Genomic DNA, 48,178 nt, shown 5'->3' on the forward strand with positions numbered 1-48,178 from the left:
TTGTCGGCCACGAGGCCGCGGGGGAAAACCTCGCTGGCCTCTATGCACTGGTGGCCACCTGCGAGGCCAACGGCGTCAATCCCGAGGACTACCTCGCGGATGTCCTGCTGCGCGTCCAGACGCACCCGCACTCGCGCATCGGTGAGCTGCTACCTCACGAGTGGAAGCGGCGACGCGCCGCTGACCCGCCCGAGTCACCCCTCCAGCCCAGTCCCTGAACAGCTCGCTCCTCGCGGCGCTCGCCGAGCACGGTCCGCGTTTGTCATCAAGCCTCCCGGCACGTCACTGGCCGGACGGTTACCTACCAACAGGTGTCGCTTCCTGCCCTTCACCTTCTTGCCACCGTCGTACCCCCTGGGCCCTCCTTTTCCCGTCGTCTGCACCGTCTGGCTGGCCAACACGCCTGCGCTGGGAGGCACATCGCGTCCCAGGCGGTGACGTGTTTCCGTGCGAAGCACTGCGTGAATGCACTCCAGCAACCCCTGCGTCACGCCACAGCCGGAAGCAGCTGTACATCGTGTCCCACGAGGGGAAGTCGTGAGGCAGCATCCGTCAGGAGATGGCTCCTCGCGTGACGTTCAGCAGGGCATCGAGAATGCGCCGCCGTAGGTGAAGAGGCGGACGGTCGCCTCGTCGGTAGAATTCCTCAAGCAACGGCTCCACCAGCGCCCTCCGCATGTCCGAGAGGCCCGACGGGTAGCTCTTCCTCATGCATCTACGCTGTTCACCGTCCCAGGGGCGACAACACCCTCTTGTGGGGCGGTCATGTGCCCCCAGTGTGCCCCTCCAGCGTGGATTGAAGGGGCACACCAGGGAACGTCCCGGAACAGCACGGGATGGCGCCCCGAGCGAAACCAGGGCGACAGGTGGGTAACCGCGCGTCCTGCGTGAGGTTTCCTGTCGCACTGGCGAAGGTGACGCTCATCTTCGCGATCCAGTAGCTACCGCTGTGCCCCTCTGGCGCGGTCAGGCCAGAGCGGCGCGAGTCTGCGAAGCGGGCGCGTCGAGCTGTTGGACGGCGCGCTCCTTCGTTTCCGGGGAGAGGTGGGCGTACCGCATCGCCATTGCGATGGTGGCGTGGTCCATCAGCTCCTGGATGACCTTTAGCGGGACACCGCGCATGGCGATGTGGCTGCCGTAGGTGTGGCGGAGGTCATGCCAGCCGATGCGGCCCTGTTCGCGGGTGATTTCCGCCCGAATCAGGCAGCGCTCCAGCGGTCGCCGCATCAGGCCGTCGGTCGCGGCTGGCCGTCCTCCTGGCAGAACACGTAGGCCCCGCGCAGGTGCCAGTGTTCCTTTGAGGGCATCGACCACGGACGCGGGCAGGTCCACTCCGCGCTCGCGGCCACCCTTGGGCAATCCTTCCTGTCCATTCGTGTGGGTGCGCCGGACCTGGAGTTTGCCGCGCGGCAGGTCCAGGTCGCTCCACCAAGGCGGCGAGGCCATGGAGGAGCTGAATCTGCTGGAGGACGAGGGGGGCATCATCCCGGCCTTTCCACCGCTGAGTCAGGACGCCATCCGCACGGAGCCGCGCCCGCTGCGCAGCGCGGACGAGACGACGACAGAGCTGGGACCGGGCGCCTTGCTCCTGACGCGGCGGTAACAGTCGCTGGCTCGACGCGGCCGGCCCTCCTTTCCCTTCCCCCCGCTGGACAGCGGCGCGTGGCCGGTAGGTGCCGGGTTTGATGTCAGACGTGTGTCCTTTGCTCTCCTCGGAGGTGTCACTCCCAGGGGGCGTGGATGCGAATGACGCGAAGTGGGGCTGTCTGGCTGTGGCTGCTGTTGCCGGTGGCCGGATGGGCCGCGGACGTCCCGGAGGTGCCGCCCGTGGAGGAGGAACGGCGACCACTGGACGAGGCCTGGCGCAACCTGCTGCGCGTGGAGGCGACGACGTTGTCCTTCCTGCCGCGCGCGGGCGTCGGCACGGACGAGGGCTTCCTCCAGGTGGAGCCCACCCTTGTCTTCGAGCGAGGCGAGGAGTTCGGCCTCAACCTGGGCGCTCCGGTGCGGCTGCGTCTGTGGGGGGATGGCACCGACCTCGTGAGGAGGGAGGACTGGGACATCGTCTCGGACTTCGGGCAGGTGGTGCGTGCCCTCAAGCTGGGCTCGGACAACGCGCCCGTGGGTGTCTGGTTTGGCGCGCTGGAGGGCTACAGCCTGCTGTCCGCGCACCTCGTGCGACGCTACGGCGGGCGCCTCAACCCTGACTACCACCCGGCGGGCGGATTTCTCACTGGCACCCTTGGGCCCCTCTACACGGAGGCCTTCGTCTCGGACGTGCTGGGCGCGCGCCTCATGGGGGCGGAGTTCTCCCTGGACGTGGAGCACGTCCTCTTTGGCCCACCCCGCGAGAAGGCGCGCTACACGCTGGCGCTGTCGGCGGTACACGACTGGGGCCGCGCCGGAGGCAGGACGCCATCGGTGACGCTGGCGCACCTGGACGCCATGGCCGTGGTGGTGGTGCGGCCCACCTACGAGGTGAACGTCCAGGCGGGCTGGGGCGGCCGACCCGGTGAAGGCGGTGCCTGGGGCGCGGTGGTGGGGGCGGGCGTGGACGCGAGGACGCCCACGCTGCGATTGCTGCTGCGCCTGGAAGGGCGCCGGCAGCACGGCGGCTTCCGTCAGGGCTTCTTCGGTCCGGACTACGAGTTGGCGCGCTTCAAGGCGGCAGGGCCGGAAGGCGTGGCGCTGGCGGAGGCGTCCTTCCCGGACGGGTACTCAGCCTATGGCGAGGCGGAGCTGGGCTGGGACGCGGTCCGTTACTGGGGTGTCCACAAGCACCTGAAGCTGTCGCTGGGGGTGGAGGCCTTCAACTGGGGGCGCTTCGACGTGGACGGGCGCGTGGCGGTGCAGCTCTTTGACCGCTCCGTGGAAGTCGCCTTGAAGGGGCTCGCGGTGGGGGCGGGACAGCCTGGAGCGCACTACCTGGGCGGGGCGGAACTGCGCTGGCGGTTGCTGGGCGGGAAGCTCTACGCGATGGGCATGGCGGGCACGCTGCTGTTCCCCGAGGGCGTGGGCACGCTGCGGCCGGGCGCCTTCGCCTCGCTGGGCCTGGGGGTGGACAATGCGCGCTGACGCCCTGCTGCTGGCCCTCGCCATGCTGTCGACGGGTTGCGTTTCGGTGTCGCCCACGCCTCGCCGAGGCATGAGCCTGAGCTACACGCAGCCCTCTGCCCCCGAGCCAGAGTGGGCACAGTCGCCACGCGGGGAGGTACCTGCCTCTCGGGCCGCGTCGCGGCCGTCCCTCGCGACATCCGGGGATCAAGCGCGGATGGCACGCCACCGGAATCTCCGGGAGGACACGGCGGGCGAGGACTCGCGAGCAAGGGCAAGGGACGTGGGCGGCAGCCTCCCTCACCGTGACGCGAGGGAAGACGCCTGGGAGGAGTTCCTGACGGACGCGGGGTTGGAGGCCCATGACTCGCGCCCCCTGGCGGGTGGCTCGCTGACGCCCACGCAGGCCGCGCGGCTGCTGGAGCAACTGATGCGGAAACCCGTGACGCTGGGCACCTTCCCGCCCCGCATGGCGGCTGGCTTCCTGCTGCGCGAGGTGCTGGAGGGCGGCGAAGTCTCGCGCGAGGAGTTGCTGCGCAGGGTGGAGCGCTTCTCCCGGGAGCGGGTAGCCGTCCTCCGGCCGGATGGATACCTCGCGTGGGCCCTCAACGGGGACACGCAGCAGAAGGTTGCGCCCGTCGAGTGGAAGGACGGCGCCTTCCGCGCGGGCAACTTCGAGTTGGGCCGCTTCTACAGCGGCAAGGGCGGCGTCTTCCGTGCCGTGGACGCGCAGCTCCAGGCCTCGGATTGGCGTCCCCTGGCCGAGGTGTACGACGACGCGGACGTCATCAGCCGCACCTTGGACGGAGCCGAGGACGCCTTCGCGGAGCTGTACCACGCGTTGGGACAATTGCTTACGCGTCCCGTGGACAGCATCGCGGGACTGAGCCACCTGCCAGCGGGCGTGGCGGCCCTCATCGCTTCCTCCCCCGCGTACTGGGAGCGCTTCCAGTCCATGACCCGTGGCGAGCAGATCCGCGAGGTGTCGCGGCTCACGACGGGCCTGCTCATCACCGGGGGCGCGGCCTCGGCCACGACGCGGACGCTGAAGGGGATGGCGCTGGGGGCGGAAGTCTCGGTGCCGGTGCTCGCGCTGTCGGCGGAGGGCGCGCTGGCGTTGGAGCGCGTCGCGGCGCCAGCAGGGCGCGCGGCGGCGGCACTCAGCGGCGGCCCTGGGGCGACCATCATCCTCCAGCGGGCGAACACGGCCTCGAAGGGAGGAGCACCTTCCCGGGGACCGGGGCAGTGGGGGCAAGCGAAGGAGTCGATGTCCACGCGTGCCCGGCGCTACCAGGAGCAGATCACCGGGCACACGGCGGATGAATCGTATTGGGTCGGAGGCGTGGGCCCGAACAGCGGAGGCGTGAAGTTCGATGGCTTCAAGGACGGTGTACTACTGGAGGCCAAGGGCCCCGGGTACGCCAGGTTCTTCGATGAACTGGAGCCCAAGGAGTGGTTCCGCCATTCTGGGGCCAAGGACCTTATTGCTCAGGCTGATCGACAGAGTAGGAAGCTTAGGGAGAGTGGAGTTCCCATCCGATGGCACGTTGCGGAAAAGCGTGCTGCCGACGCAATGCGGAAGCTCCTTCAGGAAGCGGGAATCAAAGGAGTTGAAGTCGTCCACACTCCGGCACTCTGAAGAGGTTGATTCGTGACCAGCACATCCACGCCAGAGATATACCCGGAGACTTACAATGCTTGCGCCTACTGGGGCTCACGCAAGGAGTCTCCCGAAGAGTGTGCCCGGCGGACAGCGGCATTCCTCAACCTCCTGGCCTCCTGTGATCCCTTCCTTGCCCATTGGTACAAGCCCGCAAGGTCACGGAAGGACGCACTCAAGCATCCTCTGATGCCACCCGATGTGCCGACGCTGGCCGAGATGTTTCAGCGCGGGGTGAACCGCGAGAAGGGGGGGCCTGCTTTCGAGGATCTTGGCTTTAGCTTCTGGTTCGGGAACGGAGGAATCGGCGCGGACAGCGTAGACCTGCGCATCAAGTGCGGCGACTACAGTGGTGCCAACCCCAATCACTGCGTGATGCCACTACCCAGAAGGGGGCCGAACGCGGACCGGATCGTTACGACTCCTGTCCTGGAAGGCATCGTGAGAGCGATGATTTCCGCCTGGGAGCCCGACTGGGCATTGGCGGGCTCGACTGCCTACAGGATGCAGTACCCGGAGCCAGACTCGGCGCCCTTTTCCCTTGGGTGGTTTACGTACCTCTCACTTCGCTTGGGCGCGGTGCCGCCACTGCCCACCCCCGTGCGCATCGAGCCGGTCGAGGACAAGGGCACGTTGATCATCCTGACCCCCGAGCGATTCACCGTGGCCAACCCCGAGCACATCGCGCTGGCGCGGCGGGTGCGCGAATTGTTGGTCCGAGCGGGGCTCATGCAATCCGCATCCTTTTGAGCGTCCACTTCGCGATCCAGCAGGCGCCAGCATCACGGGAAGAAAGCGGGCGCGTCCGACGCGGCGAGCCCGCTGACTTCCTTCACGTCAGCGGACGCTCAAGTTCACGATGGCGTTGGTGCCCATGACGGCGCCAAAGGTGTCGGCGATGGTCACCAGCGCGGACTTGTGCAGCACATCATGGGGAATGGTGCCGCCGCCGGGCACATCGATGTCCCGGGTGGCCGAGGCGTCGTCCGCCACGATGACGTTGTAGCCGAGGGGGACCGCATCGCGCGCCGCGCCGGCCACGCAGGCGTGGGTCATCAGGCCGGAGATGATCAGCGTCTTGATTCGGGAGATCTGCAGCTCGTGATGGAGCTCCGTGCCCTGGAACACGCTGATCTGGTTCTTCTTCACGACCTTGTGATGGGCGGCCGGCTGGAGGTCCTTGTGGCAGAAGACCGTCGCGCTGTCGTGGGCGAAGACGGGAGCGCCGGACGGGCTCACGTGCCACACGTGGAAGACCGGCAGCTTGTGCCGATCCGCGAAGGCGATGAGTCGCCTGGCGTTGTTCAGTGCGCGCGTCCCATCCGGAATGGGCAGCTTTCCGCTGAAGTATTCTTCCTGGAAGTCGATCACCAGCAATGCGGTGCTGAAGGGGTCAAGCGAGTCCGGGGCGGATGCGCCGAGGATGGTGCGGATCGTGGGGTGCGACACTCTGTTCTCCGGGTCGAAGGCGGGGCGAGGATGGACGGCCGCGCGAGTGTACTCACCCCTTGCCACCGGACGCTCGGGTTGTCCTGAATTCCGTGTTGTTACTCCGGGGCCTGGGCCAGCAGCGCGGCGTCCTGGAGCAGGGCTTCCAATCCGCCTGCTCCCTCGGTGACCCGGTAGTAGCCGCGAAGCTGTCCCCGGGCGTCCACGAGCACGAAGTGCTCCCCATGGAAGACGCTGAAGAAGTCGTCTTCGCCCGCGTCGGCGTCGCGGCCCATCATCACCCGGAAGCCATCGAGGACGGTCGTCTCTACCTGGTCCAGCGGCCCTGTCAGCAGCGTCCAGTTGGACGTGTCGATGCGATGGTCGCGCGCATAGGCGGTCAGCCTCTCCGGCGTGTCGTAGCGAGGGTCGACGCTGAACGAGGCGAAGCGCACGTCCAAGCCCTGCTCCCGGGCCTGTCGCTGCACCCGCAGCATCTTCTCCGTGAGCAGCGGGCAGACGGTGGGGCAGCGGGTGAAGAAGAAGTCCGCCACGTAGAGGTGGCCCCGCATGTCGGTGTCGGAGAAGGGACGTCCCGTCTGGGCGGTAAGCTCGAAGCGCGGGAGCGGCCCGTACAAGGGCAGGTTCTCCGCGGCGATGCGCGCGCGTTCGCGTTGAACGCGAGGCCACGCGGTGAACAGCAACGCGATGACCGCTGCTCCGGCGAGCACGAATAGGGATGGGGTCTTCATAGAGGGGGACAGGAGCGCAGACAGCGCGCGTCCGTGATGACGCGTTCGGAAGTGGATGGCGTCTGGTTCGAGTCGTAGACGCCCCGGACCTGGAGGCGTTGGTCCACCAGCAACAGAAGGCGTCCGCTGTCCCGCAGCGGCTGCCAATCCGGGTGGAGCACCGTGGAGTCGCGCGACGTCGCGATGACGACCTGGACTGGGACGCCGTCGGCCTTCAGCCGTTCTTGGACCTGCCGCAGGAAGGGGAGGGGATGCGCGTCCATGTGGATCAGGGTGAGCTGTCCCCGAAGCTGCCCGGTCTCCAGCGGTTGGCCCTGCTCATCGCGAAGGGTGAGCGAGGGCAGTGGCCCATACACAGGAGGGGGGACCTCCAGCTCCCACGAGGCATTCGTCGTCGGCGCCTCCGACCAGGCGAAGTCCAGCACCAGCACGAGCGCCGCGCATGCGAGCGCGGACACGGTCAGCCCCGCGGCTCCCAGCACCACGAACACCCACGAGCGGGGCTGCGCGGAAGAGGACGGAAGGGCGGACATGATGGCGCACCCTCTCGCATCCAGACCGCATGCGCGATGCGACACCTTGTCGCAGAACCCGGGCGGGCCTCTTCCGCTACACGGCAAGGATGATCAAGGCACTGCTGATGGGAATGCTGTTGCTGGGAGCGACGCCCTCCGCCGCACCAGACGCTGGCCAGGTGAGCGCGGTCGCTACCGTGGGAACAGTGGCCAGCGCATCCGGCCGGCTCCGCGTCGAGGTCCTCTCCTCGATGACACCGCTCCGAAGAGGCGTTCAAGTGTTCCAGGTGCGAATCACCGACACGGTGTCGGGAACGCCGGTGTCCGGTGTCGTGCTGTCCGTCCAGCCCTGGATGCCCGCCATGGGCCACGGCATCTCCGAAGTTCCTCGAGTCACCGCGAGAGAGCCAGGGAGCTTCGAGGTCTCCGACGCGGACCTCTTCATGCCCGGCGTCTGGGAACTGCGCTTCACGCTGAAGGGGTCGGTGGAGGACTCCGCGACCGTGACGCTCAAGCTGGGACGGTAGGCGCGGCGGGCTCTGCGAGCAGGGAGGTGTTCGGCCTGTGGAGTGCCATCCCTGCCCGACGAGGAGGTCTGAGCAGGAGCGCGAGGCTCAGGATTTGAGCGCCGAGGGAGCCGTCTCACGCGGCATCAGGCCGGTGAACTCGTAGATGAACGCGCCGTTCTCCGTGACGTCCATGGTGCAGGCGCCCGCGCGGGAGAGCTCCTCGAGCACCTCCTTGGCCTCGGTGAAGGAGAGGTGCGTGCCCGTCGCCACCTCGGCGATGGTGACGCGGCCGCCGTGTCCCTGCGCGCAGGCGAGCACGGCCCGCTCGACGTCGCGGGAGTCCAGCGAGGGCCGCACCACGACAGGCGCATCCCTCAATTCGGGCGGCAGCTTCGCGCGCCGCGCGGAGCGGACGAGCGCCAGGCCTCCGAGGACGAAGACGGCGCCGAGGATGATCCCCGCGACCGTGTGGTCCGCGGTGCCATTGATCAGCTTGTCGATCTCGAGGCCAATGCCAAAGACGCCGAACGCGGCGAGCGCCCACCCGATGATGCTCTTCATGCAACCCCCTTCGCGACGGGACCACCCATCCGTCCCCCAGCGCGGGTTCATAGCAGAAGACGTCGTGTCTCAAGCGGACGCAGGGGTCCACCCGGAGTGCGTTGGCGCGCCGGTCCACCCGTGGAGTTGAATGGCTCAAGAGGCCCCCATGCCGACCGACCCGTCCAATACCGTCCCCTCGCGCCTGCCCGTCGTCTTCATCCCTCACGGCGGTGGCCCGTGGCCCTTCGTGGAGATGGGCCTTCCGAAAGCCGAGGTCCAGGCGCTCGCGACCTACCTGCGTCAGGTGGGCCAGCAGCTCGCGACGCCACCCAAGGCGCTGCTCGTCATCTCCGCCCACTGGGAGGAGCCCGTGGCCACGGTGATGACGTCCGCCGCGCCGCCCATCCTGTATGACTATTACGGCTTCCCGCCGGAGTCGTACCGCATCCCCTGGCCGGCGCCGGGCAACCCACGGCTCGCCGCGCGCGTGCGCGAACTGCTCTCCACGGCGGGCTTCGCCACGTCGGAGGACCCGGCGCGCGGCTACGACCACGGCACCTTCATCCCGCTGAAGCTGACGTACCCGGAGGCGGACATCCCCTGCGTCCAGCTGTCGCTGAAGCAGGGGCTGGACCCGGCGGAGCACCTGGCCATGGGCCGGGCGCTCGCGCCGCTCCGCGACGAGGGTGTGTTCATCATCGGCAGCGGGATGACGTTCCACAACCTGCGCGCCTTCGGAGACCCGCGCGCGCACGAGGTCTCCGCGAAGTTCGACGCGTGGGTGCAGGACGCCGCCACCTCTCCCGCGGCCGAGCGCGACGCGAAGCTCACGCAGTGGATGCAGGCCCCCTACGCGCGGCTCGCCCATCCTCGCGAGGAGCACCTGCTCCCCTTGATGGTCGCCGCCGGTGCCGCCGGTGAGGACCGGGGCACCACCGCCTGGTCCGGCTCCATGATGGGGACGCGCATCTCCGGCTTCCAGTTCGGCTGACGCGGCGGACCTCAGCCCTTGGGGGCCGGGGCCTGCTTCTTCTCGGCCAGGACCTTCAGGACCTCCTGCGCGGTGGCGGCGGAGGACGCCGGGTTCTGCCCCGTGACGAGCCGCCCGTCGCGCACCGTGAAGCTCTTCCACAACGGACCGGACTCGTAGCGCGCGCCCAGCTCGCGCATCCGGGTCTCCAGCGGGAAGGGGACGATGGCGTCGAACTTCGCCGCCTGCTCCTCCGCGTTGCTGAAGGCCGCCACGCGCTTGCCCGCCACCAGCGGCTTGCCGTCCGGTCCCTTCACGCCCACCAGCGCCGCCGGGCCGTGGCAGACCGCCGCCACCACCGAGCCCCGCGCGTAGCCCGCGGACAGCAGCTGGTGCGTCGGCGCGTGCTTCGCCAGGTCCCACATCACGCCGTGCCCGCCCACCACGAAGTACGCGTCGTAGGTGTCCTTCACCTGGGCGAGCACCTTCGTGTTCGCCAGCTTCTTCGTCGCCTCGGCGTCCGCGAGGAAGGCGCGTGTGTCGTCCGTCTGCTCCTTCTCGCTGCGCGGATCCACGGGCGCCTTGCCGCCCAGCGGCGACGCGATGTCCACCTGGGCCCCGGCCTTGGTGAACTGCTCGTACGGCGCGGCGAGCTCCTCCAACCAGAAGCCCGTCTTCTCCCCGGTGTTCCCGAACTGCGAGTGGCTGGTGACGATGAGCAGCACCTTCACGGCGGTGAGCGCTTCCATGGGACGTCCTCCTTCGAGCCCCCTTCCACGGGGGCGATGGGCGATGAAATACGTCCCGGCCCTCCCCAAGAAAATCGAGAGCTGCTTCACATAAACTGAAGCCATGCTTGGCAATCACGAAGCGCTCTGGACGCTGTGGGAGGTCAGCCGGGCGGGCACGCACGCGGCCGCCGCCACGCGCCTGGGCATCACCGCCTCCGCCGTGGGTCAGCAGCTCAAGGCCCTGGAGCGGCACGTGGGCGTGGCGCTGTTCGAACGGGTGGGGCGCCGGGCCCGTCTCACTCCGGCGGGCGCCGCCCTCGTCGCGCGGCTGGGCGAGCACCTGCCCGCGCTGGACGCGGCGCTGGAAGCAGCCTCCGAAGCCCAGCGCGCGGTGCGCGGCGAGGTGTCCCTGGGCGGCCCCTGGCCCTTCTTCCGGTACTGGCTCCGGCCCCGCCTGCCGGGCCTGCTGGCGCGACACCCGGAGCTGCGGCTGGACGTGCGCTTCGACGTGCCCAGCCGCGTGTCTCGGCTGTTGCTGGAGGGCGCGCTGGACCTGGGCATCCTCGGGCTGTTGCCGGACGCTCCGGGACTGGAGGTCCGGCCGGTGGCCCAGGAGGAGTTCGTCGCCGTGGGCGCGCCCGCGTACCTGAAGCGCTGGGGAACCCCGCGTGGGGCGCGCGACTTCGGTGCGCACCGGTTCATCGCCTTCGACGCGGACCTGGCCATGCTGGCGCCGTGGTGGCGCGCCGCCTTCGGGCCAAAGGAGCCCCTGCCGGCGCAGGTGGTGTGCCGCGTCGCGAACCTGGACGAGATGCTGGCCCTGGTGGATGCGGGCGTGGGGCTGGCGGTGCTGCCCGACTACCTGGTGGCGCCCGCCGTGCGCGAGAAGCGGGTCGTGACGCTCACGCCAGAGCAGGGCCGGCGCTCCGCTCGGCGGCCTCGGGGAACGCTCTATGTCGCGTGGCGCAGGGCCGCGGCACCCACGGCCCGCTTCCTCGCGGTGCGCGACTGGCTCCTGGCCGGATAGGCGCTGCTTCCGGAAGGCAGCGGGGCAGCGCGTGCCCGCCCGCCCTCCGGCCGGGGAGGAGGGCGCGTCGGGTAGCCAGGCCCAGGCCCGAACGGTCGTGGTTCCCGGCGGGGCAGGGTGTCCCCATCTTTACCGGGGGAGAGCGGGCTCGTGCGCCATGGACGGACTCCGTCGGGATGCGGGCTCTTTCGCACGACGCGGGAGGACGTGGCCAATGCGAAGAATGCGCGGGACGGCGGGCCTGCTGGTGCTGGGCCTGGTGGGACTCGGGGGACTGTCGGCGTGCCACGGCGGCGAGCCGGGGGCGGACGGCCCTTCCGCGAAGCACCGCGAGGGACGTTCGGAGGTGCTGCGCGGGCTGATGGCCTCCAAGGAGACCGTGGACCCCAAGGCGCTGAAGACCGCGGGCTCGGAGGCGAAGGGCGCGCCGCCCCCCGCTCCGGCGCCAGAGGGGACGGGCGGCTCCGGTCAGCAGCCCCGACCCATGGGCTGGGCCGCGGGCCGCGTGTCCTGGGTGGGCGATGACGAGCTGCTCTTCGTGGACGGCCATGGCCATGAGCAGGAGGTCTTCGTGGACGAGGCCACGCGGCTCAAGCGCGCCGACGAGAACGTGCAGCTGCACGACATGTCCGAGGGCGATGAGATCCGCGTCACCTACGAGGACCATGGCCAGGAGTGGATCGCCCGGGACGTGGAGGCGGTGCCCGCGGAGCCGGAGCCCGGGCCCGACCCCGCGGCCCCGCCGCTGCGCTGACTAGAACGCGCCTCCGTCCGCGCGCCGGCCCGGCGAGGACTGCAGCCCGGGCGTCAGCGTGGTGTGCAGCACGAAGCTCGCGTCTGGCGACAGGTCCGGGGAGCGGTTGATGGACACCGCGTCCACGGTGCTGAAGTACTCGACGCGGTCCACGACGCCGCCGTCCGGGCGCTTGAGCTGCACGCTGTCCGACGTGTTGTTGAGGCTCAGGGACCCGCTGGAGGCCGCGACGGTGTCGGGCGTGCCGGCCGGGAAGCCCGCGGGCCCACCGAAGACGACCAGGGGCCGGCCCGGTTGCAGCACCGTGCCCGCGGCGAAGACGTGCTGCGGGTTCAGGGCGTCCCACAGGGTCCAGCCGGACAGGTCCAGCGGGGCCGTCCCCGTGTTGTAGAGCTCCACGAACTCGTGCGCGGTGCCGCCGGGGAGCGCGGGCTCGTTGGCGAGCAGCTCGTTGATGATCACGCGGGGCTCCGCGCGCGTGAACCAGATGCGGCCGGGGCTCATGTCGAAGCGCGACGCGTTGGCCGTGTCCACCACGCGCACGCGCACCAGGTCGCTCTCCACGTCCGGCACGGTCCACGTGAAGGTGCCCGCGCTCGCGCTCACGGAGGGGGCCACGACGCTCCAGATGTCGCCGCTGTCGTAGGTGGCCTCGATGCGCACGGTGCTCACGCCCGCCGAGCGCCACGTGACCGCCAGCGGGGTGCCCACGATGAACGTGCCACCGAGGGGCTCGGTGACCCGCACGCGCGGACCGGGAACGCCGCTCAGGTCGTAGCGGGTGAGGACGGGGTAGTGGTCGCTGACGGTGCGGGCGTAGTCCGGAATGGTCGCGTCGGGCCGGAGCACCTGGACGCCGCCGGGCACCGCGTCCACGGCGACCTCGTCGGTGACGAGCGTGTGGTCGATGACCTCGTTGTACTCCGTGGTGGTGCGGATGGTGGCGTCGGTCAGCACCTTCGTGAGGAAGGTGTAGTGCGTGGGGTCGTCCAGGAAGTTCAGGAAGGGCGTGGGCAGCGCCACGCCGTTCTGCGTGGAGATGGAGTGGTCCAGGTCATCGTTCCAGTCGCCGATGACGAGCACGCGCGCTTCGGGCAGCCACTGGTCCAGGTAGCTCTTGAGGGCGGCCGAGGAGCGCTGGCGCTGGCCGTAGGACGTCATGTCCTCGAAGGCCTTCATGTGCGTGACGATGACGACCAGCGGCGCGTCCTCGCCGTGGATGCGGGTGGTGAAGTCCACGCGCAGCGGCGGGCGTCCGCCGAAGTCGGCGGCCTGCGCGGTGAGGATGATCTGCGCGCTGCGGTAGGTGAGCGAGCTGTCGTAGAGGATGCCGGGCTTCTGCTCGCCCGCGGAGTACAGCGACGTGCCGCTGAGGACGTAGGTGGTGTTGTTGGCGAGGAAGCCTCTGTAGCCGCCGGGCAACCCCGCCATGAGCGTGTTGAAGTCCGCGGTGTCCACCATCTCCACCAGGCCCCAGACGTGGGCCCCCGCGTCGCGGATGACGTTCGTCGCCCCCGCGACCTGGAGGTCGTCGGGCACGCCGCCGTCGGAGGTGGAGTTGGCCGGGCCCTGGTTGGGCGCGCCGAACCACTCCAGGTTCCAGTGGCCCACGGTGAACAGGGAGAGGGGCGGCTCCACCCTCATCAGCAGCCGCGCGGACGCGGTCTGGCCGTCCGCGTCGCGCACGATGGCGGTGAAGGGCACCGTGCCTGCGGCGGTGGGCGTGCCGGACAGGGCGCCGTCGGTGGAGAGGGTGAGCCCCGCGGCCAGCGTGCCGGTGAAGCTCCAGGTGAGCGGCGCCCGCCCGCCGGAGGCAGTGAACGTCATGGCGTAGGGCTGCCCCACGCGTCCGTCCCCGAGCCCCAGGGACGTCACCGTCAGCGCCGGAATGCCTGCATCCGGAACTCCCGCATCGGGGGACATGCTGCCGCCATCGGAAGGCGAGCCGCCATCGTCCGGCACACCGCCATCGGAAGGCGAGCCGCCATCGTCCGGCACACCGCCATCGGAAGGCGAGCCGCCATCGTCCGGCACACCGCCATCACCGGGCACGCCACCGTCGTCAGGTGTACCGCCATCACCGGGCACGCCACCGTCGGAAGTCACGCCGCTGTCGGAGGGCACACCACTGTCGGCTTTCACCCCGGCGTCGGAAGGCACGACCGGCGTCGGAGGCGTGGAGCTGGGACACGCGGTGAGCAGCAGGGCGACGAGCGGCGCGACGATTCGAGGAAGAGCCATGGATGCCATCCGGTCCGGACGCTGCAAGGGGGGGCTGCGGCCCACCGCCATGACGGGCGGTGCATCCCCTGCTTCCAAGAGTGACACATCCCCCTGTCTTCCAAGAAGAAGGGCCGCGCCCCCCGGTGGGGGAACGCGGCCCTGGGTTACGTCAAGGTGTCAGGTCCGGCGATTACGGCGTCGGCGCACCCGGCGTCGGGGTGGTCACGAACGCGAAGTCCGCGTTGTTGTCGTTCGTGTCGTTGCCGTTCGGAGTCCGCTGCAGGGAGCCCGCCGCGGAGTTCGAGTCCGACGCGGAGGTGCGCGTGCCCTCCGCGAAGTTCAGCGACACGGTACCCGCGGCCGTGGCGATGGAGAACGTGCTGTTCTGGTTGCCCGGCTCGTAGAACACGGTGTCGAGGAGCGTGCCCGTCGTGTCGTCAACCAGGCCCACGCCGTCACCGCTGCCGTTCTGGATGATGTCGGTGTTCGCGTTGGTGGCCGACTTGATGATCAGCCGCAGCGTGCCCGCCGGCAGGGTCGCCGTGGTGAAGTACGGCTCGGCCGCCGCGACGATGTAGCCGCCCGCGGGCAGCGACGTGACCGCGTTGCCCTGCGCGTCCTTGGTGTCGGCCAGGTTGAACTTCAGGTACTCCACGCGCGGGTTGGCGGTGGAGTCGCCGTTGACGAACACCAGCTTGACGTTGGTCAGGTCCGCCGCCGCGGTGCCGCGGTTGTAGATCTCCAGGAACTCCGCGTTGTCGGTGCCCACGTTGTCGTAGTCGATCTCGTTGATGACCAGCGACGCGCCCGTCGGAGCAGACGTCAGGCCGGTGAACTTCGCGGTCTTGGCCGCGTCGTCCACGGCCTTGCCGGCGGTGTCCTTCACCTCGCCGTTCACGGTCACCGTGTACTCAGTGCCAGCCGTCAGATCCGCAGTGGTCAGCGCGACCTGGTTGCCCGTCGCCGTCGCCGCGGAGACGGCCACGGTCGGCGTGATGCCGAAGTCCGCCGCCTCCACGCTGGCCGCGTCGAGCCTCCGGTCGAACGTCAGCCGCACTTCCGTGGCGCTCAGCGCACGCGCCTCGGTGAGCTTCGGCGCGGGGCACGAGGTGATGGTGAGCTGCTCCGGCGCGAACACGGACACCTGCGGCTGGGCGTTGAAGCGCCAGACGATGCCGGTGGGCACGGCCACGTCGCAGCCCAGGACCAGGTCCAGGTCCGTGGACAGGGTGTTGGGCACGCGCAGGCGCAGGGGGCTGGGGGACGGCTCACCCGTGGTGATCAGCGGGAAGGCGGTGAAGGACGAGCCGCTGCCAGCGCCCGCCTCCAGCTTGCCGGACACGGTGACCAGGCGGCTCTCGTAGATGCCGGTCGTGCCGCCGTCCTCGAAGCTGCTCTCGCCGGAGATGTCCACCTTGAGGCCCGACACGTCGTTGTTCTTGCTCACCACGGTCAGGTCCGTGACGGTCTTCGCCACGTTGAGCCCGCTGATGATCTCCTTCTCCGTGACGTTCAGCGTCACGAGGTCACCCACGGCGACCGCCGTGGTGGACGCGGAGCCGCGCACGAACATCGCCGGCCCGTTGGCCTCGGCCTGCAGGAAGAAGCCGGAGGCCTCCGTGGCCGAGCTACCCGTCACCTCGGGCTTGATGAAGGTCACGAACGCGCCGCTCACGGGCTGCGGCGTGGCCAGAGCGCCCGTCGGGGCCGCGATGAACGCGGAGATCTGCGCGCTCGTCTGCGCCGGCGTCGTGGTGCCACCGTCGGTGCCCGCGTCCGTCGTGGTGCCCGCGTCCTCTTCCGGAGGCGTGTTCACCGTGCGCAGCTCGCACTTGTTCTCCACGCAGGCGTAGATCTGGCCCGCGGGCGCCGCGCCCTTGTCACGACAGTCGAACTGATCGACACACTCGTCGCCGCAACCCGTGCCGACCGTGACGAACACGGTGGTCACGAGCGCCGGCAGCCAGCTCCGCTTCAGGCTCTGCTTCAGCATGTGAATGCCTCCCAGATGGGGGTCCAGATTGCAGGTTCGGTCCCCCTTACACCCGAAAACAGAGGGGCGTCCATTTGCCCAACCACCTGCCACGTCCCTGTCACCTGAAAGGACGCCCAGGGGCCTGGGAATCGAAGGAAGTCAGGGACTCTTCCGTGCCGGGGCGGACGCTGGACCCGCGTACAGGTCGATGACCTCGCTGATGCCGCGCTGGCACACCGCGCAGAAGGGCACCCGGTCCCGGGTGAACATCATGCAGTCCATCTGGGGCCGGAAGTAACCCTTCGCCTCGTAGTGCGCCCCCTCGAAGGCGCCCACCTTCCCGGACAGCTTCTGCGTGCCCAGGAATTTCTCCTCCCAGTCCCGCTGCGCCACGAAGAGCGCGTCCATCTCCGACTCGGGTTTACGCTCCGAGCGAATCTTCTGCCGGCGTTGCTGCACCTGCAGGGCGTGCGCGTCATAGGCGGGCTGATTCCAGGGCGTGGGCAGCGGGGTCCCCGGCGCCACCAGGTCCTTCCACTTGAGCTGGGCGGGGTCGTGGAGCGCGGTGACGTTCTTCTCCCAGGGCTCCACCCGCTCCTCGGGCGCGGCGCCGTAGATGGGGGCGGACGTGTAGTACTCGTCCGCCAGCCCCGCGAAGTGGTGGCCGAACTCGTGGACGAAGACGTAGGGCGCCCAGAGGCTGTCGGCGGCCACGGTGCTGAAGAGGCCGTAGATGCCTCCGCCGCCGTAGGTGTTGCCGTTGGAGAGGATCTCCACGAACTCGTAGGGCGCGAAGGCGGCGGTGTCACGCAGCGCGGCGTTGTCGAAGGTGAGGATGTAACGCTCGGCGCCAAAGGCGTCGTAGGTGGAGCCCAGGGGCGGGCGGCGGTGGACGCCGGTGGAGGGCCGGGAGATGCCGGACTCGGCCGCCTTGGGCATCAGGCCCCAGACGTTGAAGTCCGCCTTGCGCTCCTTGAAGGGGGAATAGCTGAAGAGGATCTCCACCAGCTTGCGCGCGTCCTTCTCGAACTTGGCGCGCTCCGCCTCCGTGTAGCCGTCCCCCAGGATGAGGAAGTCCACCTTGTCCTGCGGCGGCCCGTTCTCCAGCAGCTTCAGCAGTGGGCCCGGCGCGGGCGGCGAGGACGGATCCACGAAGGGGTCCTTCGGATCCACCACCAGTGACCAGATTTCGCGGAAGGCGTTCTGCGCGTCGCGCTTCTTCAGGATGACCTGGACGGGGCTGTCCGGCGCGGGGAAGCGCAGCGATTCACTGAAGGTGCGGTGGGCCTGCTTCGCCTCGTCCGTCAGCTCCCACTCTCCGAAGATGGAGGCGAAGCCGCGCGAGAACAGGATCCGGTTCGTCCGCCGGTCCCGCACCTCGAAGAGGTACTTTCCCAGGTTCGTCTCGTCGATGGCCCTCGCCGGGTGGCCCGGCCAGGGCAGGGGCTCCACCACCAGCCGCTCCAGGCTGAAGCGCTCCTCGGTGGCGTTGCCGGTGTGGAAGTAGTCGACGCGGAACGTCCGGGGTGCGGCGAGGGCGGTGCTCGCCGTGAGCAGCAACAGCAGGAGGGAAGCGCGCATGGGGCGCGACTCTACGCGCCCGGCGCTTCCCGGCCAGGGACCTCTGGCCGGGACCGTCCGCTCAGAACGCTCCGGACACGCTCGCCGCCGCGCCCGTCTCGTCCGCCGTCACTCCCAGCGTCACGGGCGCTGGCTTCGAGGGGGAGGACACCAGGAAGAGCACCGCCCCGGTGACGACCGCCGCGCCTCCACCCACGAGCAGCCCCGTCATGACGTTGCTCTTGCCCACCAGCGAGTCGCGCAGCGCGACGGCCCGCGCATCCGTGCTCACCAGCTGGCCGCCGTTGGCCGCGCGGCGGTCCTCCAGGCCGTTCAGGTCCTTCTGGGCCAACAGCCGCACCACGCCCGCGCCGCCCAGGGCCGCCACGCCCGCGCCCATCGCCACGTACGACGCCGTGCGCAGGCCCGTGCTGGGGGCGCCGCCGGAGCCATCCTCCGACAGCAGGTTGGGCGCGGTGAGGTCCGCGCCCGTGCCGGAGGCGCCGGCCGTGCCCCGCGCGCCGCCCGCGTCCCAGGGCGCCTTGCCGTTGGCGTTGTTCATCACCACGAGGTTGGAGGGCGAGCGCCCGGTGGTGACGAAGTCCACCAGCGCGGAGAGGGCCTCACCGGGCGCGTCCAGGCCCTGCGTCTTGAAGCCGCCCTCGCGCAGCTTCTGCCCGCCGTCGACGTTGAGCACCGTGGCGGCGAACCACTTGGGCCCGCTGCTCGGGCGCTCCAGCCGCACGACGATGACCTCCTCCACGCCCAGCGTGCCGCCCAGGCGCACCGCGTGGCTCCAGGTGCGCTCCTCGTTGCCGTCCGCGGCGGAGAGGCACGGGAAGGGCGCGGCCGTCACGGACCCCTCGTAGGCCAGGTCCACCAGCAGCGGCGTGTCCGCCCCCTGCGCCTGCACCTGCCGGGGGAAGCTCACCGCGTCCCCCTTCACCATCGTCAGCTCGTACGCGCCCGCGGGCAGCTCCAGCGTGAGCGGCGTCTGCCCCACGCTCAAGCCCTCCAGGTACGCGTCCGCCGCGGGCAGCGTGGACTTCAGGGACAACTTCACCTTCGGCGTCTTGGCCAGGTCGCGGCGCAGCTTCTCGAAGGCCTGCCGGATGGAGGGGGCGTACTGGTCCGGATCCAACTGGTACTTCGGCTGGAGGCGCAGCACCTGGAGGAAGGCCGCGTCGCTGTCCTTCGTCTTCCCCAGCGCCCGGTGGTTGAGCCCGTGCAGGAGCTGCGCGTGGGCGAAGAGCTTCCAGCGAGGCTCGCCCGGCGGCAGGCGGCGGATGTCGCGCAGGGCGTCGTCCAGGAGCTGGGTCGCGCGGGCGTTGCGGCCCTCGTAGAACTGGTCCTGCGCGGCGTCCAGCTGGCGCTGAAGGTCCTCGAAGGAGCGCGAGGAGTCGGGGAAGAGGCGCTCGGCGAACTCGGGCGCGCTCAGCACGTGCTGTTCAGGGCGGGCGCGGAGGGCGTCGTAGAACGCCTTGGACTGGCCGCTCAGCTCCGCGTCCCGGCAATCGCCGCTGGAGACTACCAGCCGGTGGGGCGCGGCCCCCGAGGCGGTGGCGCACATCAGGCACAACATCAGCGCGAACGCGGACGGCTTCGGACGGAAGGGCATGGTCACGTGGGTGTGGAAGGGATGGCCGGACCGGCGATGCAGGCCGCGTTCCGTCCTCTACCGGACTGCCCACCCTCCAGGCCAGCGCCCCCCGGCACCTGCCTCCCGGTCCCGCATGTGGACCCCCGTCCGGATTCCGGGCCCCCTGCCTTGCTGGCTGCCCCCCGGGTGAGTCACCGGTGTCCCGGGTGCGACGCCGGGCGTCATCACCACCTTTCCGTCCACGAACCCTTTCGAACGCTCGGGCCGCCGGGCCCGCCACAAGGACCCCACTCCATGGATCGCATCTGGAAGAAGAAGGTCATCGTCATCACGGGCGCCTCCAGCGGCATTGGCCGGGCCACCGCGCTGCTGTTGGCGAAGAAGGGCGCCCACGTGGTGCTCGCCGCGCGCCGGGAGGACCCCCTGGAGGAACTGGCGGCCGAGTGCGAGTCCCACGGCGTCCAGGCGCTGGTGGTGCCCACGGACGTGGCGGACGCGGAGGCCGTGCGGAAGCTGGCGGAGGCCGCGGTGGAGGCCTTCGGCCACTTCGACGGCTGGGTGAACAACGCGGGCGTCTACATGCTGGGCAGCCTGGAGGAGACGCCGGACGAGGCGTTCCGCCAGCTCATGGAGACCAACTTCTTCGGCACGGTGAGCGGCGCGCGCGCGGCGCTGGCCCGGTTCCGCCGCCAGGGCTACGGGACGCTCGTCAACGTGTCCTCCACCTTTGGCACCGTGCCCGCGCCGTACCTGAGCGCCTACGTGGCCTCCAAGTTCGCGGTGCGCGGCTTCTCCGCGTCGCTGCGCCAGGAGCTGCTGGGCACGGGCATCGACGTATGCACGGTGATGCCCGCCGCCATCGACACGCCCCTGTGGCGCCACACCGCCAACTACACCGGCTGGCGCATCCGCCCGGTGGAGCCCGTCTACACACCGGAGCGCGTGGCCCGCACCATCCTCCGCGTGCTGCGCCACCCCCAGGACGAGGTGATTGTCGGCCCCGCGGGGAAGAGCTTCGCGGCGATGCACGGCCTGTTCCCCCGCACGTATGAGCGCACCATGCGGGCCGGCACGGACGCGCTGCACTTCCAGGACGAGCGGCAGGGCCCCACCCCCGGCAACGTCTTCCAGCCCATGGAGGAGGGGGACACGGCCTCGGGCGGTTACCACGGCACCGGAAAACAATGGCTGCGTCGTCTGTTGGTGGCGGGAGGACTGGCCGCCGCGGCGGTGACGCTGCGCCGGCGTGCGGCCGAGCGGCACCTGGAAGCACGGCTGGCCCACGCCCTGGGGGTGTGATGCCCATGTTTCCGGGGGAGTCCCCATGCCGGGGCTCTTTTCGTGACGGGGCCATGACATGAACTGGGGAAGAGTCGCGCCCGCCATGAACATCGCCGTCCTCGTCAATCTGCGTGCGCGTAAAGGGACCGAGGGGATGGGCGGGCTCGTCAGAGACCTGCTCCCCCGGGCCCGGGTGGCCCTGACCCGTTCCCTGGAGGAAGCCCAGGAGTGGGTGGACCAGCTGAGGCATGACCCGCCCAGCCTGCTGCTCGCGGGCGGAGGCGACGGCACCATCACGGGCCTGCTCAACGAGCTGCGCTCCCAGGGCGTGGCCCTGCCGGCCATTGGCGTGCTGCCGCTGGGCACGGGCAACGCCTGGGCCCGGGTCACCGGAGCGCCACGTCCCCAGGTGGCCCTGAAGCAGATCGCCGCGTATGGCGAGCGCTTGCCTCCCCTGCGTCCCTTCTCGCTGGTGCGGGTGGAGGGCCGGGTGGCTCCCTTCGCGGGCACGGGTTGGGACGCGGAGATGATTCAGGACTTCAAGAACCAGCTCGCCGCCGCCGGTCCGCTGAAGAAGTCACAGGCCGGCCTGCGCGGCTACCTGGGCGCCATGTTCACGCGCACGGTGCCGCGCCACCTGTTCGGCGAGGGCAACCCGAACGTCTCCGTCTACAACCTGGGCGCGCCCGCGCTGACCATCGACGCGACGGGAGCGGTGCGGCCGCTGCCCAACGCAGGCGAGGGGCAGCTCTTGTACCAGGGCCCCGCGGGCGTGGCGGGCGCGGCGACGACGCCGGAGTGGGGCTTCGGCTTCAAGGCGTTCCCGTTCGCGCAGGCGGTGCCGCACCGGCTGTCCGTGCGCGTGTACGGCGCGGGCGTGATGGAGGCCACGCGCAACATGTTCCGCCTGTGGCGCGGCGAGCACCCCATGCCGCGCATGCACGACTTCTTCGTGGAGCGCCTGCGGATGGACTTCGACCGCGAGGTGCCCTTCCAGATGGGCGGCGACGTGCTGGGCATGCGCCGCTCGCTGGAGTTCGACCTGGCGGAGGAGAACGTCAACCTGGTCGACTGGCGGCGCCTGGGGCGGCTCGTCGCCGTCTAGGAAGGCGGTTCGCGGTCCGTTGCCTCATCCGGCGCGGAAGCACGGCTCGTGCGGAGGCGTCCGAAGCAATCGACGCGAAGCAATCCACCCTCCTTGTCCTCCGTTACGCGATTCTGTCCGAGATCGCCGGTGGATGGAGCCCTGGGCTGGAGTCCCGCCTCGGGAGGAGAAGCGTCACAACCTGTCCGACAGTCGGACAGGCTTCCCAAGGGCGCGTTCATCTCGTCTCCTCCGGCACACTCCCCATCACGCTCGCAGGGGACGAGCTCCGGGGCAGCTGCGAACAGCGGCGCCGCGCTGCCCGCCTCCACGGGACAGTCCTGCCGCGGGGCATGAGGTGCAACCTCGATCGCCTCGTCGGCTGGTGCGAGGCGGCCGAGGCAATGCTCCTCAACGGAGGGGCGTGCCTCAAGCGCATCATCCTGCGCGGTGGCTGACGCGGGGGTGACGGGGCTGCACTCCTGGGGGCTGTTGTCCTCGGGGGACGCCTGCTTCTGTGAGGTGGGTGCGAAGGCGTCCAGCACACGCTCATCGCACGCCTTCAGGAGTGCCGGCAGCTGGTGCAGGAGTGCCTGGGTGTCGCGGTCGTTCAGGGCATGCGTCGCGCACACGGCCCACTCGCGCAGCGACTCGCCACCCATGAGGGGCAGCAGCCGGGCCGCAGTGCCTCTGAAGGCCCGCTGTAGTGACTGGATGAGGAGCTGATACCCGGGACGTGCCGCCGCCTGGGCTGCGAGCCGCAGCAACTCGAATTCCAGCTGCGCGCAGCGCTCCCCGGGGTGCCAGCGCGCCGCGTCCCAAAGCTGGAAGCAGGTGTCCCCCAGCCGCTGCAGGTCCATGACGGAGGCATTCGCGCAGCAGTCGGCCAGCAGCTCCACCAGCACCTGCCGCTTGAGGAAGAAGACGCCCTCCAAAAGCAGTCGGCACTCCTCGGAGCGCTCGTCATGGAGTGCCAGGCCCAGGTTCTCCAGCGTCAGCGACTCATCCAGTGCCACCGCTCGTGCCTGGCGTCCGGGATGCTGCACCACCAGCCCCCGTGCCGACAGCCGCCGCAGTGCCTCGCGCACGGTGCCCCGGCTCACCCCATAGCGACGAGCCATCATCCGCTCCGAGGCCAGCCGCCCGTTCCTCGGCAGCCGTCCCAGCGCAATCTCCCGCTCGAGCTGCTCCTCCACGTACGCCACGAGCCCCACTCGCACCATCTCCGTCCCCCTCCTCGCCCATGCTTCGCCCATCCAACCAGACGGGTCTGACATGGACGCGAGGACCCGCCCTCCTTGGCGCTCGCCGGGACAGCGCGGCCTCGGGTGGCGGGCAGCTCGAACTGGTCCGACAGTCGGACCAGTTCGAGGACATCGCGCCCGGCAGGCGGCTTCTGCCCGTGGCCTGCCTTGGGGGCCGTTCCAGCACGCTGTCACGGCCTACCGCTGCGCTCCGTGAGTCGCGCGTTCTCGTGAGAACTTCGGCCGCCGGGGCTCACGAACCGCAGGAGACCTGTCCAGCCGCCGTGCGCCTCCCAAGCGTGAAGGCGCTTGCCGGCACCGTGTCATCTGGACACGATGCTGGCTGGAGGGTCTCCCCATGAGCCACACCTATGAGTACCCGCGCCCGGCGGTGACGGTGGACTGCGTCGTCTTCGGGTTGGACGAAGAGGACCTCAAGGTGCTGCTCATCCAGCGCGGCGTGGAGCCGTACCAGGGCCGGTGGGCGCTGCCCGGTGGCTTCGTGCGCATGGACGAGTCCCTGGAGGACGCCGCGCGCCGTGAGCTGGAGGAAGAAGCGGGCCTGCGCACCAGCCACCTGGAGCAGCTCTACACGTTCGGTTCTCCGGACCGCGACCCCCGGGGCCGCGTCATCACCGTGGCGTACTTCGCGCTGGTGAAGCTGTCCCAGCACCACCTCCAGGCGTCCACCGACGCGCGTGAGGCGGCGTGGTTCTCCGTCTGGGATACGCCGAAGCTCGCGTTCGACCACGCGGACGTGCTGGCCACCGCGCTGCAACGGCTCAAGGGCAAGGTGCGCTACCAGCCCATCGGGTTCGAATTGCTGCCGCCCAAGTTCACGCTGTCGCAGCTCCAGCGGCTGTACGAGACGGTGCTGGAGCGCGAGCTCGACAAGCGCAACTTCCGCAAGAAGATCCTCGCCATGGACCTGCTGGAGGAACTGGACGAGGTGGAGCAGGACGTCTCCCACCGCGCCGCGCGCCTCTACCGGTTCGACCACAAGAAGTACAAACAGCTCGAGAAGGCCGGCTTCAACTTCGAGCTGTAACCCTCACACCTCCCGCCACACCCATCGGCGCCCGCTGACAGGTTGTCCCACGTCGCCTTGACTTCGTGTCATTTGAACACCATGTTGGTGTCGTTGATACACGAAGTCGGGCGGCGCGGGGCCGCCTGGTCGCCAGCAGGTTCCTGTGTCGTGCGTGCCCTTCGAGGGCCACGGGAGAGCCATGTCCACGCTGCCCTTCGATGTCGCGGTGGGTTCGGTGCAGGGCCGGGAGCACGCGCGCTCGGGACGCAACAACCAGGACGCCGCCTGCGTCCGCGAGAGCGAGCACGGGCTGGTGGTGGTGGTGGCGGACGGGTGTGGCAGCCAGCCGTGCAGCGAGTTGGGGGCGCAGCTGGGCGTGCGGCGGCTGGCGCAGGCGGCGCAGGCGAGGCTGGCGCGCGGTGAGACCGTGGACGGCGCGGACTTCCTGCCAGGGCTGCGCTCGGACCTGTTGGAGCTGATGGAGGGCCTGGTGTCCACGCTGGGGCGGGACGTGATGGGGGACCTGCTCTTCACGCTGGTGGGGGCGGTGATGACGCCGGCTCGCACGCTCGTCTTCTCGTCGGGGGACGGAGTGTGGATGCTCAACGGCGAGGTACACGCGCTGGGGCCGTTCCCGGGCAACGCGCCGCCGTATCTCGCGTATGCGCTGCTGCGCGGAGAGGACGTGCGGCTGGAGCCCCGGGCGCTGGTGCCCACGGACGATGTGCACGCGCTGCTGGTGGGCACGGACGGGGTGGGGGACCTGCTGGGCCTTTCGCAGGCGCGGCTGCCGGAGCGCGATGAGCCCGTGGGCCCGCTGTCGCGCTTCTGGACGGAGGACCGGTACTTCACGAACCCGGACGCGGTGCGACGGCGGCTGGCGCAGCTCAACCGCGAGTCGGTGCGCGCGGACTTCGCGGAGCGGCGGCTGCTGCGCACGCCGGGGCTGCTGACGGACGACACCACGCTGGTGGTGCTGCGCCGCCGGATGGGGAGGGCGTGAGGCCATGGACGTCTGGCTGGAGGGGAAGAAGGTCCGGTTGGATCCGCAGCGGGCGCTGGGCAAGGGCGGCGAGGCGGATGTGTATGACCTGGGTGATGGCCGCGCGCTCAAGGTCTTCAAGCAGCCCGAGCATCCGGACTACCTGGGCCTGTTGCCCGAGCAGGCCGCGGCGAAGGCCCGGCTCGTGGAGCACCAGCGCAAGCTGCGCGCGTTTCCCTCGGGACTGCCGGCGCGAGTGGTGACGCCGCAGGCCCTGGCCACGGACAAGAAGGGCGCGGAGGTGCTGGGCTATGCGATGCGCAAGCTGGACGGCATGGAGCCGCTGCGCCGGTGGAGCGAGCCCTCATTCCGGCGCGCGGGAGGCAAGGCCGCGGACGCGGTGACGGTGCTGGCGGGGCTGCACCGGGTGCTGGCGGCGGTGCACTCGGCCAGCGTCGTGGTGGGGGATTTCAACGACCTGAACGTGCTGACGGTGGGCACGGACGCGTACTTCATCGACGCAGACAGCTTCCAGTTCGGTCCCTATCTGTGCCCGGTGTTCACGGAGAAGTTCCTGGACCCGCTGCGGCTGGACCCGGGCGCGCAGACGCTGACGCCCGCTCGGCCGGCGACGGTGGAGAGCGATTGGTATGCCTTCGCTGTCACCGTCATGCAGTCGCTGTTGTGCGTGGGGCCGCAGGGGGGCATCCACAAGCCGAAGACGCAGGCGGCTCGGCTGAACGCGGTGGGACGGATGCTTCAGCGGGTCACCGTGTTTCATCCGGACGTGCAGTACCCCAAGCCCGCGCTGCCCCGGGCCTCGCTGCCGGATGACTTGCTGCACCTGTTCCACCAGGTGTTCGTGGAGGACCGGCGCGGCGCGTTCCCGCTGCCGGTGCTGGAGGGACTTCGCTTCACGGTGTGCGCGTCGTGTGGCCTGGAGCACGCGCGGGCCGCGTGTCCCACGTGTCAGCCGCACGCGACGGTGGCGGCCACGCCGGTGTCTGCGGTGCGCGGGCAGGTGACGGCGAAGCGGACGTTCACGACCCGCGGCGTGATGGTGCACGCGAGCGCGGAGGACGGAGTGGTGCGCTTCGTCTACCACGCGGACGGCGCGTACCGGCGCGAGGATGGGCGCACGGTGATGCGCGGCGCGCTGGACCCGACGCTGCGCTGGGCGGTGCAGGGGGATGTGACGCTGCTGGGGCAGAGGGGGCGCGTGGCGGTGTTCACGCCGGGCCGGGAGCAGGAGTTCCTGGGCGTGGATGTCTGCGACAACCGGCCGGTGTTCGCGGCCAATGCCAGACACCGGTTCTGGGCAGTGGGTGGCGGGCTGTGGCGGGACGGCGCGTACGGGGCCGAGCGGTGGGGGGACGTATTGCAGGGGCAGACGCGGCTGTTCGTGGGACCCCGGTTCGGTCTGGGGTTCCACCGCGCGGCGGGGCTGCGGGGGGCCTTCCTGTTCAACGTGGAGCGCAAGGGCCTGAGGGACGGACTCGCGCTGCCGTGGCCGTCAGGGCAGTTGCTGGACGCGGAGGCCGTGTTCGACGCGGACTCGGTGTGGCTGCTGCTCGCGGAGGAGTCCAACGGCCGCACGGTGCACCACGCGGTGTTGCTGGGCTTGGACGGAGCGGTGCGCGCGAGCGCCCGAGCCGACGCAGGGGACGGCTCGTGGCTGGGGACGCTGGGTGGAAAGTGCGCCGTGGGGGGCGCGCTCTTCTGCGCCACGGACGCGGGGCTGACGCGCGTGGCGCTCCAGCAGGGCCAGTTGGTGGCGGTGCGCGAGTTCCCGGACGCGGAGCCGTTCGTGGACGCGGGCCGAGGGCTCTTGCTGTCGCGAGAGGGATTGACGGTGGTGGGGGCCCAGGACCTCACCGTGCTGCGGATGAAGTGAAACACACACAGGGGGATGGACATGAAGAAGACGACCGTGAAGGAACTGCCGCTGCCCGGGTTCTACAATTCCAACCACGCGGCGGAGTACGGCTACGGCGCGAACGCCGGGAAGCTCCAGCGTGACGCCGGGGCGTGGAAGGCGGCGCAGGGTGTGACGGCGGCGGCCACGGACCGCTTCAACCTGCACCTGCTGCTCATCGACGTGCAGAAGGACTTCTGCTTCCCGGATGGCTCGCTGTACGTGGCGGGGCGCAGCGGGCGGGGCGCCATCGACGACAACCGCCGCATCGCGGAGTTCATCTACCGGAACCTGGGGGCGCTGACGAACGTCACCGCGACGCTGGATACACACTTCGCCTTCCAAATCTTCTTCCCGTCCTTCTGGGTGGACCAGGACGACCAGCCGCTCCAGCCGTACCGCGAGGTGACTCGCGAGCAGATTGAACGCGGCCAGGCGAAGCCGAACCCCGCGGTGGCGAAGTGGCTGTGCGGCGGCAACTACCCGTGGCTGCTCAAGCAGGTGAAGTTCTACTGCGAGGAGCTGGAGCGCGCGGGGAAGTACACGCTCTACCTGTGGCCGCCGCACTGCCTGCTGGGCAGCGACGGGCACGCGCTGTCGGGCGTGGTGCAGGAGGCGCGGCTGTTCCACTCGTACGCGCGCGGCGTGCAGTCGTGGGCGGAGGTGAAGGGCGGCAACCCGCTGACGGAGAACTACTCGGTGCTGCGGCCGGAGGTGTTGATGCGGCATGACGGCCAGCCGCTCGCGCAGCGCAACACGCAGTTCCTGAAGACGCTGCTCACGTCGGACGCGGTGGTGATTGGCGGACAGGCGGCGAGCCACTGCGTGAAGAGCAGCATCGATGACCTGCTGGGGGAGATCGTCGCGCAGGACGCGGCGCTGGCTCGCAAGGTGTATCTGCTGACGGACTGCATGTCGTCGGTGACGGTGCCGGACGGCAAGGGCGGCTTCGCGGCGGACTTCACGCCGCAGGCGGACGCGGCGCTCAAGCGCTTCGCGGACGCGGGCATGCACCTGGTGAAGTCCACGGACCCGCTGGCGAGCTGGCCCGACCTGCACCTGTCGTGACGTCTGGCATTGGCACTCACACGAAGGGAGACACGGACATGAGCAAGGCGAACGGGACGGGTGTCACGAAGCTCTTCGAGGACGCGCACGCGGAGGGCATCCTCAGCCCCGCGGGGTTGCAGACGCTCACGGTGGTGGACCTGGGGGCGCAGATCCAAGCGGGCCTGGGCATCCACGTGGACGACGTGCAGGCGAGCGAGGTGGTGCTGGTGACGGTGATGCCGGATGACTCCTGGAGCATCTCGCACGCGGGGCACACGAAGACGGTGTGTGACGGGCACAACCTGGTGCTGGACGCGCTGCTGGCGAGCCAGCAGAAGGACGGCGTGCTGTTCCACACGCGCTACCTGAACGGACACGTGCTCAATCCGTTCCGGCCGCTGGAGGATGTGGTGCGGATGCACTCCAAGAACTACTCGGCGGACCAGGGGACGCCGCTGTATGACCAGGCGGTGGTGCTGCTGGGCACGGTGCTGGCGAAGTCGCAGGAGTTCAGCGGCAACGGAGTGCCGGTGCGCACGGTGACGCTGCTGATTACGGACGGCGCTGACGCGGGCTCGCAGAAGGCTCGGGCGAAGGACGTGGCGGCGCTGGTGAAGGACCTGCACCGGGTGGAGAACCACATCGTCGCGGCGATGGGCATCGACGATGGGGTGACGGACTTCCGGCGCGTGTTCCAGGAGATGGGCATCGCGGACCGGTGGATTCTGACGCCGGGGCAGAGCGCCCAGGAGATCCGCGCCGCGTTCCAGGTGTTCAGCCAGTCCGCCGTGCGCGTCAGTCAGGGCGCTGCCAGCTTCAGCCGCACGGCGCTGGGTGGGTTCGGAGCCTAGCGGGCGCGGAAGGCCAGGCGTTACGCCCGGAGGAAGTCTCCGAGCAGCTCGCGGACCTCCGCTGGCCGCTCCTCGGTCACCCAGTGGCCGGTGTCCCGGAGGATGTGGGGCTCGACCTGGGTCGCCACCGCTCGCGCCTGCGCGACGAGCGGTTCGCCCATGGACTTGTCACCGCCAATGACCATCACGGGCATGGGGAGTTTGTTCCGGGCCAGCTCCCGGAAGGCCTGCTTGTCCTGGTCCAACGCCTGGAAGTAGCCCCATGTCGAGTGGAGCCGGCCCGGGGCCGCGTAGGCCTCCGTGTACGCCTGCCGTTCCGCTTCGCCGACGGCCTGGGGATTGGCGGCGAAGTCGGTCCAGAAATGGTCGAAGTAGATGCGCTCGCGCCCCTGCACCAGCTTCTCCGCGGTGGGGCCGTTGAAGGTGAAGTGCCACACCTCCAGGCTGCGCATGACCTGGTCGGACCAGGGCTCGATGCCCGGCAGGAACGCGTCCAGGAGGGCCAGGCGTTCGACCTCGTCGGGGAAACGGGCGGCGTAGGCATAGGCAACCATCAGGCCGATGTCGTGGCCCACGACGGAGACCTTGTCGAAGCCGAGCTTCTTCACCAGCGCGCGCATGTCGCCGGCCATCGTCTCCTTGTCATAGCCCTGCGCGGGGGCGGCCGAGCCACCCGCGCCTCTCAGGTCTGGGATGAGCACGGTGTGCTGCTTCGCCAGCTCGGGCGCAAGGCGCCACCACATGAGGTGCGTCTGCGTGTAGCCGTGCAGCAGCAGGACGGGGCTGCCCTTGCCGCCGATGACGAAGTGGATCCGCGTGCCGTTGACGTCCTCGTCGCCTTCGCGGAAGCCTTCCGGGAAGAAGGGACGGACGGTGCTCGGCTGCTGGCGTGTCATGGGCGCCTCCTCGCGGGAGCGGGTTCACGCCTCAGGGTGTGCATGCCCCGAGTGCGTGAGGCGCCAGGTCGAGCGGGGAGGCCGGCGCTCGGGTCCCCGGATTCCTCAGTCGTCCTGGGGCGGTAGCAGGCGGGACTGGATGAACTCCAGGTACTTCGCGTCGTCGCCTTCGAAGAGTTCCTCGCCTCCGCCCATGAAGGCGCGGGCCAGCTCATCGGCCGCGCGGGCTTCGTCTCCCAGCTCCAGGGCGCACTGGCCGAGCCGCAGGTGGATGAAGGGGTTGCCGAGCCCTCCCGGCGAGTGGACGGCTTCGCGGAAGTGCTCGCGGCAGTCCTCGAAGCGTTCGAGCTGGAAGTACATGTCGCCGATGGCGGCGCGCACCCAGGTGTTCTGTTGATGGTCGCGGGTGGGTTCGGGAATCAGGGCGAGGGCGGCCTTGAAGTGTTTCAGGGCCTCCTCGAAGTTGCCCTCTCCCGCGGCGGTGTCTCCCTGGGCGCAGAGGTCGGTGATGCGCTGGTGGGTCTCATCCGATATCGACGTCATCCGTGCTCCGGGGACCGGGGGAGAATCGCGGTCCTCGGCACAGTGTAGATGACATGTCGTGGATTGGGAGACGGTGCTTGGGCACGAAACCGTGGGGACGGGCTGGCTGCTGGCTGATGCTGCTGGTGTTCTGGGTGGGCTGCGCCAGCGGACCCACGGTGCGGCTGCGCACGGAGCGGGGGACTCGGACGTATGCGCCGGCCACGTGGGACGGCCGTGTGCCGGTCAGTGCTCGGGAGTTCGAGGACGCGCTGACGCGGCTGGTGCTGGAGGTGCCACTGACGGTGCGGGCACCGAGGGTGGTGCGCGCGGTCGCGAAGAAGGGGGCGCAGCTGGACCTGGGGTTCGGGTTCATGCTGCGGGACGGGTACGGGCGGTGGTGCCGCGCGCATGAGGCTCCGGGGGACTGCTTGTCCTTGCTGGCGGACGGTGCGGGTTTCGGTGAGTTGGACCGGCTGACGCTCGCGGTGGGCATGTCGCTGGACCCGTTGCGCGCGAGCATTGGCGCGGCGCTGCAGGACACTCTGAATCCGGAGTTCTTCGTCTCCGTGGTGGCAGGAGCCATCACGTCGTGGGTGGTGTTGGCGGCGGCACCGGAGCCCCTGTTCACCAAGGCCGCAGCGGTGATTGCCGCCGTGTTCCTGGCGTACGTGGGTGTGCAGTCGTTCCTCGCGGTGGTGCGGGCGTGTGCTGCGCTGAAGGCGGCCACGGATAGGGCGCAGACGTTCCAGGAACTGGAGGAGGTGGCGGAGGTCTTCGCGCAGGCGCTCGGCCCGGAGGTGGCGCGCGTGTTCGTGCTCGCGGTGACGGTGCTGGTGAGTCACGGCGTGACGGTGGGGCTTTCATCCGCGCTCTCGTTGATGCCGCGCTTCCCGGACGCGGTGCGACTGGGCTCGACACAGGCGGGCTTCAACCCGGCACGTGTGCTGGACGTGAGCGCGGTGGCGGTGGTGGACGGCGTGGTGGAGGTGACGCTCGCATCCACGGCGGTGGCGATGGCCGCGATGGGCCCGCCTCCTCCAAGCAGCAGTGCGGGAGGTCCGGGCAAATGGGTGCAGGTGAATGAGTCGATGTCCGACCGTGCCCGTGACTATCAGGCACAGGTGACTGGAGCACCGAAGGGCTCCGCGTATCGGGTCAAGCGAGGGGACGAGGAGGTCGACTTCGACGGCTATGACCTGGATGAGAACGTTCTGCTGGACGCGAAGGGCCCTGGTTACGAGCAGTTCTTCGGTATGGATCTGAAGGCGAAGAGATTCTTCCAGGGCGCGGATGCCTTGGTTGAGCAGGCTCGGCGGCAAATCGAAGTGGCTGGAGGTGCTCGCGTTCGATGGGTGGTCGCCGAGAAGAAATTCGCAGATGCCTTGCGTGCGCTGTTCAATCGCCAGAACGTTAAGGTGGAAGTGCGTTATCTCGCTCCCACGAAATGAGCACCGCCGACCACATGACGGACCGTTACTACCTGGGGGCTTACTGGACGGCTCGGCACGAGTCCGACGAATCCTGTGCTCATAGAGCGGAAAGGTTGTTCGAGCGCCTGGGCCACCTTGAACCTACGTGGCGTCAGTGGCACGAAACCGGACGCACCTTCAAGCAAGCGCAGGAGCGTCAGGTACAGACCGGCCGGGCCTCCTTCCTGAAGCTGTTCGCTCGAAAGAAGAACCGTATCGGTGACGGCTTCCAGTATTGGTTGTGGGCGGGCCCTCATCCGGATGAAGCAACTGCAGTCAGTGGCTTTTGTGGTTCATCGAGTCACCTGCAGACTTCGGTCTGTGTGGTTGACCTCCCTACTGACGGAGAAGTGGCCGGACGCGTTCTGACAGCACCCGTCTTGCGCGAGGCGCTTCGTGCCGTGGTGCGCTGTTGGGAGCCGGCATGGGGCGTCGTTGCATCCGAGCAGTACCGGGACCAAGTATCGCCTTCCTCAGGGGACGCGGGCACCTTCGTGGGCTGGATGACCTACTTCTCCCGGCAGTGGGGAGAGGTTCCTCCGCTTCCCGCCACGGTGCGCGTCGAGCCCGTGGAGGACCTGGGAACCCTGGTGATCCTCACGGAGGAGCGGTTCACGGTGACGAACCCAGAACACGTCCGGCTGGCCACGGAGGTGCACCAGGTTCTCGATGCAGCCGGCCTACTGCGCGCCTTGTGATGACTCCGCCAGGAACACCTCCGCGGCTCCTGGCTGACCCCGCGCCTGCGCTTCCATCCGGTGGAACGCCGTGAGCGTCCGCGCCAGACCGTCCACTCCGCCGAACTGGAAGCCCAGCTGCGTGCCGTAGCGGACGCAGCCCTCCACCTTCTTCGGCAGGTGCTCCGTGATGTCCACGGCCAGCGGGCGCAGGCCCTGCGGCACGGCGGCGTCCGGGTGGGCCTTCGGCTGGCGCACGGCGTACGGGGTGTCCCGGTAGTAGAGGATCCGGTTCGTCGGGATGCCCAGCCCCTTCGCGGCTCGCACCACCTGCACGTGGTCCACGTGGCTCCCCAGGGCCTGGGGCACGAAGACCCGGTCCGGCTTCAGGTCCCACAACACCGACTTCAAGCACTTCGCCACCTTCGCTTCGATGACGTCGTCCGCTCGCGGTGGCTGGAACAGCGCCTCGGGGCTCGCGTAGCCCCGGTGCGGCGCTTCCTCCAGGTCTCCCCACCGCACCTGGTCCACGCCCATGCAGGCGGCGAAGGCGCGGTCCTCTTTCCTCCGCAGGGCCATGTAGTCCACCTCCGGCCCCAGTCCCTTCGATGTCTGACATTGCAGCGCGAAGCCCTTCGGCCCCGGCACCGACCGCGTGAAGACGGTGACGAGCGCCACCGTCCACCCCTTCGCCTTCAGCGCCGCCAACGTGCCACCACAGGAGAAGGCCACGTCGTCCAGGTGTGGTGACACGAACAGGGCCGTGCTCATAGCAGGTGCGGCTCCGCCCGGAACCGGCAGGTGTGGTCCGCGCGCTCCTCCGTCATCGCCGGGTCGTAGAGGTGCGTCCACCGCGTGTCCGGCCTCGTGCCCGTCAGCGTCCGGTAGACGCCTTGAATCCTCCGCCCCACCGCTCGCCACGAGTACAGCTCCCGCACCTCGCGCAGCGCCGTGGCCGCCAACCGCTTGCGCAGTGGCGCGTCGTCCATCAGCCGGCCCATCGCCTCCGCCAGCGCGGCGCTGTCCTTCGGCGGCACCAGCAGCGCATCCCTGCCGTCCTCCAGGCAGTCCACCACCCCCACCGCTCGCGTCGACACGATGGGCAGTCCGGAGGCCATCGCCTCCAGCAGCGTGTTGGAGAACCCTTCTGAATACGTGGGCGACACGAACAGGTCCGCGCTTCGGTACAGGTCCGGCGCCTTCGCGTAGATGGACGCCCCCGTGAGCTCCACCACGCCCTGGAGCCCGTCCGCCTCCACCTTCGTGCGCACCGCCTCCAGGTCCGGTCCAATCCCAGACACCCGCAGCTTGAACTTCCGCCCGTCCGCCACCAGCCGCCGCACGGCATCCAGCAGCTCCATCACCCCTTTCCGGGCGTCCACCCGGCCGTGATACAGCCACACCGGCACGTCCCGCGTTTCTCCCAGCGCGGACTCACTCCTCGGATGGAAGCGCTGCGTGTCCGTGGCGCCGGGGACGATGGTGAACCGCTCCAGCGGCGTCCCGTGGTTCCCGCTCACCTCTTGCGCGAAGGACCTGCTCCCAATCAGCAGCGCCCCCGCATGGCCCAGCACCGCGAGCATCGCCTGCTTGTGTGTCCCGCAGCAGGTCCCCACCCAATGCCCATCCCCGCCCTGGATGGAGACGACGTTGGGCAAGCCCAACAGCCTCGCCGCCTGCAGCGCCGCCAGGCCGCACGGATAGCCGTACTGCGCATGGATGAGGTCGAACGGGCGGCGCCGGTGCTCGCGCACCACCGTGTTCACCATCACCTCCAGGTCATGCTCGAAGCTCGCCGGCTGGCCCTGGTTGATGCGCTGCTCGCCCACCGACTCGCAGCCCAGCACGTGCGCGCCCGGAATGCCCGGCGGCGGCCCTCCCCCGTACACCGCCATGCCCGCCGGATCGCTTCGGTACTGGCTCACCATCGTCACGTCATGCCCGCACGCCACCAGGTCCCGCACCAGGTTCAGCGCATAGACGCTCATCCCCGAGATGGCCGGGAAGAAACGCCGGGAGATGAAGCAGATCCGCAGTCCGTTCACGCTGTTCACGCCGCCACCTCCGCGCCCGTCGGCAGGCGCTTCCTCAACCATTCCAGCGCCCAGGGCACCAGCTCGTGCGCCCGGTGCGCGTCCCGCGACAGCTCCACGCACACCAGCCGGTCGTAGCCCGAGCGCGTCAGCTCGCGCAGGACCGACGGCACGTCCACGTCCCCTTCGCCAAACGGCAGGTGCTCATGCACGCCGCGCTTCATGTCCTCCAGCGCCACCGTGCCCAGCACCTGCGCGAACTCGCGCACGGCTTCCGCGGGCGTCCGCTCCTGCGTCACCAGCAGGTGCCCCACGTCCAATGCCAGACGCACGCCGGGCACGCACGCCTGCAACCGGCGCCAGCCGTCCACCGTCTCCACCAGCATCCCCGGCTCCGGCTCCATCGCCAGCACCACGCCGCGAGCCGCCGCGTACTCCGCCAGCCGCGCCACGCCATCCACCAGCCACGGCCACGCGGCCTTCTCCGTCACGCCCGGGCGGGGCACTCCCGCCCAGAAGGACACCGCCTCTCCCCGGCACGTCGCGCACACGTCCACCGCGCGCTTCAGGAACTCCAGCCGCCGCGCTCGGCCCTCCGCGTCCGGGGTGATGAGCGTGGGCTCGTGCTTCCTCCGAGGGTCCAGCAGGAAGCGCGCCCCCGTCTCCACCACCAGCCCCAGGCCCAACCGCTCCAATCGAGCGGCGAGCTGCTCCGTGCGCAGCTCGAAGTCCGGCGCGAACGGGTCGAAGTGGTGGTGGTCCAGCGTCAGCGCCACGCCGTCGTAGCCACTGTCCGCGATGAGGCCCAGCGCGTCCTCGAAGCGGTGGTTCGACACGCCGTTGGTGTTGTACGCGAAGCGCAGGGCCATGGCTCACTGCCCCCCGAAGCGACGGCTCGCGAGCACCGCCGGCACCGCGTGGCGGTCCGGCTCCCGGTAGAGCGCGTACAGCCGCCCCACGCGCGCCTCCGCCAGCCGCACGTTGAACCAGACGGGGCCGCCCAGCCGCTCCTCTGCCTCGGGCGTCAGCCGCACCGGCTGCGCGCCCGGCGGCGGTGCTCCCAGGCCCACCAGCGGGTCCCTGCGCTCCAGGAGCCGCGCCGCGTTGCGCTCGCCCACGCGGTTGTACGTCATCGTCTCCACCTCCAGGCCCGGCACCAGCGCCTTCACCACGTGCACCTGCCGTCCCGGCGGCGACAGGTCCGCGACCAGGATGTCCAAGCCCGCCGCGTGCAGCTGCCGCACCACGTGGTCGCAGCGGAGCGACGGCTCCTCCACGGTGGGCGCGCGGGGCAGGTCCTCGAAGCGCACCTTCTGGCGGACCATCAGCGTGCACGCCGTCAGCTCGCGCAGCGCCGGGGCCGGCAGCCGCGCCCACTCCACCATCGCGTTGAGCGCGCGTGGCTCCTCCGCGTCCAGGTCCACCTGGGGCACGAAGCGGTCCATGTATTTCGGCGGCGCCACCCGGGCCACGTGGCTCAGCGGCCCGTGCATGAACGCCTTGCGCGCGCGTGAACAGGCGTACTCCAGCAGCGCCTTGCGCAGCGCCCGGTCCCGGTCCGGGTCGGCCGCCTCTCCGCACGCCGTCACCATCAGCGGCTGGTCCCCCACGGACAGGTCGCGGCCCACCACGTACAGGTTCACCAGGCCGAAGTCCGTGCTGGCCAGCTTCGCCATCACCTCCACGCCCGCGCGGCGGTAGAGCTCCAGCAGCTCGCGCACGTCCGGCGCCAGGTCCGAGCCCTCCAGGTCCAGCACCACGCCCTGGTCCATGGCGCGGTACATCAGCCCGTTGCCGTCGCGCTGGATGAGCTCCAGCAGGCCGTGCGCCAGCGCTTGGGGCCGCGTCAGCCCCGCGCCCTGGCCGTTGGTGATGGGCGTGATGAGCGGTGTTCGCCCCTGCAACTGACCGGGATGGATGGCGACGTACTCCTCCGGCACCAGCACCCGCTCCCCGGTGGCCAGCCGCTGCATCTCCACCCAGACGAGCGGCAGGTCCGGTTGATACGGACTGCCCGCGGGCAGCCCCAGCGTGAGCGGATCCGCCACCGCGGTGGGACCTCGCGCGCGCACCAGCGCCGCATGGCTGCCGTGCACGCGCGGCATGCGGTGCATCGCGAGCTCGCAGAAGGTCTCCTCCACCAGCTCGCCCAGCGCGCCCACCCGCGCCTCTTCGTCCGTGCGGCCATAGCCGTTGCCGTGCAGCACCGCGCCCGTCCCGCCCCCCAGCGCCAGGCTGGCGGAGGCCACCGGAATCCCCAGCCGGTCGATGGGGTCGATGCGGAACATCTGCAGGGCGCCGGTGGACACGGCGTGGTGATACGCGTCGATGGCTCGGGCAATGCTCATGACAGTTCCTCCAGTGGAAGGGGACGGGTGTGCGGCATGCCCGAGAGCAGCCGGTCGAAGAGCGCGAGCGCGTGCTCGCGGGTGACGCCTCGCGCGAACTCGAACGGGGTGAAGACGTTCTCGAACGGGAGCTGCTTGAGCACCGCGCGGTAGCGGCGCAGCTCGCCGTGGCTCAGCGGAATCGCGTAGTGGAAGCCCTTGTGGCACGACAGCCCCGCGGGCCTGCCCCGCGCGTCCAGGTCCACCTTCAGCGCGTCGCCGCAGAACAGCGAACGGGTGCGCGCGTCGTACAGCACCGTCTGGCCCTCGTAGTGGCCGCCCACGCAGTGCAGCGTCAGGCCCGGCGCCAGCTCATGCTCGTCATCCACCGGCCAGCGCACCTGGAAGGCCTTGCTGTACGGGACCGCGTCCCGGTGCAGGACGAGCAGCGGGTCGAAGTGCTCCTGCAACTGCCACAGCGCCCCGAAGCCGTGCGGGTGCGACGCGGACAGCACCTGGAGGCCGCCCATCACCTCGATGAACTCCTGCGCGGGCCGCGAGTACCAGGGCGCGCCCTCGAAGCCGACGTTGCCTTCGGGCCTGCGCAACAGCCACCCCGTGGAGCCCAGGCCGAAGGGCGGCGTGCAGGTGAAGCCCCAGATGCCGGGCAGCGCCTCCTCCCAGCGCGTGGAGAGCCGCTCCGAAACCTGGCCCGCCGTCTGGAAGTCCCAGCCGTCTCGCGGCAGCGCGTTGCGCACGTCCAGGCAGGTGGGACAGCCGGTGGGCGGCTCGCGCGGGAAGCCCGGCTGCCACGTGCCGCAGTGGGTGCAGGCGTAGCGGGTCAGTGGCATGGCGGAAACGCCTTTCCGTCCTGCGTCGCCTGCGTCAGCAGCCCCACGAGGCGCACGTCGCGCTCCGGCGCGAACGGCTGCGGACGGCCCTCCAGCACGCACGCGGAGAAGACCTCCACCTGGTGGAGGAAGGGACTCCGGTCCTCTTCCGGCGACAGGGGGACCCACGTCTCCTCTCCTGTCTTCGCGTCGATGAGCGACAGGGAGCCGCCGGGGGTCTGCCCCATCGTCTTGTAGGCCAGCGCTCGCGCCCGCGTGCCGATGAGCTCCAGCGTGCGCCGGGGGTACGCGTCCGGGCAGTTGTAGGCCACCTGCAACAGGCCCAGCGCGCCGCTCTTGAACTGGCCCATCAGCACCGCGCCGTCATCCACGGCGTAGCAGTGCACTCGCCGCTGCGTCATGGCGGTGAGCGATTCCCACTCGTCGCCCAGCACCACCTCCAGCAGGTCCAGGCCGTGCGGCGCCAGATCGATCATCGCGCCGCCGCCGGCCTGCTCCGGGTCGATGCGCCAGTTGTCCGGCGTCCAGTCCTCGGGCAGCCAGCAGGCGTAGTGGATGCGCGCCTGGGTGACGGTGCCCAGCACGCCCTCCTTCACCAGCGTGCGCAGCTTGCGGTGCGCGGCGTGGTGGCGCTGGTCGAACGCGGTGGCGTAGTGCACGCCCGCGCGCTGGCACGCGGACACCATGCGCAGGCCGTCCCTCGGCGTGACGGCCATGGGCTTCTCGCACAGCACGTGCTTGCCCGCGGCGGCGCACGCCTCCGTCATCGCCGCGTGCAGGTGGTTGGGCGTGGCGATGTAGACGGCCTGCACGTCCTTGTCCGCCAGCACCGACCCGAGCGCGGTGTAGCGATTCACGTCGTCCGCCGGGATGCGCATCAGCGCCTCCGCGTTCGCGTCGCACAGGGCCACCAGTCGCGCATTGCTCGCGCCCTGGAGCGCCGGGATGACGTAGTCCCTTGCCACCCAGCCACAGCCCACCACCGCCCAGCCCAGTCTCCGGGCCCTCGGCTTCGCCTCGAACATGGTCACCGCCTGTTGGGAAGGTTGAGGAACCGCCGCCGGCTCATGGCCACACCGCCGCGTCGCGCAGGACGTCGTTGCCGAACGTCTGGAGCGGGCCGGGGTGGATCAGCTCCAGGTCCTCCATCGCCTGTCGCAGGGTGAAGCCCGCCGCGCGGGCGTGGGCCTCCAGCTCCAGCACCCGGTCCAGCGCGTCCGCTGCGTTGAAGGCGCGCGCCTCCGCCGAGTCCACGTTGCCGGTGAGCGCCAGCGCCTGCCGCACGACACCGGCCAGCCGCTCCGGCAGCGAGGACAGGGCCTCCTCCGTGAGGCGCTTCATGACGGGCTCCAGCAGGTCCCCCAGCAGCGCCTCGCCGCGGTAACCCGCGTCCGGCAGCGCCGCGTTGAAGAGGTGGTGCGAAAGCCCCGCCACGAAGGGCAGGGCAGGGGACGCGCCGAAGCAGGGCGCGACGAGCACCGCGCCCACCGCCACCGCGTAGCAGTGGTCCGCGTGGCCCTCCTGCGGTGACACGAGGATGCGCGGCCGGCCGGGGAACGTGGCCCCGGCGCGGGGTTGGCGCACCAGCCGCTCCACGAACAGGGGCTGCGGCGCGTGACACGCCTCCTCCGGCGTCTGGGAGAGCGCCACGGACAGCCGCTCCCTCAGGCCGGGGTCCAGCGGCGCGGCCACCGCTTCCAGGCCCCGGTGCAGCACCCGCGTCGCGTCCAGCGGGGACAGCCCCACCCGCTGGAGGACGTCCATGTCCAGGCCGCCCAGCCGCACCGCCGCCAGCGCGCGCGCCGTCTCCTGCATCGCCACGATGCGCGGGTCCATGCCGGAGGCCAGCGCGGCCCAGGCCCGGCGGAAGCCGTGCGCCGCCAGGCCGTCCGGATGGTCCGGGGTGCGGATGCGCTTGAGGTCCATCAGCTCCGACAGGAGCGGGCGGAGCTCCGCCAGACGGCCGGGGGACGCCGTGTCACGCGCGGGTGCGTTCATGGCTCAACCCCTGATGCGTTCCGGGAGGCGCTCCACCTGCCGAGCGCGGCCCGCGCCAAGCCACGCCATCAAGCGGCGCTGCTGCTCCGCCATGGCGTGCTCCACGGGTTCGCCGTCTTGCGACATGGGGGCCTTGAAGAAACAGCCCAGCGCGTCGATGACGCCGCACTCGCCCCGGCGCTTGGCCAGGTCCAGCGTGCGCGCCAGCTCCACGACGAGCGGCGCGGCGAGGATGGAGTCCTTGCAGAGGAAGTTGAGCTTCAGCTGCATGGGCTGCCCCAGGAAGCCCGTCACGTCGATGTTGTCCCAGGCCTCCTTGTTGTCCCCTCGCGGGCGGTAGTACTGGATTTGGACGACGTGGTCCTGGACCTTGTAGCCAAGGATGCTGTCCAGCGCGGCGCCCTTGGTGTCGAGCTTGTTCTGCTTCGACGCCGGGTCGTTGAGGGCTTCTCCGTCGCGGTTGCCCAGGATGTTGGTGGAGTACCAGCCGTCCACGTGCAGCGCGCGGTCGCGCAGCGCGGGCGCGAGCACCGTCTTGAGCAGCGTCTGCCCCGTCTTGCCGTCCTTGCCGGCGATGGGCGCGCCGGTGCGCTTCGCCAGGAGCAGCAGCGCGGGCACGTCCGCGGCGACGCTGGGTGTGAAGTTGGCGAACGGGATGCCGTCCACGATGGCCGCGTACGCGTAGAGCATCGCGGGGCCGATGTCCGGGTCGTTCGCGTCCAGGGCCTTCTCGAAGGCCTCCGGCGTGGCGAACTCCGGACGGGTGAGGTCCACGGCCTTCTCCGTGGAGGCCAGGTTCACCACCACCACGCGCTCCAGCTGCTCACGCTGCTTGAAGCGGGCCAGGTCGTCGCGGATGGCCCGCACCTGTTCGCGCAGGGTGCGCGCCTTCTTCTCCGCGGTGCCCACGACGTTCTTGCAGAACTTCGCGTTGGAGGCCGCGGGCCACGGCCGCATGCGGCCCAGCGTGGGCGCCACCGCCTCCAACTGCGCCTCCGTCAGCACCGCGTGGTTGCGCGCTGCGTGCGCCAGGTCTTCCTCGAACAGGTCCCAACCGCCGAAGGTCAGCTCGCCGTACTCCGCCAGCCCCAGTCCCTTCGCGTCCGCCAGGGGCAGGCCCCGCGTGTCCACCCGTCCCCGGCGCAGGAGCTCCATGCCCGCCACCGCCGTGGTCGCCACCGCGCCGCCCAGTCCCACCACCGCCACGCCCAACCGCTCGTTGCCCGCCATGTGTGATGCCCCTCCCCGACCGTTGTGCCCCGTGCTCTCGCGGCGACACTTCGGCGGCGCCCCGGGGTGACAGGAGTGCCGTGGATGGAGGCGCTTGGGGCGCCCGCTCGCTGCGAGAGTTCGTGGAAGGTCGGCACCTGTCTGAGGGCTTTCAACTCAGCCCCTGGACCGTGTGGATTGTCGGCTGGCGGAGAGCCGTCTCAGACGTGCCGCAGCTTCCAGCCGCCGCGCCGGAAGAGGGCGGCGCTCGCCAGGCCGAGCGCTCCATACGTGACGGCGATGGCGATGAACGCGCCCGAGGGACCCAGGCCCAAAGGATGGGAGAGGACCCACGCGAGCGGCAGCTGGAGGCCCCAGGAGAAGAGGGCGTTCACCACGGTGGGGGTGGTGGTGTCGCCCGCGCCGTTGAAGGCGTGGGGCAGCACGGTGACGAAGGCGTAGAGGGCCAGGCTGCAGCTGACGATGCGCAGGCAGCGCACGGCGTGCAGGCCCACCTCCGGCTCGGAGGTGAAGCGGTGGATGAGCGGCTCCGCGAAGAGGAGGAAGCCCACCGCCACCACGCCCAGGAACGCGAGCGTGTAGAAGCTGGCGCGCCACGCGGCCCGCTCCGCGCGGTCGGTGTCGCCCGCGCCCAGGCTCTGGCCCACCAGCGTGCCCGCCGCGTGGGACAGGCCCCATGACGGCTGCTGCGCGAAGAGCAGGACACGCATGGCCAGCGTGTAGCCCGCGAGCGCGGTGCTGCCGAAGGTGGCCACGATGCGCATCAGCACCAGCCAGCTGGACATGCCCAGCAGCGACTGGAGCGTGGCGCCTCCCGACAGCTTGAGCAGCGAGCGCAGCGTGGACGCCTCCACGCGCAGGTGGCGGCGGCGCAATTCCAGACGTCCGCTGCCCTTGAGCAGGCGATACACCTGATACAGCACGCCGGTGGAGCGGCCCACGGTGGTGGCCAGCGCGGCGCCGGTGACGCCCATCGCGGGCACGGGGCCCAGGCCGAAGATGAACAGCGGCGCGAGCACGATGTTCACGGAGTTGGCCAGCCACAGCGCGCGCATGGACGTGGCCGCGTCCCCCGCGCCGCGCAGGATGGCGCTGATGAGGAACAGCAGCATGATGATGGGGAAGCTGGCCAGCATCAGCCGCGTGTAGCCCGCGCCGTGCTCGACCACGCCGGGCGCGGCGCCCAGGGCCATGAGCAGCGGACGCGCGAAGTAGCTGCCCGCGAACGCCAGCGGCACGGCCAGCGCGAGCCCCAGGCCCAGGGCCTGCACCGCGGTGCTCGCGGCGCGCTCAGGATCCTTCTGTCCGATGCGGCGCGCGATGAGCGCGGTGGCGCCGATGGACAGACCCAGCGGCAGGGTCTGGAGGAGCGTGAGCATGGACTCGGTGAGGCCCACGGTGGCGATGGCGTCCGCGCCCAGGTGTGACACGAAGAGCACGTCCACCAGGGCGAAGATGGACTCCATCACCATCTCCAGGACCATGGGCACGGACAGCAGCAGGAAGGCGCGATCCACGGGCCCGGTGGCCAGGTCCTCGGTGGAGCCCTTCACCGCCAGCCACAGGGAGGCAAGGAGGCCCCTGGCTCCAGAGGTAGAAGGGGAGGCGTCCGGGGCGAGGGTTTCAGGCGGGGGTTGCGTCATGGATTGCGCGTTGCAACGGGACGCCTTCCGCGTTTCATCCCTCGCGGTTCCCCGCTCGCCGGCGCGTGCGGACGGGTAGATTCAGGGCATGGCTTCCGGTCCCCGCGTCCTCCTCCTCGCCGAGCGCTTTCCCCCTGACATCGGAGGGCTCGCGCGCAGCGGGGCGCGCACCGCGGGCTCGCTCGTGCGGCTGGGCGCACGCGTGGACGTGGTTGCATGGACCCGCACGGCGCAGCCGGGGGCACTGGAGACGGTGCCGGACGCGGGGGACGTGTCGCCGTTCGCGAAGGGCGTCACGCTGCACCGGTTGGGGTTGTTCGGCAGCGCGGACCTGTCCATGCAGCACACGCTCGATGTGCTCGGCCACCTGCACTCGCGGCGGAAGTACGACCTGGTGTGGGGGCACTACCTGTACCCGCCGGGTTTCCTCGCGGTGGTGTTCGCGCAGAGCGCGGGGCTCAAGTCCATCCTCAGCGCGCGGGGCAATGACGTGGATCAGCTGATGTTCCCACCGGGGGACTTCGCCCGCCTGCTCTGGACGATTCAGCGGGCGGACGTGCTCACCGCCGCTTCCGCGGACCTGGGCCGGAAGATGGCGATGCTGCTGGGCCGAGACCCGGGCGTGGAGGTCATCCCCAACGCGGTGGACACTGCGCTGTTCTCACCGGGCCCGGCGGACGCGGCCCTGCGCGAGCGGTTGGGCATCCAGCCGGGCGAGGCGGTGCTCGGCTTCTCCGGGGAGCTGCGCCACAAGAAGGGGCTGCCGTTCCTCTTGTCCGCGCTCACGGAGGTGCGGCGCGTGCGGCCCGCGTGCCTGCTGGTGATTGGCGAGGTGCGCGCCCGGGATGCGGAGCACCTGGTGGCCTACCGGGCGGAGCATCCGGAGGACGCGGCGCGCATCATCATCTCCGGCGCGCTGGAGTCCCCGGAGCTCATCGCGGAGCACCTGCGGCTGTGTGACGTGTATCTGCAGCCGTCGTTGTGGGAGGGCATGCCCAACGCGCTGCTGGAGGCGATGGCGTGCGCGCGGCCGGTCATCGCCAGCGACGCGGGTGGCATCCCGGAGGCGGTGGAGTCCGGGGTGAATGGCTTCATCGTGGAGAAGGCGCTGCTCAACCACCTGGGGCAGGCGTGCCTGGACGTGCTGGGGATGCCGGAGGCGAAGCGCGCGGCGCTGGGGGCTGCGGCGCGCGCGCGAATCGAGGCGGGCTTTCAGGCGGACGCGGAGGCGGCGGTGTTGTCGCGCGTGCTGACGCGCGCGATGCCCAGGTCGTCCGAGTAGGCGTTCACCAGCGCCTCCTGCGCGCGGCCCCATGGGAATTCACGCTCCACGCGGGTGCGGGCGTTGGCGCTCATGGCGGCGCCGAGGGCGGGATTGGCGATGAGGTCCTTCACTGCTTCCGCGATGGCCTTGGGCGAGCCGGGGCGGATGCGGTAGGCCTCGGTCCCTTCCGCGAGCGCGCGCACCACGGGCAGGTCGCTGACGACGACGGGTGTGCCGGTGGCCATGGCTTCGATGAGCTTCAGGGGGCAGCAGCCCTGCACGCAGTTGCGGTCGTTCACGGGCAGCGGCACGAGCACGACGTCGCAGGCGTGGTGCAGCCGGGCGAGCTCTTCCTGGGGCAGGGGTTCGAGGATCTCGACGGCGCCCTGGAGCACGAGGTCTCCGCAGCGATCCAGGAGGGCGCGGCGCGCGTGCTTGCGCAGGGGGCCCACGAGGGTGAGGGTCACGGGCAGGTCGCGGCGCAGGAGGCGGCAGGCCTCGATGGCGTGGTGCACGCCCTGCCACGCGGTCATGGTGCCGCTATAGAGCAGGCGCACGGGGCGGCCGGTCTCTGGGGCTCGCGGCGGGGCGTAGCGGAACACGTCCAGGTCCACGCCGTTGGGGATGACGCGCAGGCGCTTCGGATCCGCGCCGCGGGAGATCAGGTGCTCGGCGGTGACGGCGCTGGGCGTGACGAGGAGGTCCGCGGCCTGGAGGCAGGCTTCTTCTTGCGCGAGCAGTTTGCGCATCAGCTCCGCGTCATCGGAGACATCGGGGTGGTGGTACTTGAGCTCGATGGAGGGCAGGCCGTTGACCTCGTAGACGAGCGCGTCGGTGAGGGCGGCCTTGCGCCGGGCGATGGGGTAGCCCTCGAAGATGGAGCGGACGTGGACGACCTTCGCGCGCGGCCGGCCCCTCCACCACGCACCCAGGTGCGAGCGGAACGTCAGCGCCTGGGCGACCAGGTCTTTCCCGCGGGCACCCAGCGGGTGGTAGGTGACGTGGGGACCCAGGGCAGGCGGGGGAGTACCGGGCGCGTCGCCAATGGCCACCAGGTCCACCGGGCCGAACGCGGCGCCCAGGGCCTCCACGAAGGCGCGGATGTGCACGGCGGCGCCCTTGGGCGCGGGGAAGCGGTCGAAGGACGCGTAGACGATTCCGGAGGTGCCCACGGTCTGGTGCTACCGCGACGGCGGCCCGGCGGCAAACGGGGCGGTCCGGAGTTCGGGCAGCATGGCGCGCATGCTCATGAGCTCCGGGGGGATGGTGGCGCTGCTCACGGCCGCGCCCGCTCCCAATGCCCAGCCGCTCACGTGGATGGTGACCGGCTCCGACGTCACGTTCGAGATGTCATCGAAGGACCTGCGCGCCCTGCGCGGCGGCAAGGAGGTCTTCGGCCTCCTGTCGCGCCAGGAGCGCCAAGGCGCCCTCCCTGAGCTTCGAGTGGGAGGGCGCCGAGGCGAAGAAACCCTGATCAGGCCGGCTTTTCGATGTGGCCGTCCGCGTGCCGCGCGAAGCGGCCTTCCTCGCGCGCGTGCACCGGGTCGTGGCTGGGCCAGGGCCAGCCGCCGAAGCCCGTGCGCTGGTAGTCCGCGAAGGCCTGCTGAATCTCCTGCCGCGAATTCATCACGAACGGGCCGTACTGCACGACCGGCTCGCCAATGGGCCGCCCCTGGAGCAGCAGCAGTTCCGCTGTCTCCGGGCCGTTCTCCAGCACCACGTCCACGTCCGCGCGCAGCTCGATGGCGCTGCGCGCCGGCACCGCCCGGCCGCCGACCTTCATCCCAGCGCCCAGGAAGAAGTACAGCATCCGGTTCGTGCCGCGCTTCGCGGCCGGCAGCGTCCAGCGCGCGCCCGGCTCCATCTTCAGCGTCCAGATGGCCACGTCCGCGTCCGCGTTCGCGGCCCAGGACTTGGGCGGCGACGGAGGCGCCTGGATGTCGCCCAGGTTGCCCGCCACCACGGTGATGTTCGTGGCGCGGCCCGCGTCGTCCTTCGCCACGTGGCGCGGGATGACGTGGTTCCACAGCATGGAGAAGTGCGCGGGCACCATCTTGTTGGCGCGCGGCAGGTTGAGCCAGATTTGAAACAGCTCGATGTGGTTGCCCTGGTCCTGCTTGAGCAGCGGGAACATCTCCGAGTGGTTGATGCCGCCGCCCGCGGTGAGCCACTGCACATCACCCTCGCCGAAGCGCGCCGCCGCGCCCAGCGAGTCCGAGTGGTCCAACAGCCCGTTGCGCACGATGGTCACCGTCTCGAAGCCCCGGTGCGGGTGCTGCGGGAAGCCCGGCACCACGGTGCCGTGGTACATGTTCCAGCCGTCCCGCCCCGCGAAGTCCTGGCCGATGTCCCGTCCCGCGAGCGACGCCTGGGGCCCCAGCCGCTCGTTGCCCTGGGGGTAGCGGTCGTCATGGTGCACGCAGAAGAGGAATGGATCCGGCGTCCGCCACGGGGTGGGGGACGGCCCGAGCGGATCCACGCGGACGACGGCTTCCGGTTGCTGTGCCTGCTGACTCATCTTCGACTCCTCTGCCTTTCCCGAGCCGCGTGAACACCCCGCGACGGTGGTGACACCCGCCGCCGCGATGAGCTTCAGCGCTGCCCTCCGGCTCACTTCATCCACGGTCCACCTCGCGCTCCATGCCGTTGGGGCCGCCCATCCTACCTAACGTCCTGGCCTTCCCGGCGCTCGGCCTGCCTGCATGGTCGGCGGTTCACCCCTGGTAGGACGGCCCGGAGGCCCCTACGCTCGCGCACGGGTCCGCCCGACGGGCATCGCAGGGAGTCCACCGCCTTGGCGGTCAACGTCAGCCGCTTCCACGAACTCTTCCGCTACCAGTCCCGCGCGCCGGTGCCGGACCTGCTCGAGGACATGGAGGTCCTGTCCCAACTGGACGCCCGCGCGGAAGGGCAGCGACGCGCGCTGGCGTGGTCCGGGTGGTTCACCGCGCTTCCGGGCGGGGTGATGGCTGCCGTGACCTACGGCGTGTGGGCGGGCACCGTGGAGCGGGATGAAATCACCGAGGCGGGTGCCCAGCTCCTCAAGGTCACGGGCGTGGTGGGTGGGTCGCTGCTCGTCGTGGGGCTCCTTCTGTTCCTGTGGCGTTACACCCTCAAGCCGCGCGACCTGGACAACCGCCGCTACGGCCTGGCCCAGGCGCTGCTCCGGCGTCTGGAGATGGACCTGGCCCCGGACGCGCCGGTGCGGCTCAAGCTGGACCTGCGCCCTCCGGACGTGCTCGACAAGCGCGTGCGGCAGGACATGGTGGGGTGGTGGAACACGGACTTCTTCGTCGACCCGTGGTTCATGCTGGAGACCCGGCTGGCGGACGGCGCCTTCGTGCGGATCCGCATGGTGGAGCGGCTCCAGAAGCGCGAGCGCTCCAAGACGAGCGCCAGCGGCAAGACGAAGACGAAGACCCGGCGCAAGGGCTTCGCCCAGTTGAGCGTGTCCGTGCGTGTGAAGCCGAAGCGCTACCCCGGCCTGGAGCGGCTCAAGGTCCGCGCCACCGCCGCCACGCGCCTGCCCCGGAAGGTCGAATTGGAGCGGGTGCGCGTCGCCTCGGGCCGGCTGCTTCTGCGCGCCCGGCTGTCCGACGAGTGGGTGGCGCGGGCGGAGCGTGAACCGGGAGCCAAGGACGACGCGTCCCGCACCGCGACGATGATGCTCCTGAGCATCTACCAGGTGCTGGGCTACACCCGCCGGCGCGCGAAGTTGCAGGCCGCGCGCGGACGTCGCCAGTCGGTTTGACCGCCCGGGAGCGGATCTCTACTCTCACGACCGTGGCGCTCGACACCTCCGAATTCAAGAAGACGTATGTCTACGAAACCCGCGCCCCGGTGACGGAGGTGCTGGCGGACCTGAAGACGCTGGGGGCGCTGGACGCGTGGGCGGAGCGGAGGCGGATCTTGATGGGGATCGGCTCCTTCGTCTTCGTGTGCCTCAGCATCTCGTTCGTCATCCTGTTGAAGTGGCTGCTGTCCGCCGCATTTCTCGCGACGAGCATCGCGCTCTGCATCCTCTGGGCGCGCTCGAAGCACACGGACCTGGAGAACCGCCGCTACGGGCTGGTGGCCGTGCTGCTCCAGCGCTTCCAGGTGGACCTGGACGCGAACGCGCCCGTGGACGTGAAGCTGGACCTGGCGCCGGAGGATGACGCGCGCAAGAGCGTGGGCAAGCTCAAGCGGGGCCGGTGGGACTGCGAGGATTTCACCGATGCGTGGCTGTCCCTGCACGGCCGCTTCGCGGATGGCACGCACCTGCACCTGTCCGTCGTGGAGCACGTCCAGAAGCGCAAGCGCTACGGCCGCGGCAGCAGCGGCAAGACGAAGCTCAAGACCAAGCGCAAGGGCAAGACGCTGCTCCAGGTGGGGCTGCGCGTGAAGCCGGAGCGCTTCCCCGGACTGGCGGATCAGCGCGCGAACGCGAAGAAGGCCGTGCGGCTGCCCCCGGAGGTCATCCTGTCGCGGCTGGACGTGGCCCAGGACCGCGTGGCGATGCGCGCCCTGCTGGGGCGGGATGGGCGG

The 48,178-nt window shown here is 70.2% G+C and carries 46 protein-coding genes; 21 read left to right on the forward strand and 25 right to left on the reverse strand.

Annotation, left to right across the window (positions count from 1 at the left end):
* Positions 1 to 218, forward strand: a 218-nt coding sequence (locus D7Y21_RS16970) for a transposase domain-containing protein (protein ID WP_147469311.1), incomplete at its 5' end; no start/stop codon positions are given.
* A 748-nt stretch (positions 219 to 966) separates the two neighbouring features.
* On the opposite strand, the gene D7Y21_RS16980 is transcribed toward D7Y21_RS16970, so the two are convergent.
* A complete protein-coding gene (locus D7Y21_RS16980) occupies positions 967 to 1,446 on the reverse strand; it encodes a tyrosine-type recombinase/integrase (protein WP_158627302.1) in 480 nt (159 codons plus the stop codon).
* Here D7Y21_RS16980 and D7Y21_RS41805 point away from each other — a divergent pair.
* From D7Y21_RS41805 to D7Y21_RS16995, 4 genes are all read left to right on the forward strand, one after another.
* Entirely contained in the window at positions 1,445 to 1,603 is a 159-nt protein-coding gene (locus D7Y21_RS41805; protein ID WP_158627303.1) for a hypothetical protein, read from the forward strand. The two genes, D7Y21_RS16980 and D7Y21_RS41805, sit on opposite strands and share 2 nt — an antisense overlap.
* A 137-nt stretch (positions 1,604 to 1,740) precedes the next feature.
* Positions 1,741 to 3,075 carry a hypothetical protein gene (locus D7Y21_RS16985; protein WP_121714390.1) on the forward strand — a complete coding sequence of 445 codons (1,335 nt, stop codon included), beginning with the start codon at positions 1,741 to 1,743 and terminating at the stop codon, positions 3,073 to 3,075.
* 196 nt (positions 3,076 to 3,271) lie between these two features.
* Positions 3,272 to 4,693 (forward strand): Tox-REase-5 domain-containing protein, encoded by a 1,422-nt coding sequence (locus tag D7Y21_RS16990; protein ID WP_233612131.1) that lies wholly within the window; start codon positions 3,272 to 3,274, stop codon positions 4,691 to 4,693.
* A gap of 12 nt (positions 4,694 to 4,705) precedes the next feature.
* Positions 4,706 to 5,464 carry an immunity 52 family protein gene (locus D7Y21_RS16995; RefSeq protein WP_121714394.1) on the forward strand — a complete coding sequence of 253 codons (759 nt, stop codon included), beginning with the start codon at positions 4,706 to 4,708 and terminating at the stop codon, positions 5,462 to 5,464.
* 87 nt (positions 5,465 to 5,551) lie between these two features.
* On the opposite strand, the gene D7Y21_RS17000 is transcribed toward D7Y21_RS16995, so the two are convergent.
* From D7Y21_RS17000 to D7Y21_RS17010, 3 genes are all read right to left on the reverse strand, one after another.
* Positions 5,552 to 6,163, reverse strand: coding sequence for a cysteine hydrolase family protein (locus D7Y21_RS17000; protein WP_121714396.1), 612 nt, complete (start codon positions 6,161 to 6,163; stop codon positions 5,552 to 5,554).
* A 98-nt stretch (positions 6,164 to 6,261) separates the two neighbouring features.
* Positions 6,262 to 6,873, reverse strand: a complete 612-nt coding sequence (locus D7Y21_RS17005; protein WP_233612133.1) for an SCO family protein — start codon at positions 6,871 to 6,873, stop codon at positions 6,262 to 6,264.
* A gap of 17 nt (positions 6,874 to 6,890) precedes the next feature.
* Positions 6,891 to 7,427 (reverse strand): hypothetical protein, encoded by a 537-nt coding sequence (locus D7Y21_RS17010; RefSeq protein ID WP_121714400.1) that lies wholly within the window; start codon positions 7,425 to 7,427, stop codon positions 6,891 to 6,893.
* Positions 7,428 to 7,540: 113 nt separating this feature from the next.
* Between D7Y21_RS17010 and D7Y21_RS43350 the strand changes: the two genes are divergently transcribed.
* Positions 7,541 to 7,936 carry a FixH family protein gene (locus tag D7Y21_RS43350; protein WP_255427329.1) on the forward strand — a complete coding sequence of 132 codons (396 nt, stop codon included), beginning with the start codon at positions 7,541 to 7,543 and terminating at the stop codon, positions 7,934 to 7,936.
* 87 nt (positions 7,937 to 8,023) lie between these two features.
* Here the strand turns inward: D7Y21_RS43350 and D7Y21_RS17020 are convergent, their stop codons facing one another.
* Positions 8,024 to 8,479 carry a hypothetical protein gene (locus D7Y21_RS17020; RefSeq protein ID WP_121714402.1) on the reverse strand — a complete coding sequence of 152 codons (456 nt, stop codon included), beginning with the start codon at positions 8,477 to 8,479 and terminating at the stop codon, positions 8,024 to 8,026.
* 148 nt (positions 8,480 to 8,627) lie between these two features.
* Here D7Y21_RS17020 and D7Y21_RS17025 point away from each other — a divergent pair, with 148 nt between their 5' ends.
* On the forward strand, positions 8,628 to 9,452 hold the full coding sequence (locus D7Y21_RS17025) for a class III extradiol ring-cleavage dioxygenase (protein WP_121714403.1): 825 nt from the start codon (positions 8,628 to 8,630) through the stop codon (positions 9,450 to 9,452).
* Between the two features lie 11 nt (positions 9,453 to 9,463).
* On the opposite strand, the gene D7Y21_RS17030 is transcribed toward D7Y21_RS17025, so the two are convergent.
* Positions 9,464 to 10,180 carry a type 1 glutamine amidotransferase domain-containing protein gene (locus tag D7Y21_RS17030; RefSeq protein ID WP_121714405.1) on the reverse strand — a complete coding sequence of 239 codons (717 nt, stop codon included), beginning with the start codon at positions 10,178 to 10,180 and terminating at the stop codon, positions 9,464 to 9,466.
* Between the two features lie 103 nt (positions 10,181 to 10,283).
* Here D7Y21_RS17030 and D7Y21_RS17035 point away from each other — a divergent pair, with 103 nt between their 5' ends.
* Together D7Y21_RS17035 and D7Y21_RS17040 are read left to right on the forward strand one after the other, a co-directional pair.
* On the forward strand, positions 10,284 to 11,189 hold the full coding sequence (locus tag D7Y21_RS17035) for a LysR family transcriptional regulator (protein ID WP_120566877.1): 906 nt from the start codon (positions 10,284 to 10,286) through the stop codon (positions 11,187 to 11,189).
* A gap of 214 nt (positions 11,190 to 11,403) precedes the next feature.
* Positions 11,404 to 11,943 carry a hypothetical protein gene (locus tag D7Y21_RS17040; RefSeq protein WP_147443375.1) on the forward strand — a complete coding sequence of 180 codons (540 nt, stop codon included), beginning with the start codon at positions 11,404 to 11,406 and terminating at the stop codon, positions 11,941 to 11,943.
* Here the strand turns inward: D7Y21_RS17040 and D7Y21_RS17045 are convergent, their stop codons facing one another.
* The 4 genes from D7Y21_RS17045 to D7Y21_RS17060 form a co-directional block, all read right to left on the reverse strand.
* Positions 11,944 to 14,184, reverse strand: coding sequence for a lamin tail domain-containing protein (locus D7Y21_RS17045; protein WP_233612135.1), 2,241 nt, complete (start codon positions 14,182 to 14,184; stop codon positions 11,944 to 11,946).
* A 172-nt stretch (positions 14,185 to 14,356) separates the two neighbouring features.
* Positions 14,357 to 16,159 carry a lamin tail domain-containing protein gene (locus D7Y21_RS17050; RefSeq protein ID WP_120566880.1) on the reverse strand — a complete coding sequence of 601 codons (1,803 nt, stop codon included), beginning with the start codon at positions 16,157 to 16,159 and terminating at the stop codon, positions 14,357 to 14,359.
* 141 nt (positions 16,160 to 16,300) lie between these two features.
* Entirely contained in the window at positions 16,301 to 17,722 is a 1,422-nt protein-coding gene (locus tag D7Y21_RS17055; protein ID WP_121714409.1) for an IgA Peptidase M64, read from the reverse strand.
* A gap of 61 nt (positions 17,723 to 17,783) precedes the next feature.
* Complete coding sequence (locus D7Y21_RS17060; protein WP_121714410.1) at positions 17,784 to 19,319, reverse strand: PEGA domain-containing protein; 1,536 nt, start codon at positions 19,317 to 19,319, stop codon at positions 17,784 to 17,786.
* Between the two features lie 276 nt (positions 19,320 to 19,595).
* On the opposite strand from D7Y21_RS17060, the gene D7Y21_RS17065 reads away from it, so the two are divergent.
* Positions 19,596 to 20,600, forward strand: a complete 1,005-nt coding sequence (locus tag D7Y21_RS17065; RefSeq protein ID WP_120566882.1) for an SDR family oxidoreductase — start codon at positions 19,596 to 19,598, stop codon at positions 20,598 to 20,600.
* An 85-nt stretch (positions 20,601 to 20,685) separates the two neighbouring features.
* Positions 20,686 to 21,687 carry a diacylglycerol kinase family protein gene (locus D7Y21_RS17070; protein WP_120566883.1) on the forward strand — a complete coding sequence of 334 codons (1,002 nt, stop codon included), beginning with the start codon at positions 20,686 to 20,688 and terminating at the stop codon, positions 21,685 to 21,687.
* Here the strand turns inward: D7Y21_RS17070 and D7Y21_RS17075 are convergent.
* On the reverse strand, positions 21,684 to 22,889 hold the full coding sequence (locus D7Y21_RS17075; RefSeq protein WP_121714412.1) for a FadR/GntR family transcriptional regulator: 1,206 nt from the start codon (positions 22,887 to 22,889) through the stop codon (positions 21,684 to 21,686). The two genes, D7Y21_RS17070 and D7Y21_RS17075, sit on opposite strands and share 4 nt — an antisense overlap.
* A gap of 379 nt (positions 22,890 to 23,268) precedes the next feature.
* On the opposite strand from D7Y21_RS17075, the gene D7Y21_RS17080 reads away from it, so the two are divergent.
* The 5 genes from D7Y21_RS17080 (at position 23,269) to D7Y21_RS17100 (ending at position 28,738) form a co-directional block, all read left to right on the forward strand.
* A complete protein-coding gene (locus D7Y21_RS17080) occupies positions 23,269 to 23,958 on the forward strand; it encodes an NUDIX domain-containing protein (protein ID WP_014393057.1) in 690 nt (229 codons plus the stop codon).
* A gap of 181 nt (positions 23,959 to 24,139) precedes the next feature.
* Positions 24,140 to 24,943 carry a protein phosphatase 2C domain-containing protein gene (locus D7Y21_RS17085; protein ID WP_121714414.1) on the forward strand — a complete coding sequence of 268 codons (804 nt, stop codon included), beginning with the start codon at positions 24,140 to 24,142 and terminating at the stop codon, positions 24,941 to 24,943.
* Positions 24,944 to 24,947: 4 nt separating this feature from the next.
* Positions 24,948 to 26,816, forward strand: coding sequence for a hypothetical protein (locus tag D7Y21_RS17090; RefSeq protein ID WP_121714416.1), 1,869 nt, complete (start codon positions 24,948 to 24,950; stop codon positions 26,814 to 26,816).
* 21 nt (positions 26,817 to 26,837) lie between these two features.
* Positions 26,838 to 27,905 carry a nicotinamidase gene (locus tag D7Y21_RS17095; protein ID WP_121714450.1) on the forward strand — a complete coding sequence of 356 codons (1,068 nt, stop codon included), beginning with the start codon at positions 26,838 to 26,840 and terminating at the stop codon, positions 27,903 to 27,905.
* 38 nt (positions 27,906 to 27,943) lie between these two features.
* Entirely contained in the window at positions 27,944 to 28,738 is a 795-nt protein-coding gene (locus D7Y21_RS17100; protein ID WP_121714418.1) for a hypothetical protein, read from the forward strand.
* A 20-nt stretch (positions 28,739 to 28,758) separates the two neighbouring features.
* Here D7Y21_RS17100 and D7Y21_RS17105 read toward each other — a convergent pair whose 3' ends face one another.
* Both D7Y21_RS17105 and D7Y21_RS17110 read right to left on the reverse strand, forming a co-directional pair.
* Complete coding sequence (locus D7Y21_RS17105; RefSeq protein WP_121714420.1) at positions 28,759 to 29,634, reverse strand: alpha/beta fold hydrolase; 876 nt, start codon at positions 29,632 to 29,634, stop codon at positions 28,759 to 28,761.
* Between the two features lie 105 nt (positions 29,635 to 29,739).
* Positions 29,740 to 30,177 carry a M48 family metallopeptidase gene (locus D7Y21_RS17110; RefSeq protein ID WP_120566889.1) on the reverse strand — a complete coding sequence of 146 codons (438 nt, stop codon included), beginning with the start codon at positions 30,175 to 30,177 and terminating at the stop codon, positions 29,740 to 29,742.
* Positions 30,178 to 30,254: 77 nt separating this feature from the next.
* On the opposite strand from D7Y21_RS17110, the gene D7Y21_RS17115 reads away from it, so the two are divergent.
* Positions 30,255 to 31,607: a restriction endonuclease fold toxin 5 domain-containing protein gene (locus tag D7Y21_RS17115; protein WP_233612136.1), complete on the forward strand. Its 1,353-nt coding sequence runs from the start codon at positions 30,255 to 30,257 to the stop codon at positions 31,605 to 31,607.
* 14 nt (positions 31,608 to 31,621) lie between these two features.
* Positions 31,622 to 32,326 (forward strand): immunity 52 family protein, encoded by a 705-nt coding sequence (locus D7Y21_RS17120; protein ID WP_121714452.1) that lies wholly within the window; start codon positions 31,622 to 31,624, stop codon positions 32,324 to 32,326.
* Here D7Y21_RS17120 and D7Y21_RS17125 read toward each other — a convergent pair.
* The 9 genes from D7Y21_RS17125 to D7Y21_RS17165 all read right to left on the reverse strand — a co-directional run bounded on the left by D7Y21_RS17125 (position 32,309) and on the right by D7Y21_RS17165 (position 42,297).
* The gene (locus D7Y21_RS17125; protein WP_121714424.1) at positions 32,309 to 33,076 is read right to left on the reverse strand and encodes a PIG-L deacetylase family protein; all 768 of its coding nucleotides are present in this window, start codon (positions 33,074 to 33,076) and stop codon (positions 32,309 to 32,311) included. The genes D7Y21_RS17120 and D7Y21_RS17125 overlap by 18 nt on opposite strands.
* Complete coding sequence (locus D7Y21_RS17130) at positions 33,073 to 34,359, reverse strand: glycosyltransferase family 4 protein (protein ID WP_233591920.1); 1,287 nt, start codon at positions 34,357 to 34,359, stop codon at positions 33,073 to 33,075. Before D7Y21_RS17130 ends, D7Y21_RS17125 begins: the two co-directional genes overlap by 4 nt.
* On the reverse strand, positions 34,356 to 35,207 hold the full coding sequence (locus D7Y21_RS17135; RefSeq protein ID WP_121714426.1) for a sugar phosphate isomerase/epimerase: 852 nt from the start codon (positions 35,205 to 35,207) through the stop codon (positions 34,356 to 34,358). The genes D7Y21_RS17130 and D7Y21_RS17135 overlap by 4 nt, the downstream gene beginning before the upstream one ends.
* A 3-nt stretch (positions 35,208 to 35,210) precedes the next feature.
* Positions 35,211 to 36,686, reverse strand: a complete 1,476-nt coding sequence (locus D7Y21_RS17140; protein ID WP_121714428.1) for a YcaO-like family protein — start codon at positions 36,684 to 36,686, stop codon at positions 35,211 to 35,213.
* A complete protein-coding gene (locus tag D7Y21_RS17145) occupies positions 36,683 to 37,516 on the reverse strand; it encodes a hypothetical protein (protein ID WP_121714430.1) in 834 nt (277 codons plus the stop codon). Before D7Y21_RS17145 ends, D7Y21_RS17140 begins: the two co-directional genes overlap by 4 nt.
* On the reverse strand, positions 37,507 to 38,541 hold the full coding sequence (locus D7Y21_RS17150) for a Gfo/Idh/MocA family protein (protein WP_121714454.1): 1,035 nt from the start codon (positions 38,539 to 38,541) through the stop codon (positions 37,507 to 37,509). The genes D7Y21_RS17145 and D7Y21_RS17150 overlap by 10 nt, the downstream gene beginning before the upstream one ends.
* Before the next feature lie 40 nt (positions 38,542 to 38,581).
* The gene (locus tag D7Y21_RS17155) at positions 38,582 to 39,514 is read right to left on the reverse strand and encodes a hypothetical protein (protein WP_121714432.1); all 933 of its coding nucleotides are present in this window, start codon (positions 39,512 to 39,514) and stop codon (positions 38,582 to 38,584) included.
* Between the two features lie 3 nt (positions 39,515 to 39,517).
* The gene (locus D7Y21_RS17160; RefSeq protein WP_121714434.1) at positions 39,518 to 40,744 is read right to left on the reverse strand and encodes an inositol-3-phosphate synthase; all 1,227 of its coding nucleotides are present in this window, start codon (positions 40,742 to 40,744) and stop codon (positions 39,518 to 39,520) included.
* A gap of 200 nt (positions 40,745 to 40,944) precedes the next feature.
* Positions 40,945 to 42,297, reverse strand: a complete 1,353-nt coding sequence (locus tag D7Y21_RS17165) for an MATE family efflux transporter (RefSeq protein ID WP_233612138.1) — start codon at positions 42,295 to 42,297, stop codon at positions 40,945 to 40,947.
* Between the two features lie 178 nt (positions 42,298 to 42,475).
* On the opposite strand from D7Y21_RS17165, the gene D7Y21_RS17170 reads away from it, so the two are divergent.
* Positions 42,476 to 43,669, forward strand: a complete 1,194-nt coding sequence (locus D7Y21_RS17170) for a glycosyltransferase (protein ID WP_121714438.1) — start codon at positions 42,476 to 42,478, stop codon at positions 43,667 to 43,669.
* On the opposite strand, the gene D7Y21_RS17175 is transcribed toward D7Y21_RS17170, so the two are convergent.
* The 3 genes from D7Y21_RS17175 to D7Y21_RS17185 form a co-directional block, all read right to left on the reverse strand.
* On the reverse strand, positions 43,600 to 44,823 hold the full coding sequence (locus tag D7Y21_RS17175; protein ID WP_121714440.1) for a glycosyltransferase family 4 protein: 1,224 nt from the start codon (positions 44,821 to 44,823) through the stop codon (positions 43,600 to 43,602). The two genes, D7Y21_RS17170 and D7Y21_RS17175, sit on opposite strands and share 70 nt — an antisense overlap.
* A gap of 9 nt (positions 44,824 to 44,832) precedes the next feature.
* Positions 44,833 to 45,036 (reverse strand): hypothetical protein, encoded by a 204-nt coding sequence (locus tag D7Y21_RS41810; RefSeq protein ID WP_158619425.1) that lies wholly within the window; start codon positions 45,034 to 45,036, stop codon positions 44,833 to 44,835.
* Positions 45,037 to 45,125: 89 nt separating this feature from the next.
* Positions 45,126 to 46,169, reverse strand: a complete 1,044-nt coding sequence (locus D7Y21_RS17185; protein ID WP_121714442.1) for a pirin family protein — start codon at positions 46,167 to 46,169, stop codon at positions 45,126 to 45,128.
* Between the two features lie 276 nt (positions 46,170 to 46,445).
* Here D7Y21_RS17185 and D7Y21_RS17190 point away from each other — a divergent pair, with 276 nt between their 5' ends.
* Positions 46,446 to 47,402, forward strand: a complete 957-nt coding sequence (locus D7Y21_RS17190) for a hypothetical protein (RefSeq protein WP_121714443.1) — start codon at positions 46,446 to 46,448, stop codon at positions 47,400 to 47,402.
* Positions 47,403 to 47,434: 32 nt separating this feature from the next.
* On the forward strand, positions 47,435 to 48,178 hold a 744-nt coding region (locus tag D7Y21_RS17195; protein ID WP_121714446.1), incomplete at its 3' end, for a hypothetical protein.

This window comes from Corallococcus sp. AB045 (genome assembly GCF_003668895.1).
Classification (GTDB): Bacteria; Myxococcota; Myxococcia; order Myxococcales; family Myxococcaceae; genus Corallococcus; species Corallococcus coralloides.

Coding starts and splice junctions, on each gene's coding strand:
- D7Y21_RS17155 (WP_121714432.1), bottom strand. CDS start 39,514: ATGAACGCACCCGCGCGTGACACGGCGTCCCCCGGCCGTCTGGCGGAG.
- D7Y21_RS17120 (WP_121714452.1), top strand. CDS start 31,622: ATGACGGACCGTTACTACCTGGGGGCTTACTGGACGGCTCGGCACGAG.
- D7Y21_RS17065 (WP_120566882.1), top strand. CDS start 19,596: ATGGATCGCATCTGGAAGAAGAAGGTCATCGTCATCACGGGCGCCTCC.
- D7Y21_RS17020 (WP_121714402.1), bottom strand. CDS start 8,479: ATGAAGAGCATCATCGGGTGGGCGCTCGCCGCGTTCGGCGTCTTTGGC.
- D7Y21_RS17040 (WP_147443375.1), top strand. CDS start 11,404: ATGCGAAGAATGCGCGGGACGGCGGGCCTGCTGGTGCTGGGCCTGGTG.
- D7Y21_RS16990 (WP_233612131.1), top strand. CDS start 3,272: ATGGCACGCCACCGGAATCTCCGGGAGGACACGGCGGGCGAGGACTCG.
- D7Y21_RS17135 (WP_121714426.1), bottom strand. CDS start 35,207: ATGGCCCTGCGCTTCGCGTACAACACCAACGGCGTGTCGAACCACCGC.
- D7Y21_RS17160 (WP_121714434.1), bottom strand. CDS start 40,744: ATGGCGGGCAACGAGCGGTTGGGCGTGGCGGTGGTGGGACTGGGCGGC.
- D7Y21_RS17055 (WP_121714409.1), bottom strand. CDS start 17,722: ATGCGCGCTTCCCTCCTGCTGTTGCTGCTCACGGCGAGCACCGCCCTC.
- D7Y21_RS17140 (WP_121714428.1), bottom strand. CDS start 36,686: ATGAGCATTGCCCGAGCCATCGACGCGTATCACCACGCCGTGTCCACC.
- D7Y21_RS17145 (WP_121714430.1), bottom strand. CDS start 37,516: ATGCCACTGACCCGCTACGCCTGCACCCACTGCGGCACGTGGCAGCCG.
- D7Y21_RS17010 (WP_121714400.1), bottom strand. CDS start 7,427: ATGTCCGCCCTTCCGTCCTCTTCCGCGCAGCCCCGCTCGTGGGTGTTC.
- D7Y21_RS17070 (WP_120566883.1), top strand. CDS start 20,686: ATGAACATCGCCGTCCTCGTCAATCTGCGTGCGCGTAAAGGGACCGAG.
- D7Y21_RS17100 (WP_121714418.1), top strand. CDS start 27,944: ATGAGCAAGGCGAACGGGACGGGTGTCACGAAGCTCTTCGAGGACGCG.
- D7Y21_RS17050 (WP_120566880.1), bottom strand. CDS start 16,159: ATGCTGAAGCAGAGCCTGAAGCGGAGCTGGCTGCCGGCGCTCGTGACC.
- D7Y21_RS17025 (WP_121714403.1), top strand. CDS start 8,628: ATGCCGACCGACCCGTCCAATACCGTCCCCTCGCGCCTGCCCGTCGTC.
- D7Y21_RS41805 (WP_158627303.1), top strand. CDS start 1,445: ATGGAGGAGCTGAATCTGCTGGAGGACGAGGGGGGCATCATCCCGGCC.
- D7Y21_RS17125 (WP_121714424.1), bottom strand. CDS start 33,076: ATGAGCACGGCCCTGTTCGTGTCACCACACCTGGACGACGTGGCCTTC.
- D7Y21_RS17170 (WP_121714438.1), top strand. CDS start 42,476: ATGGCTTCCGGTCCCCGCGTCCTCCTCCTCGCCGAGCGCTTTCCCCCT.
- D7Y21_RS17030 (WP_121714405.1), bottom strand. CDS start 10,180: ATGGAAGCGCTCACCGCCGTGAAGGTGCTGCTCATCGTCACCAGCCAC.
- D7Y21_RS17150 (WP_121714454.1), bottom strand. CDS start 38,541: ATGTTCGAGGCGAAGCCGAGGGCCCGGAGACTGGGCTGGGCGGTGGTG.
- D7Y21_RS43350 (WP_255427329.1), top strand. CDS start 7,541: ATGCTGTTGCTGGGAGCGACGCCCTCCGCCGCACCAGACGCTGGCCAG.
- D7Y21_RS17095 (WP_121714450.1), top strand. CDS start 26,838: ATGAAGAAGACGACCGTGAAGGAACTGCCGCTGCCCGGGTTCTACAAT.
- D7Y21_RS17105 (WP_121714420.1), bottom strand. CDS start 29,634: ATGACACGCCAGCAGCCGAGCACCGTCCGTCCCTTCTTCCCGGAAGGC.
- D7Y21_RS17060 (WP_121714410.1), bottom strand. CDS start 19,319: ATGCCCTTCCGTCCGAAGCCGTCCGCGTTCGCGCTGATGTTGTGCCTG.
- D7Y21_RS17110 (WP_120566889.1), bottom strand. CDS start 30,177: ATGACGTCGATATCGGATGAGACCCACCAGCGCATCACCGACCTCTGC.
- D7Y21_RS17080 (WP_014393057.1), top strand. CDS start 23,269: ATGAGCCACACCTATGAGTACCCGCGCCCGGCGGTGACGGTGGACTGC.
- D7Y21_RS17085 (WP_121714414.1), top strand. CDS start 24,140: ATGTCCACGCTGCCCTTCGATGTCGCGGTGGGTTCGGTGCAGGGCCGG.
- D7Y21_RS17090 (WP_121714416.1), top strand. CDS start 24,948: ATGGACGTCTGGCTGGAGGGGAAGAAGGTCCGGTTGGATCCGCAGCGG.
- D7Y21_RS17075 (WP_121714412.1), bottom strand. CDS start 22,889: ATGGTGCGAGTGGGGCTCGTGGCGTACGTGGAGGAGCAGCTCGAGCGG.
- D7Y21_RS16980 (WP_158627302.1), bottom strand. CDS start 1,446: ATGGCCTCGCCGCCTTGGTGGAGCGACCTGGACCTGCCGCGCGGCAAA.
- D7Y21_RS16985 (WP_121714390.1), top strand. CDS start 1,741: ATGCGAATGACGCGAAGTGGGGCTGTCTGGCTGTGGCTGCTGTTGCCG.
- D7Y21_RS17185 (WP_121714442.1), bottom strand. CDS start 46,169: ATGAGTCAGCAGGCACAGCAACCGGAAGCCGTCGTCCGCGTGGATCCG.
- D7Y21_RS17035 (WP_120566877.1), top strand. CDS start 10,284: ATGCTTGGCAATCACGAAGCGCTCTGGACGCTGTGGGAGGTCAGCCGG.
- D7Y21_RS17045 (WP_233612135.1), bottom strand. CDS start 14,184: ATGGCTCTTCCTCGAATCGTCGCGCCGCTCGTCGCCCTGCTGCTCACC.